The 57671-nt window shown below is 72.2% G+C and carries 45 protein-coding genes (2 of these 45 only partly in view); 13 read left to right on the top strand and 32 right to left on the bottom strand.

Going from position 1 to position 57671, the window contains the following annotated elements; genetic code table 11:
• A protein-coding gene (locus WME96_RS15850; protein ID WP_437290946.1) for a hypothetical protein crosses the window boundary here: on the top strand, window positions 1–6 show its 3' end. It extends 780 nt beyond the left edge of the window; 6 of the gene's 786 nt are visible here — the last part of the coding sequence; its start codon lies off the left edge, out of view; its stop codon occupies window positions 4–6.
• 182 nt (window positions 7–188) lie between these two features.
• Here the strand turns inward: WME96_RS15850 and WME96_RS15845 are convergent, their stop codons facing one another.
• Together WME96_RS15845 and WME96_RS15840 are read right to left on the bottom strand one after the other, a co-directional pair.
• Window positions 189–581 carry a response regulator gene (locus tag WME96_RS15845; RefSeq protein WP_437290945.1) on the bottom strand — a complete coding sequence of 131 codons (393 nt, stop codon included), beginning with the start codon at window positions 579–581 and terminating at the stop codon, window positions 189–191.
• Between the two features lie 205 nt (window positions 582–786).
• Entirely contained in the window at window positions 787–1218 is a 432-nt protein-coding gene (locus WME96_RS15840) for a DUF309 domain-containing protein (protein ID WP_437290944.1), read from the bottom strand.
• A gap of 87 nt (window positions 1219–1305) precedes the next feature.
• On the opposite strand from WME96_RS15840, the gene WME96_RS15835 reads away from it, so the two are divergent.
• Window positions 1306–1413, top strand: coding sequence for an LPXTG cell wall anchor domain-containing protein (locus WME96_RS15835; RefSeq protein WP_437290943.1), 108 nt, complete (start codon window positions 1306–1308; stop codon window positions 1411–1413).
• Between the two features lie 48 nt (window positions 1414–1461).
• Here the strand turns inward: WME96_RS15835 and hflX are convergent, their stop codons facing one another.
• The 6 genes from hflX to glgA form a co-directional block, all read right to left on the bottom strand.
• Window positions 1462–2886, bottom strand: coding sequence for a GTPase HflX (hflX, locus tag WME96_RS15830; protein ID WP_437290942.1), 1425 nt, complete (start codon window positions 2884–2886; stop codon window positions 1462–1464).
• A 74-nt stretch (window positions 2887–2960) separates the two neighbouring features.
• Window positions 2961–4883, bottom strand: coding sequence for a GAF domain-containing protein (locus tag WME96_RS15825; protein WP_437290941.1), 1923 nt, complete (start codon window positions 4881–4883; stop codon window positions 2961–2963).
• Between the two features lie 216 nt (window positions 4884–5099).
• Window positions 5100–6470, bottom strand: a complete 1371-nt coding sequence (locus WME96_RS15820) for a WD40/YVTN/BNR-like repeat-containing protein (protein WP_437290940.1) — start codon at window positions 6468–6470, stop codon at window positions 5100–5102.
• 89 nt (window positions 6471–6559) lie between these two features.
• Window positions 6560–6991, bottom strand: coding sequence for a FixH family protein (locus WME96_RS15815; RefSeq protein WP_437290939.1), 432 nt, complete (start codon window positions 6989–6991; stop codon window positions 6560–6562).
• Window positions 6992–7016: 25 nt separating this feature from the next.
• The gene (locus WME96_RS15810; protein WP_437290938.1) at window positions 7017–7943 is read right to left on the bottom strand and encodes a hypothetical protein; all 927 of its coding nucleotides are present in this window, start codon (window positions 7941–7943) and stop codon (window positions 7017–7019) included.
• Between the two features lie 169 nt (window positions 7944–8112).
• Window positions 8113–9564 carry a glycogen synthase GlgA gene (gene glgA / locus WME96_RS15805; protein ID WP_437290937.1) on the bottom strand — a complete coding sequence of 484 codons (1452 nt, stop codon included), beginning with the start codon at window positions 9562–9564 and terminating at the stop codon, window positions 8113–8115.
• Between the two features lie 252 nt (window positions 9565–9816).
• Here glgA and WME96_RS15800 point away from each other — a divergent pair, with 252 nt between their 5' ends.
• The 4 genes from WME96_RS15800 to WME96_RS15785 all read left to right on the top strand — a co-directional run bounded on the left by WME96_RS15800 (window position 9817) and on the right by WME96_RS15785 (window position 15345).
• Entirely contained in the window at window positions 9817–11001 is a 1185-nt protein-coding gene (locus tag WME96_RS15800) for a vWA domain-containing protein (protein WP_437290936.1), read from the top strand.
• A 135-nt stretch (window positions 11002–11136) separates the two neighbouring features.
• On the top strand, window positions 11137–12189 hold the full coding sequence (locus tag WME96_RS15795; protein ID WP_437290935.1) for an RluA family pseudouridine synthase: 1053 nt from the start codon (window positions 11137–11139) through the stop codon (window positions 12187–12189).
• Between the two features lie 150 nt (window positions 12190–12339).
• Entirely contained in the window at window positions 12340–13287 is a 948-nt protein-coding gene (locus WME96_RS15790) for a hypothetical protein (protein ID WP_437290934.1), read from the top strand.
• 96 nt (window positions 13288–13383) lie between these two features.
• The gene (locus WME96_RS15785) at window positions 13384–15345 is read left to right on the top strand and encodes a molybdopterin-containing oxidoreductase family protein (RefSeq protein ID WP_437290933.1); all 1962 of its coding nucleotides are present in this window, start codon (window positions 13384–13386) and stop codon (window positions 15343–15345) included.
• 10 nt (window positions 15346–15355) lie between these two features.
• On the opposite strand, the gene WME96_RS15780 is transcribed toward WME96_RS15785, so the two are convergent.
• Both WME96_RS15780 and WME96_RS15775 read right to left on the bottom strand, forming a co-directional pair.
• Window positions 15356–16957, bottom strand: coding sequence for a hypothetical protein (locus WME96_RS15780; protein WP_437290932.1), 1602 nt, complete (start codon window positions 16955–16957; stop codon window positions 15356–15358).
• A gap of 106 nt (window positions 16958–17063) precedes the next feature.
• Window positions 17064–17588: a DUF4126 family protein gene (locus WME96_RS15775; RefSeq protein WP_437290931.1), complete on the bottom strand. Its 525-nt coding sequence runs from the start codon at window positions 17586–17588 to the stop codon at window positions 17064–17066.
• Window positions 17589–17896: 308 nt separating this feature from the next.
• Between WME96_RS15775 and WME96_RS15770 the strand changes: the two genes are divergently transcribed.
• Complete coding sequence (locus tag WME96_RS15770) at window positions 17897–18403, top strand: DUF4112 domain-containing protein (protein ID WP_437290930.1); 507 nt, start codon at window positions 17897–17899, stop codon at window positions 18401–18403.
• Window positions 18404–18439: 36 nt separating this feature from the next.
• On the opposite strand, the gene WME96_RS15765 is transcribed toward WME96_RS15770, so the two are convergent.
• The 10 genes from WME96_RS15765 to WME96_RS15720 all read right to left on the bottom strand — a co-directional run bounded on the left by WME96_RS15765 (window position 18440) and on the right by WME96_RS15720 (window position 31637).
• Window positions 18440–19549 (bottom strand): glycoside hydrolase family 5 protein, encoded by a 1110-nt coding sequence (locus tag WME96_RS15765; RefSeq protein ID WP_437290929.1) that lies wholly within the window; start codon window positions 19547–19549, stop codon window positions 18440–18442.
• A gap of 260 nt (window positions 19550–19809) precedes the next feature.
• Window positions 19810–20514: a Bax inhibitor-1/YccA family protein gene (locus tag WME96_RS15760; RefSeq protein WP_437290928.1), complete on the bottom strand. Its 705-nt coding sequence runs from the start codon at window positions 20512–20514 to the stop codon at window positions 19810–19812.
• 284 nt (window positions 20515–20798) lie between these two features.
• Window positions 20799–21146 (bottom strand): hypothetical protein, encoded by a 348-nt coding sequence (locus WME96_RS15755; protein WP_437290927.1) that lies wholly within the window; start codon window positions 21144–21146, stop codon window positions 20799–20801.
• Between the two features lie 158 nt (window positions 21147–21304).
• Window positions 21305–22732: a ParA family protein gene (locus tag WME96_RS15750; RefSeq protein ID WP_437290926.1), complete on the bottom strand. Its 1428-nt coding sequence runs from the start codon at window positions 22730–22732 to the stop codon at window positions 21305–21307.
• Between the two features lie 191 nt (window positions 22733–22923).
• Window positions 22924–24492: a bifunctional phosphoribosylaminoimidazolecarboxamide formyltransferase/IMP cyclohydrolase gene (gene purH / locus WME96_RS15745; RefSeq protein ID WP_437290925.1), complete on the bottom strand. Its 1569-nt coding sequence runs from the start codon at window positions 24490–24492 to the stop codon at window positions 22924–22926.
• A 76-nt stretch (window positions 24493–24568) separates the two neighbouring features.
• Window positions 24569–27061, bottom strand: a complete 2493-nt coding sequence (gene lon, locus WME96_RS15740) for an endopeptidase La (protein WP_433936289.1) — start codon at window positions 27059–27061, stop codon at window positions 24569–24571.
• 218 nt (window positions 27062–27279) lie between these two features.
• Window positions 27280–28536 carry an ATP-dependent Clp protease ATP-binding subunit ClpX gene (gene clpX / locus WME96_RS15735; protein ID WP_433937765.1) on the bottom strand — a complete coding sequence of 419 codons (1257 nt, stop codon included), beginning with the start codon at window positions 28534–28536 and terminating at the stop codon, window positions 27280–27282.
• Between the two features lie 500 nt (window positions 28537–29036).
• Window positions 29037–29681: an ATP-dependent Clp protease proteolytic subunit gene (locus WME96_RS15730; protein WP_012235778.1), complete on the bottom strand. Its 645-nt coding sequence runs from the start codon at window positions 29679–29681 to the stop codon at window positions 29037–29039.
• A 247-nt stretch (window positions 29682–29928) separates the two neighbouring features.
• Window positions 29929–31221, bottom strand: coding sequence for a trigger factor (gene tig, locus WME96_RS15725; RefSeq protein WP_437290924.1), 1293 nt, complete (start codon window positions 31219–31221; stop codon window positions 29929–29931).
• 251 nt (window positions 31222–31472) lie between these two features.
• Window positions 31473–31637: a transcriptional regulator gene (locus tag WME96_RS15720; protein ID WP_437290923.1), complete on the bottom strand. Its 165-nt coding sequence runs from the start codon at window positions 31635–31637 to the stop codon at window positions 31473–31475.
• 531 nt (window positions 31638–32168) lie between these two features.
• Here WME96_RS15720 and WME96_RS15715 point away from each other — a divergent pair.
• Window positions 32169–33101: a ParA family protein gene (locus WME96_RS15715; protein WP_437290922.1), complete on the top strand. Its 933-nt coding sequence runs from the start codon at window positions 32169–32171 to the stop codon at window positions 33099–33101.
• On the top strand, window positions 33098–34006 hold the full coding sequence (locus WME96_RS15710) for a ParB/RepB/Spo0J family partition protein (protein ID WP_437290921.1): 909 nt from the start codon (window positions 33098–33100) through the stop codon (window positions 34004–34006). Before WME96_RS15715 ends, WME96_RS15710 begins: the two co-directional genes overlap by 4 nt.
• Before the next feature lie 132 nt (window positions 34007–34138).
• On the opposite strand, the gene WME96_RS15705 is transcribed toward WME96_RS15710, so the two are convergent.
• The 4 genes from WME96_RS15705 to WME96_RS15690 are packed head-to-tail and all read right to left on the bottom strand — an operon-like array spanning window position 34139 to window position 39211.
• On the bottom strand, window positions 34139–35194 hold the full coding sequence (locus tag WME96_RS15705; protein WP_437290920.1) for a tetratricopeptide repeat protein: 1056 nt from the start codon (window positions 35192–35194) through the stop codon (window positions 34139–34141).
• On the bottom strand, window positions 35191–38052 hold the full coding sequence (gene glnD / locus WME96_RS15700; RefSeq protein ID WP_437290919.1) for a [protein-PII] uridylyltransferase: 2862 nt from the start codon (window positions 38050–38052) through the stop codon (window positions 35191–35193). The genes WME96_RS15705 and glnD overlap by 4 nt, the downstream gene beginning before the upstream one ends.
• Before the next feature lie 19 nt (window positions 38053–38071).
• Window positions 38072–38905: a CheR family methyltransferase gene (locus WME96_RS15695; protein ID WP_437290918.1), complete on the bottom strand. Its 834-nt coding sequence runs from the start codon at window positions 38903–38905 to the stop codon at window positions 38072–38074.
• 18 nt (window positions 38906–38923) lie between these two features.
• Window positions 38924–39211, bottom strand: a complete 288-nt coding sequence (locus WME96_RS15690) for a hypothetical protein (protein ID WP_437290917.1) — start codon at window positions 39209–39211, stop codon at window positions 38924–38926.
• Window positions 39212–39419: 208 nt separating this feature from the next.
• On the opposite strand from WME96_RS15690, the gene WME96_RS15685 reads away from it, so the two are divergent.
• The gene (locus WME96_RS15685; protein WP_061618751.1) at window positions 39420–40274 is read left to right on the top strand and encodes an ABC transporter ATP-binding protein; all 855 of its coding nucleotides are present in this window, start codon (window positions 39420–39422) and stop codon (window positions 40272–40274) included.
• A gap of 74 nt (window positions 40275–40348) precedes the next feature.
• On the opposite strand, the gene WME96_RS15680 is transcribed toward WME96_RS15685, so the two are convergent.
• Window positions 40349–41923: an ATP-binding protein gene (locus WME96_RS15680; protein ID WP_437290916.1), complete on the bottom strand. Its 1575-nt coding sequence runs from the start codon at window positions 41921–41923 to the stop codon at window positions 40349–40351.
• 87 nt (window positions 41924–42010) lie between these two features.
• Here WME96_RS15680 and crcB point away from each other — a divergent pair, with 87 nt between their 5' ends.
• The gene (gene crcB / locus WME96_RS15675; RefSeq protein ID WP_437290915.1) at window positions 42011–42394 is read left to right on the top strand and encodes a fluoride efflux transporter CrcB; all 384 of its coding nucleotides are present in this window, start codon (window positions 42011–42013) and stop codon (window positions 42392–42394) included.
• A gap of 87 nt (window positions 42395–42481) precedes the next feature.
• Here crcB and WME96_RS15670 read toward each other — a convergent pair whose 3' ends face one another.
• The 6 genes from WME96_RS15670 to rpsB form a co-directional block, all read right to left on the bottom strand.
• Window positions 42482–43465 (bottom strand): hypothetical protein, encoded by a 984-nt coding sequence (locus WME96_RS15670; RefSeq protein WP_437290914.1) that lies wholly within the window; start codon window positions 43463–43465, stop codon window positions 42482–42484.
• A gap of 559 nt (window positions 43466–44024) precedes the next feature.
• The gene (locus WME96_RS15665) at window positions 44025–46064 is read right to left on the bottom strand and encodes a hypothetical protein (protein ID WP_437290913.1); all 2040 of its coding nucleotides are present in this window, start codon (window positions 46062–46064) and stop codon (window positions 44025–44027) included.
• The gene (locus WME96_RS15660) at window positions 46061–47425 is read right to left on the bottom strand and encodes a hypothetical protein (RefSeq protein WP_437290912.1); all 1365 of its coding nucleotides are present in this window, start codon (window positions 47423–47425) and stop codon (window positions 46061–46063) included. Before WME96_RS15660 ends, WME96_RS15665 begins: the two co-directional genes overlap by 4 nt.
• A 43-nt stretch (window positions 47426–47468) precedes the next feature.
• Window positions 47469–48413: a polysaccharide deacetylase family protein gene (locus WME96_RS15655; protein WP_437290911.1), complete on the bottom strand. Its 945-nt coding sequence runs from the start codon at window positions 48411–48413 to the stop codon at window positions 47469–47471.
• A gap of 9 nt (window positions 48414–48422) precedes the next feature.
• Window positions 48423–49373, bottom strand: coding sequence for a translation elongation factor Ts (gene tsf, locus WME96_RS15650; RefSeq protein WP_437290910.1), 951 nt, complete (start codon window positions 49371–49373; stop codon window positions 48423–48425).
• Between the two features lie 263 nt (window positions 49374–49636).
• Window positions 49637–50521 (bottom strand): 30S ribosomal protein S2, encoded by an 885-nt coding sequence (rpsB, locus tag WME96_RS15645; RefSeq protein ID WP_437290909.1) that lies wholly within the window; start codon window positions 50519–50521, stop codon window positions 49637–49639.
• Between the two features lie 488 nt (window positions 50522–51009).
• Between rpsB and WME96_RS15640 the strand changes: the two genes are divergently transcribed.
• Window positions 51010–53055: an IPT/TIG domain-containing protein gene (locus WME96_RS15640; protein ID WP_437290908.1), complete on the top strand. Its 2046-nt coding sequence runs from the start codon at window positions 51010–51012 to the stop codon at window positions 53053–53055.
• A complete protein-coding gene (locus tag WME96_RS15635; protein WP_437290907.1) occupies window positions 53055–55106 on the top strand; it encodes an IgGFc-binding protein in 2052 nt (683 codons plus the stop codon). Before WME96_RS15640 ends, WME96_RS15635 begins: the two co-directional genes overlap by 1 nt.
• A gap of 35 nt (window positions 55107–55141) precedes the next feature.
• Here WME96_RS15635 and mutS read toward each other — a convergent pair whose 3' ends face one another.
• Window positions 55142–57671, bottom strand: partial view of a DNA mismatch repair protein MutS gene (gene mutS, locus WME96_RS15630; protein ID WP_437290906.1) — the 3' portion only. 164 nt of this gene lie beyond the right edge of the window; the window shows 2530 of its 2694 coding nt (coding positions 165–2694); the start codon falls outside the window, past its right edge — the gene reads right to left on this strand; its stop codon occupies window positions 55142–55144.

The following is a 57671-nucleotide window of genomic DNA, read 5'->3' as shown; positions in this document are numbered from 1 at the left end:
GGCTGATCCCACGTCGCTCCGCGGCGGCTCCTCCCGCCGCCGCGGAGCGACCGCGCTCCACGCTCGCCCGCCCCCCTCCTCGGCCGCGCTCCGCGGCCCCCCAGCACCGAGCAGCGGCCCCCCAGCACCGAACAGCGGCCCCCATCGCCGCGCGGCTCAGGCCGGGCGCCATCCCGGCCCGAGCCCGTTCACGCGGACGCCGGGCTCGATCCCGTCGACGAGCCGGCGTGCACGGCGATCGAGTCGAGCAGGCGGTTCAGGTCGAACGGCTTCGCGACCGACGCGCACGCGCCCACCTCGCGGGCCCACGTGCCGGCGTCGACCGCCGCCGTCATGACCAGGATCGGCGCGCGCGGGCCGGGGCACGACGCATACGCGCGCGCGAACCCCCAGCCGTCCATCACCGGCATGCGCATGTCGAGAAGGATAAGGTTCGGCCTGTTGCGCTCGAGCAGCGCGAGCGCGGCCTCGCCGTCGCTCGCGGAGAGGACGTCGTAGCCCTCCTCCAACAGCGTGATCTCGAGCATCTCCCGGATCTCCTGGTCGTCGTCCACGATCAGGATCTGCTTGCGCCGTTTCACGCGGCTCCTTTCGGTTTGCAGCTTGGATCGGGGCGCGTCGTTCGCCGTCCCCTCCACCCCGGTTCCACAGTACCCGTCTGCCACGATATCCCCCCACAGGGCCGCTCGCCTGCGATCGTCACCCCAGGCAAACGATGTCACGCCCGCCTCCCTCGTCGCACGTGACAAGCGCAATCTCGACCGCGCGCCCGTTCGGGTCAGACGCTCACGCGCGTGGACGCGCGCTCGCCGGTACGGACGACGCGACCTCGTCGTGGGCCTCCATCCTGGGCAGAAGCGCAGCGTCGAGCTCCGTCTTGCCCTCGCTCGCGAGCCGCTCGATCGCGCTCGCCGCGCGGCGGATGTCGTCGGACAGGAGCCCGATCGCGAGGCCGCCCGTGCCGTCCGGCACGCCCGCGAGCCGGGCGTGCGCCTTGCCCAGCAGGCGCACCGCTCCGGACGGGCTCTGCATCCGCGTGAGCTTGTGCATGGCCGCGGCGACGAGGATGAGCCCCTGGAGGAACGCCTTCCTCACCGGGTGCGGCTCGTCGCGCCACCCGACCTCCCAGCGCTCGTGCGCCTCGAAGAACAGCCCGGTGCGGTAGGCTTCGAGCCCGCTCTGGACGATCGCTTCGAGCTCGGCGTCGGGGGATGTCATGGCGCGCAGCGGCGGGACGGGTCGAGAGAACGTAGCACGCGGGCCGGCGCGCCCCGCGCTCCGTCCCCGCGGTGCTACGCTCGCCGCGTGCAACGGTGGATCCTCGTCGCGGTGATCGCTGGGCTCCACCTGCTGGCGTTCTCGATCGGCCTGTTCCTGCGCCGCCGCAGGCAGCGCCGCCGCGCTCAGCGCTGACGCCGCGCGCGGCTCCCCCCCGCGCACCTCCGCGCGGCCCCGCCGCGCTCAGCGCGCGAGCAGGCTGCGCAGCCGATCGAGCGCCGCGGGGTGCGCCCGCACCGCGAGCCGGCCGCCGTCGTCGCCGTACTCCTCCGACAGCACGCGCGCGTTCTCGTAGATCTCTCCGATGAGGCTCTGCTTCGCGTACGGCAGGAAGAGCTCGACCTCCACCATCGACCCCTCGAAGAAGCCGATGATCGACTCGCGCAGCGCCGCCACGTCGGCCGGGGTCTTCGCCGAGAGCAGCGTCGCCTCGGGGAACTCGAGCCGCAGCGCGTCCCGCTCGTCCTCGGACAGCCGGTCCACCTTGTTGAGCAGGAGCCGGCTCGGCACCTCGTTCGCGCCGATCTCCGAGAGCACGCTGCGCGTCACCCCGAGCTGATCGCGGAACGTCGGATCCGACGCGTCGGCCACGTAGAGCAGCAGCGACGCCTCGAGCGCCTCGTCGAGCGTCGAGCGGAAGCTCGCCACGAGATCGTGCGGCAGCTTCTTGATGAACCCGACCGTGTCCGAGACGAGGATCCGCGGGCGCACCTCCGGGTGGAGCGCGCGCACCGTCGTGTCGAGCGTCGCGAACAGCTTGTCCGCGACGAGCACCTCGCTGCCCGTCAGCGCCCGCATCAGCGACGACTTGCCGGCGTTCGTGTAGCCGACCAGGGCGACGCGGCGCTGGCCCTGCCGGAGCGCGCGGCGCGTCGACTGCTCGCGCTGGACCGAGGCGAGCTCCTGCTTGAGCTCCGCGATCCGGTCGCGGATCTTGCGGCGATCGAGCTCGAGCGCGCTCTCGCCGGCGCCCTTGCCGCCGATGCCGCCGCGCTGCCGGTCCCCGCCCCCGCCCGTCTCGCGCAGCCGCGGCGCGACGTAGTTGAGCCGCGCGATCTCCACCTCGAGCTTCGCCTCGCGGCTCCGCGCGTGGCGGTGGAAGATCTCGATGATCACGCCCGCCCGGTCGAGCACCTGCGCGCCGGTCGCGCGCTCCAGGTTGCGCGCCTGGCTCGGCGAGATGTCGTGGTCGACCGCCACGACCGTCGCCCGGCGCGCCGCCTGCCCGGCGCCGCCCGCGCCCGAGGCCGCGGCCCCGTCCTCGTCGTCCTCGCCGTCGTCCCCGTCGAGCTCGCCGTCCTCGTCGTCCTCGCCGCTCTCCGCGGCCCGGCGCGCGCGCGCCTTGTTCTTCCGCTCCGGCGCGCCCGAGGGCACGACGCCGCTGCCGCCCGTGAGCTCCGCGAGCTCCTTCAGCTTCCCCTCCCCGAGCACCGCGGCCGCCGCGAGCGCGCTGCGCCGCTGCGACACGGTCGCGATCACGTCGAAGCCGAGCGTGTGCACGAGGCGGCCCAGCTCGGCGAGATCGGCGGCGTGCTCGACATCGTCGACGCCGGGGAGCTGCACTCCGACGAGCACAGCGAGGGGACGTTCCTGGTTGGTCGTGGTCATAAGGTCGCGTACGAGGGCGGGAGCTTCGCCTCATCCGCCGCCGGGACGCAAGCAGCCCGGCGGCCCGGGCGGGCTCACCTCGAGCGCGCCGCCTCGCGGTGGAGCCGCGCGAGCTCGATGGCCAGCGACGCGACGCGCCCGAGCTCGGCGGCGGCGCCGATGTCGTCCTGGCGGAGCTCGCGCTCGACCGTCCAGAGGCTCAGCAGGCCGAGCTTGCGGCCGCGCGCCGCGAGCGGAACGACGATCGCCGAGCGGGCGCCGAGCTCCCGCAGCGCGGACAGGTGCTCCGGACCGCGCGCGACGCGCTGGAGCCAGGGATCGGTCACCAGCGGGACCAGGGTGACGTCCCTGCGGGCCGTGGCCTCGGCCAGCGGGCCGGTCTCGCCGAGGAGCAGCGGCGGGTGCTTGAGCAGCCTCGGCAGGAGCGCCCGCGCCTCGGGCAGGCGCCCCGCCGCGACGAGCCGCGGGAGGCCGCCGCCGTCGTCGAGGTCGAGCGCGCAGAGGTCCGCGAAGCGCTCGCCGCCGAGCCGCACCACCTGCTCGACCGTGGCGTCGTGGTCGAGCGACTCCGTCATCAGCGCGCTCGCCTCGGTCAGGAGCTCGCGCGCGCGCTCCGCCTTCCGGCTCTCCGTGACGTCCTCGACGACCATCACCGCCGCGGTGATCCGCCCCTCCGTGTCGCGCACGGGCGTCGCGCTGAAGCTCCCCCGCCGGCGCTCCCCGTCGGCCCGGAGGAACTCGAGCTCCTCGCGGACGACCGTCTCGCCGCCGTGCAGCGCCCGGGAGAGCAGCCAGCGCGCGCGCTGGTCGTCGTCCGTCTCGCTGAGCAGCGTCCTGAGCGGGGCGTTGCTCGGCGTCTCCTCGTGGCCGCGGACGATCTCCGCGAACCGCCGGTTGCTGAGCGCGAGCGTGCCCGACGCCCCTTCCGCGATGGCCACGCCGACCGGGAGCCGCTGGATCGCCGCCTCGAGCCGGCTGCGCTCCGACGCGAGCTGCTCGCGGAGCTGGGCCTGGGTCGCGAGCGCGGCCGCGCGCTCGGCCGCCTTCCGGAAGAGCAGCCTGTCGCCCTCGGAGAACTCCGCCACGCGGCGCGAGCTCACGACCGCGACGCCGACGAGCCGCCCCTCCGAGAGCATCGGCACGCCGTAGAGCGCGTGGAGCGCGTCGCTCGGGCGCTCGCCCTGCGCGCCCGACTCGGGCCCCGCCGCGCCGCCGCCGGCGTCGGTGGCGAGCGGATCCGGCGCCGCCGAGCGCAGCGCCACCGGGCGGCGCTCGCGCACCACGCGGCCGATGAACCCCTCGGCGAGCCGGTACGCGCGCAGGCCCCACAGCGCCTCGTCGACGCCGATCGCCGCGCGCATCCGCAGCACCTCGCCCTCGATGAGCAGCATCACCGCCCAGTCGACCGACCGCGCCGACTCGAGGAGCACCTCGAGCAGCCGCCGGAGGAGCCGGTCGATGTGCACGTTGCCCATGCCCTCGGCCGAGACGCGATCGAGCGCGCCGAGCGCGCGCTCTCGCGCCGCCGCGCTCCGCGTGGCCGGATCGATGATCACCTGATCGAGCGCCTCGTGCAGGACGGTCATCTCGAGCCACGACGGCTGCGTGCCGGTCCGCTCGATCGCGCGGAGCACGCAGCGGCGCAGCACCGAGTACTGCGCGGTCACGTCCTCCAGATCGAACCCGTCGCGCAGCCGGTCGAGCACGCGGAAGCCGAGCAGCGGCTCGGGGAACTCGGCCGCGCGCGACTCGACGCCGGTCCACGAGTCGCGCTCCTCGCCGCCCTCGGGCACCACCGCCGCGGACACGGCTGCGTCGAGGCGCTCGGCGATGCGCTCGAAGACCGACGGCAGCTCCTCGCGCAGCGCGAGGTAGCCCGGGGACTGCTCGCCCGGCGCGCGGCGCCGCTCGGCGCGCTCCCACGCCTCCAGGATCCCCGCGCCGTGGGTGCGGAGGAATGCGGCGAGCGGCGACTTGGGAAGGTCTCTAGGGGCCATTCACGCGCTGGCCGGAGCCGAGCCACCGTCAGTCTACGTCAGCCCGCGATGACGTAGATCCAGAAACGAACCCGATCGCGTCCCGCCCGCCGGCTCTCCCGGGGACGGCGCCGCGGCGATCCAGATCACTCCGTCCGATCGACCGGCGTTCGCCAGCGCTCTTCCATAAGCGGTTATGAAGAGAAAGCGCTCCTGGAGCGCCCTGCACCACGCCTGTCAGGCGGCGCCCAGCGCCGGTCCCCGCGTCCCCTGGCGCGCGCAAGAGCGCGCCCGAGCCCGCCTCCGCGCGAGCGCGCCGGCGAGCGGGAGCGCGAGCCAGATCGCTCGACCCCCGGACGGTGTCGCGTGCTGAGCTCCCGCCGCGCCGATCTTGCACCCGCACCCGTCCGGCTCGCCCGCGGGCGGCGGGTCGGAGCCGCTGCCGCTGCCGCTGCCGCTGGCCGCCGCGGCGTCGCCGCCGCATTGCTGGGAGCCGATGGTGAGCGCCGTCGCGCCCCAGAGGTCGGTGCACGTCGACGCCATGCCGCTGTCGGGCGCGCACTCGAGCGGACCGCAGAGCCCGTCGAGGTGCATGAGGGCGGCGAAGGTCTCCCCCTCGTCGATCGAGCGGCCCACGGTGAAGCCGTCGGCGAACTCGTCGCCGCAGGCGAAGATCCCCTCGGCGGTCCAGGTCAAGCACCGCGCACCGACGTCCGAGATCTTCTCGAACTCGAGCGAGCTGGCCGGCGCGCGCCAGATCCCGTCCTGGGGACCGCCCACGATCACGCTCCCTCCGTCCGGCGACAGCGCGAAGCCGAGGAGGTTGCCCTGGCCCTCGAAGATCGTGGTGAAGCTCTCCCCGCCGTCGTGCGAGACGATCAGCGCGTCGGCCGGCTCGCCGTCGAGCCGCACGTAGACGGTGTCGGGGTCGGCGGGATCGATCGCGCCCAGGTACGGCAGGCGCCTGTCGTTGCTGTCCGGGATGTCGAGCCGCGTCCACGTCGCGCCGCGATCGTCGGTCCGCTCGAGCGCCCCGGCGTAGTCGGGCGCGCCGAAGCGGCCGCTCACGTACACGCGCTCGCGGCGCGAGGGGGCCGCGTCGACGGTGTGCGCGAGGAAGTCCTCGGGCAGGTCGACGCCCGCCTTGGTCCAGCGCTCGGCATTGTCGCTCGTCTCCCAGAGCTGGGTCAGGAAGCGCCCCGACCCGAGCCCCGTGCTGACGACGAGCACGGCCCGGGACGGGTCCGCGCGGTCGGCCGAGAGGTCGATCACGTAGCGGTCCTGGAGGTCGCCCGGGGCGAACGACCAGTCGCAGCCGCCGTTCCTCGACGCGCTGAGCCCGTCGAAGACGCCCGCGATGATCGTCCCGTCGGCGAGGAAGGCCACCATCGGGTCCTCGTTGTCGCCGAAGCCCACGACCGGCTCGCAGATCCAGCGCCACTGCCCGCCGCCGTCCTGCGTGGCGAGCAGGCCGTAGGTCGCGCGCACGATCAGGCGCGACGGGTCGCTCGGGTGGGCCGCGATCTGCCCCGCGGCCGGGAAGCGGCCGTTGGCCGAGGCAGGCGCGGCGACCGCCGCGACCGAGAGAAGCGCCGCTGCGGAGGCCACCAGGGCACGTCGCCGCGGCGCGCTCGTCCCGCTCCACCTGCGACGCGCGCAGGACCTCTCCTCTGCAAGATTTCGCACGGGGCGAGAGCCTAGTGCACCTCGAACTCGAATTCCGCCTCGTCGATGAGGGACGCGTCCAGGGCGCGGAGCTGCACATCCCAGAGGCCTCCCATCGAGAACGCGACGTCGGGCACCTCGTAGAGCCCAGGCGCGATCTCCTCGCCGTCGCTCGTCGACGCCCCGTGGGCCATGCCCAGCATCATGGCGTGGACGCGGAGCCTGATCCGCTTCACCGGGTTCCCCGAATCGGCCCAGGTGAGCCGCACGTGGAAGGTGTTCCTGCCTTGCGCGATCGGCGCGGTCGGCTCCACCGCGAACTCGACGCGCCCGTTGCGGCCGATCCCCGTCCGGCTCCCGGAGTCCTCGTCCGCGGGCGGCGCTCCGCAGCCGTGGAGCGCGAGGAGGGCGAGCGCCGCGAGCGCCGCGGCGCGGGCCCGCGCCGCGCGACGACCCGAGGGCACGGCTGTCGACGGACGATCGCGATGGTCAGTCATGTCTTCCCCACACGTGACGAAGGCCAGCGGACAGGGCGACGAAGGCGCCCTCGTTGCGGCCGATCCCGGCGATGGGCAGGTCCGCCTGGAGGTTGCCGACGGCGGTCCAGCGCGGGCTGATGTCGTACGCCAGCACGGCGAGCAGCGCCGTTCGCTCGCGCACCTTGCTCCCGATGAGGTGGCGGTCCTCGCGCGGCGGCCCCTCGCGCTCGTAGAGGCCGCCCGCGGCGAGCGAGACCCCGGAGGACCACACGGGCCCCGCCGCCACGAGGATCTGCGCGCGGTCCCCGGGCGCGATCCGCGCGCCGGTCGGCAGACGGTAGCTGGTGCGGACGCTGACCGAGGCGGCGAGCAGCGCCTGGAACGAGCCCCACGATTTCTCGAAGAGCATCCCCGGCCGGATCTCGGCCACGCCGAGGCCCGTCGCGTCGACGCCGAGCGGATCGACCGCGGCGTCCTGGAGGCTCCCGACCGGGATGGACGCGCCGACCGTGAACGCGGCCGCCGGGATCCACGGCGACAGGTGGTCCTCGACCATCGTGATCCGCCCTGCGGCGCTGACGTCGCCCACCCCGCCGCCCGAGGAGGACTCGCCGCCGGGGGATCCGCCCCACGCGGCGATCAACGGGACGGAGACGCCGACCTGGAAGCGCTCCCTGACGCGCACCATCCACCCGGCCTCGGCCCTCAGCTCGCGGCGGTAGACGCCCTCGCCGGACGGGGCGAAGTCGCGCGCCGCCGTCCACGCTCCGATCTGCTCCGTCAGCCGGAGGGAGAAGCTCGCAGCGGCGCGCTCCGAGGGGGCGAGCCACTGCGCGGCCCCGTGGCCCGTCCCGCAGCAGGCCGACGCGCGCGCCGCCGTCGGGGACGCCACGAGCGACAGCAGCACCGCGGCGCAGGCGATGGCTCTGGGCAGCACGGCGCTGCTATAGGCGAGGCCGCGGCCCCACGACAATGCGTCATGTTGTCGCGCGGGCAGCGCCTGGCGGGAGTCGGGCGCGTCCCGTCGCTCGCGCCGTCCCGATGCGCGCCGTTCCGTCGAGCGCGCCGTTTGTTCCAGCGAGCGCGCCGTTCCGATCGCGCTGCGCTCAGCTCGCGAGGGTTTGCCGGTAGACCTGGACGTAGCGGCGCGCGGGGCGGTCCCAGCCGAGGTCGAGGCGCATGATGCGGCGCTGGACCGCGGGCCAGCGGGGCGAGGACAGGGCGCCGAGCGCCCGCTGCACGCCGCCGAGGAGCGACGTGGCTGTCGGCTTGTCGAACAGGAACCCCGTGCCCGTCTCCAGGGCCGCGTCGAGGTCGACGATCGTGTCGACGAGGCCTCCGGTCCGGCACGCGATCGGCGCGGCGCCGTAGCGCTGCGCGTAGAGCTGCACGAGGCCGCACGGCTCGAAGCGCGACGGCACGACCACGAGGTCCGCCGCGGCCATGAGCCGGTGCACGACGGCCTCGCTCACGCCGCCGAGGAACTTCGCGCGCTCCGGCGCCTTGGCCGCGGCCGCGGTGAGCTTCTCCATGAGCTCGGGGTCGCCCTCGCCGGCCACGACGACGCTGACGTCGCTCTTCAGGATCTTCGGCATGGCGCTGGCGAGCAGGTCGCTGCCCTTCTGCGCGACCACCCTGCCGATGGACACGAGCAGCGGGCGATCCGGCCGGATCTCGAGCCCGAGCTCCTGGAGGAGCGCGCTCTTGCAGCGGCCCTTGTTGCTCACGTCCTCGGCGTCGTAGCGCGCGATGATGGCCGGGTCGGTCATCGGGTTCCAGACGGCGTAGTCGATGCCGTTCACGATGCCGGTGAGCTGGCCCGCGCGGGTGCGGAGCACGCCGTCGAGCCGCTCGCCCTGCTTCGGCGTGAGGATCTCGTTCGCGTAGGTGGTCGAGACGGTGGTGAGCGCGTCGGCCGCGAGGATGCCGCCCTTGAGGAAGTTGAGCTGGCCGTAAAACTCGAGCCGGTCGGGCCGGAAGTGGTCGTCGTCGAGGCCGAGGTACGGGAGCGTCTCTTTCGGGAAGAGGCCCTGGTGCGCGGCGTTGTGGAGGGTGAGCACCGTCCGACCGGGCACGGACGGCTGGTGGCGGAGCAGGTACGCCACCATGGCGGTGGGCCAGTCGTGGGCGTGGACGATGTCGAACGGCGACCCCGACCGTGCTCGCTGGCGGACGAACTCGACGACGGCGCGGGAGAACAGCGAGAACCGGCGCGCGTTGTCCTCGTAGTCGCGCCCGTCCTCGCCGTAGATGCCGGATCGATCGTGGAACCCTGGCACATCGAGGACGACGAGCTCCACGCCCGTGCTGAGCCGCCCGTCGAGGAGCGTCACCGGGATCGGCCCTGGCGCGATCTGCGGGTCGACCTCGAGCGGCATCGGGGTGAGGCGGCGCGCCATCATCAGCCCGCTCGACTCGAGCGCCCGGTAGCGCGGCAGCGCGATCGTCACCTTGTGGCCGAGCAGCCGGAGCGCCTTCGAGAGCGACGACACGACGTCAGCCAGCCCGCCGACCTTGACGATGGGCGCGATCTCGGAAGCAGCGAAGAGGATGTCCATGCGGGCGCCGTGTGTAGCACGAACCGGGGGGCGCACGGGGCGGCTTCCGTACATCGGGGGCGGGGCTCCCGGGGAGCTCCATGGGCGTCCGTGGCCATCGGGCAGACGGGCGACGCCGCGTGTTTCACCGTCCGGGTGTCGCCGCGGCGGCAGCGCGGCATCACCGGGGGGCAAACTCCGGTCCGCGCCACATTCGCCGCGGGGCCGTGCCCGGCCAAGACACGCCGCCCCGGCCTGTGTATCGTTTTGCTCGTGAGAAGCACCCTTATCTTCCCCAGGATCTCTCTCTTCCTCGCCCTCCTCTCCGCCGGCATCGCCGTGAGCTGCGGCGGCGGCGGCGACGGCAACACATCCTCGTCCCAGGGCTCCGGCGCGTCCGGCGGCAGCGGCGGCGGCGCCGCCGCGAGCAGCAGCAGCGGCGACAACACCGGCGGCTCCGAGCCGATCTTCGTCGGCAGCGGCGGCAGCCTGGTCGCTACCAGCGGAGGCGGCGGCGACGGCGGCGGGTGCCAGCAGCTCGACATCGCCTTCGAGCCGCAGACGCCGACCGTCATGATCGTCGTCGATCGCTCGGGCAGCATGTACGACAGCGGGTTCTGGGACCCGCTGAAGACCGCCGTGCTCAGCGTGGTCGAGACCCTGCAGACGAAGGTCCGCTTCGGGTTCCTGACGTTCACGGGGATCGCGCCCTCCCAGTGCCCGCTGCTCACCGGGGCCGACGTCATCGCGCTCAACAACCACGCCGACATCGTGGCCGCGTACGACGAGGCCTCCATGAGGCCCGGCCAGAAGCTCGAGACGCCCACCGGCATGACGTTCAACGAGGAGATCATCCCCGAGCTCGTCGCGTTCGGAGAGCCCGGCCCCAAGTACATCCTCTTCGTCACCGACGGCGAGCCCGACCGCTGCGACGACGGCCCCGCCGCGTGCGCGCGCGACGACGTCGTAGGCGCGGTGCAGTCCGCCTACGAGCAGGGCATCGGCACGTTCGTCTTCGGCCTCGGCGAGGGCTCGTTCGCGGAGCACCTCCAGGACCTGGCGAACGCCGGCGCCGGCCAGCCCGTCCAGCGGCCCCGGGACACGCAGCAATCCTGCTTCACCGGCGCGGGCACCTACGCCGACGTCGGCGGCACCGCGATGGTCTACACGCCGGACCCGACCAACGCGACCGCCCTGGAGAACGAGCTCAACGCCGCCATCTCCGGCGCGAAGAGCTGCACCTTCGACCTCCAGGGATCGATCGAGGTCGATCTCGCGCACGCGTCCGAAGGCCAGGTGCTCATCGACGGCGCGCCCGTCCCCTACGACGAGCAGAACGGCTGGTACATGGAGAGCTCCACCCAGCTCGTCCTCGTCGGCGACGCCTGCGAGCGCCTCAAGACCGCGACGCAGGGCGTCTCGTTCGACTTCCCCTGCGAGATCATCGACCCCCTGTGAACGTCGCGTCGGGCCGCGCCGCCGCGCCCCGGCGCGGCCCCCGGCGGCGGCCGCGTGGCTTCGCTGCGCCCGCCGGCCGCCTTTTCCGCGCAACCCGCCGGCGCTTTTGCTAAAGGCGTACGGCAACCTCGACCCATGACCAGGATCAGCGCGCGGGAGCTCGCGGGCACGAGCGGCCCCTTCGGCCGCGGCACGCCGGTGGTGCGGCCGGCGGAGGTGCCCGAAGGGTCGGTCGTCACCGTCCTGCGCGTGCCGCCCGAGTCGGCGGGCATGCGGCTCGACCGGTTCGTGCAGAGCCAGCTCAAGCGGACGAGCCGCACGCGCGCCGCCGAGATCGTCGCCCGCGGCGCCTACTCGCCCGAGGCGCGGCGCCTGCGCGGCAGCGACCGCGTGCGGCCGGAGCAGTGCATCCTCCTCTGGCGCGAGCCGTGGGACGAGCAGGCGCCCGACACCCCGATCCCGGTCGTCCACGAGGACGACGCGCTGCTCGCCGTCAACAAGCCGCCGGGCCTGCCGGTGCACCCCACGGCGCGCTACCACAAGAGCACCGTCATCAAGATGATGGAGGCCGCGCGCCCCGGCGAGCGGCTGTTCCTCGCCCACCGGATCGACCGCGAGACGAGCGGCGTGCTCCTCCTCTGCCGGACGCCCGAGGCCGATCGGCGGGTGAAGGCGCAGTTCGAGGAGCGCACGGGCGTCACCAAGCGCTACGCCGCGATCACCTGGGGCTGGCCCGAGCACGACGACTTCCGCGTCGAGCTGCCGCTCGAGCTCGACACCTCGAGCCGCTACAAGGTCAAGATGCGCGTCGCGCCGCCGGGCCGCGGCCTCACCTCCGCCACCGCGTGCGAGGTGCTGGGCCGCCGCGCCGATCCCCTCACCGGCCGCCGCTACGCGCTGGTCCAGTGCACGCTCGAGACCGGCCGGCAGCACCAGATCCGCGTCCACCTGGCGTCGAGCGGCCTGCCGCTCGTGGGCGACAAGCTCTACGGGCCCGACGAGGGCATGTTCGCGCGGGGCGCTGACGGCGTGCTCACCGACGAGGACCGCCGCGCGCTCGAGCTCGACCGCCACGCCCTCCACGCCGCGCTGCTGGAGCTCACCCATCCGGTGACAGGCGAGCGCGTGCGCGTCGAGGCGCCCCTCTCGGAGGATCTGCGCACCTTCTGGGATGCGCTCCACGCCTGAGGCGTGAACGGCGCAGCGCGGAGCGGACCGGCGGCGAACCGAGGGGAGCGGCGCGAAACAGCGCGGAGCGGGCGGCGACAGGGCGACAGCAGCGCTCACCAGCGGCTCCGGATCTTGTGCCGTCGCGCCGACTTACGTACGATGATCGAGATGACGCGTGCGCGAGACGACCTCGAGGCGCTGCGGGATCCAGCGCTTCGGTCCACACCGCTCGAGGCCGAGAGCTCCGCCCAGAGCGCGGCGTCCGGGCCGGTGGAGCCCGGTCCGGATGAGCCGAGGAGCGCCGCCGAGGCGCCCTCTCCACCAGCGCGCCCCGGCGCGGACGAGCCGCAGCAGGCGGCCCCGGAGCGGCCGGAGCCGGCCGAGCCGCCCCCGCCCTCGGTCGCAGAGCCGCCGCCGGTCGATCCGCGCGCCCGGGGCGACGAGAGCCTCGATCGCGAGCGCTACGAGCGCTACGCGATGCCGGCGAGCGACCTCCCCGCGGCCAACGTGCAGACCTTCCGCGGGGACGCGGCCGGGGTGCTCGCGATCGTCCGGCGCGCCGTCCAGTCCGTCACGCGCGATCCGGCGCGCCACCGGCGCCGGCTGCCGAAGTCGCGCTTCGACGCGATCCGCAGCTTGCCGGAGCTCGCGATGGCGCTCGACTACGCGGTGACGCGCATGCAGCCCGAGAGCGCGCCGCCTGCCGAGGTGACCGAGCGGCTCGATCAGCTCTACGAGGCGCTGCGCCCGACGATCGTCGCGGCCGAGGCGTGCTTCCCGCGCGGCATCGTCCCGGAGACCTACGGCATCGTCCGGCGCGCGCTCGTCGCCGGCGATCCCGCGAGCGCGGCGGCCACGATCACGAACCTCATCCAGGACCGGTGGGGCCACGTGCAGGGCCGGATCTCGATCACCAGGGAAGAGGTGACCCGGATCAACAGCACCGCGAAGTGGCTGCTCAGCAACACCCGCCCTCCCGAGCGCCTCGACTCGAGGGACATCCGCGATCGCCTCTGGTCGCTCCTGCGCGAGCGCTACGAGCAGCTCCGTGTCATCGCGCAGGAGGTCTCCGGCGACGAGTCGCGCGAGTACGCCCCCGAGCGCCTCGCCGACTAGCACCTGCCCCCTGTCTCCCCCATCAGGCCCCGCGGAGGAAGCCTGGACCAGCGAGCGGGCATACCCCCGCATGGCCGCCTGGTCTAGGCTCCCGGCATGCAGCAGATCCGCAAGACCCTCTGCAACCGCGATTGCCCCGACGCCTGCAGCATCGTGGCGACCGTGGAGGATGGTCGCATCGTGCGCCTCGGCGGCGACCCGGACCACCCGATCACGCGAGGCTTCCTCTGCTACAGGACGTCGCGCTTCCTGGAGACGCAGTACTCGCCCGAGCGCCTGACCACGCCGCTGCTCCGCAAGGGCGGCGAGCTCACGCCCGTCTCGTGGGACGAAGCGCTCGACACCGCGGCCGAGCGGCTGCTCCGGATCCGCGGCGAGTCGGGCCCGGCCGCGATCTTTCATTACCGGAGCGGCGGCTCGCTCGGGATGCTCACGACGATGCCCGACGCCTTCTTCGCGCGGTTCGGGCCGGTCACGGTCAAGCGCGGCGACATCTGCTCCGGCGCGGGCGACGCCGCGCAGCTCACCGATTTCGGCGAGGAGGACAGCCACGACCTCGCCGACCTGAAGAACGCCCGGCACATCCTGCTCTGGGGCAAGAACGTCTTCACCTCGAGCCCGCACACCCTCCCGGTGCTGCGCGAGGCGAAGGCGCGCGGCGCGGAGCTCGTGCTCATCGATCCGGTGCACCACAAGACGGCCTCGCTGTGCGGCGCCTTCTACCAGCCCCGTCCGGGCGGCGACTTCGCGCTCGCCATGGCCGTCGCCCGCGTGCTCTTCGACGAGGGGTGGACCGACCCGCGCGCCGCGGACTACTGCGACCACCTCGACGAGTTCCGCGCGCTCGCGCAGCGCCGCTCCGTGGCGGAGTGGTGCCGCGACGCCGACGTGCCCGAGCGCGCCGCGCTCGATCTCGCGCGCCGCCTCGGCGCCGAGCGCCCGACGGCCATCCTCGTCGGCTGGGGCATGGGCCGCCGCACCTCGGGCGGGGCGATCGTGCGCGCCCTCGACGCGCTCGCGGCCGTCAGCGGCAACCTCGGCGTCCCCGGCGGCGGCGTCTCGTTCTACTTCAAGCGGCGCGGCGCGTTCGACCTCGCGCAGCTCCAGGGCGATCGCGCCGCGCCCCGCACCGTCTGCGAGCCGCTGTTCGGGCAGGAGGTGCTGGGGATGAGCGACCCGCCCATCCGCGCCGTCTGGGTGACAGCCGGCAACCCTGTCGCGATGCTGCCCGACTCCGGCGCCGTCGCGGAGGCGCTCGCGACCCGCGAGTTCGTCGTCGTCGCCGACTCGTTCCTCACGGACACCGCGCGGGTCGCCCACCTCGTGCTGCCCACGAGGACGCTGCTCGAGGCGGACGACGTGCTGGGCGCGTACGGCCACCACTACCTCGGCGTCTCCACGCCCGTGGTCCCGCCGCCGGAGGGGGTGAAGAGCGATCTCGAGATCATGCAGGCGCTCGCGCGGCGCGTCGGCCTCGGCGGCGCGCTCGACGGCAGCGCCCGCGAGTGGAAGCGGCGGCTCACCGAGCCCAAGCTCGCGCCGTTCGGCGTCACCCTCGAGACGCTGGAGCGCGGGCCGGTGCGCAATCCGCTGGCGCCGGAGGTGCTGTTCGCGGACCGGAAGTTCCCGACCGCGAGCGGGCGGGTCAACCTGATCACCGAGGCGCCGGAAGAGCGCGGCGATCCCGACGCAGGCGAGTTCCCGCTGCTCCTCATGGCGCTCTCCACCGACAAGTCGCAATCGTCGCAGTGGGCCCGGCCCCAGCAGGGGCCCGCCGTCGTCACGGTCCACCCCGACGCGGCCTGCGGCGTGCCCGACGGCGGCGTCTGTCGGATCACGTCGCGCGTCGGCGCCATGACGGTGCGGCTCCGCCACGATCCCGCCCAGCGCCGCGACGTGGCGCTGATCCCGAAGGGCGGCCACCTCCGCGACGGCCGCTGCGCCAACGCGCTGATCCGCGCCCGCACCACGGACATCGGCGAGGGCGGAGCGCTCTACGAGGAGCGGGTGCGCGTCGCGCCGATCGCGCCGGACGACCTGCCGCAGCCCCTCGCGTGACGCGCGCCGCTCAGTCCTTCTGAGCCGGCTCCCGCATCGGCTCCCGCGGCGCGCCTCGCTCCGAGGGCGCGGCGGCCGAGCCCTCCACCGCGTCCCCGATCTCGCGCGCCACGTTCTCCACCGTGCGCAGGCTGATCCGCCCGGCGAGCACCAGGGTCGCGCCGAACTCGCGGCAGTCGATCGGATCCAGCCGCACGGGGGACGCGAAGGTGTTGACCGCCGCCATCTGCCCCGCGGCGTAATCGAAGCGTGCGCCGAACACGAGATCGCCGTACCGCGTATACGACACCAGACCGAGCGCCGCGTGCACGCCGCTCATCCGCTCGAGGAAGAGCCTCGACTCGACGGACAGGGGGCCTCGCAGGCTGGACAGCGCGTTGAAATCCGTGACGACGCCGCTCGCCAGGCTGAGATCGCGCGTGAGGAACACCTCGGCGCCGAGCCCCACGTTGACCACGGGCGCCGCCGCCTCGACGACGCCGAACCGGCTCTGCCGTCGGCTCGTCACCGTCCCCGCCTCCATCGCGATCTCCTCCCGATCGGCGGCGATCCGCGCGAACTCCCGCTGGCCCATGTAGAAGAAGCCGTCGAGCTCCAGCCGCAGCCTGCTCCACTCCGCGCTCGCGCCCACGGCCACGCGGGCCGGCGAGGGCGCCACGAACTCCCCCGCGCCGGACCAGTGGCGCACCGCCGCCGTCCCGGTCGCGAGCGTGTCCTGGTAGCTCGCGTCGAAGGAGTCGAAGACGTGAACGCTGGGCGTCCTCACGCTGATCCCGGCCGAGAACACCCGGGTCAGCCGGTACGTCGCCCCGAGGTGCGCGAGGAGGTCCCAGGAGTCTCCCGAGAGCGCCGTCTGGTACGTCGTGCTGCTGGCCGCGCCCGTACCCGTGTCCTCCACGATGCTCGAGATGCTGAGCGAGCTCGTGTAACGCGTGCGTACGACCGAGAGCGAGGCGCCCACCGCGAGGCGGTCGTTGACGCTGTAGCTCCACGACGGGCCGGCGCTGTAGCGCCCCCACCTGTAGCGGAGCGTCTGCGCCTGGGTCACGCGGCGCCCGGCCGACTCCCCCGAGAACCCGAGCGCGTCGAACCCGAACTCGCTCTCTTCCGTCTTCGCGAGGCACGCGGCGAGGGTCTGGCGGCCGACGGGTACTCGCGCCGAATTCCCGTCTCGCGCGCCGCTCCTCAGGTCGAAGAAGTAGCAGGTCGCGTCAGGGAGGGTGCTCAGGCCCTGGTCGGTCACCGTCGTCCTGTCGAGCCGGAGGTCCCCGTACCGCTCGGCGTCGACCGGACCTGGCTGGTGCCACGCCTCCAGCGTTCGATGCGCGTAGCGGAAGAACGACGACGAGAACGCGATGTTGCGGTCCTCGATCCGGACGATCGTCGCCGGGTTCAGGAAGGGCGCCGCGCCGTCGACGCCGAGCACGACCCCCGTGCTCCCGAGGAGCGCCGATCGCCCGCCGAGCAGCGCGGACTCGTATCTTCCCTGGGCGCGCGCCGGGGATGCGCCCAGCGCGCCAAGGAGCGCGCTGACCACGCCGACCAGGGCGCGGCGCAGTCCAGGGCGGCGGAGGGGAGCGCGCGGCCTCAGCGGCATGTCGGGCGCCAGCATGCATCGCGGCGCCGTGACCGCAACGGCAGCGGCGCCCCGCTGTGGCAGGAAGCGACGTGCGCGCGGGCCGGAAGCCCCCTGCGGGCGCTGGAGCGCATGCGCCGGATCAGCGGCGCGCAATCACCGCGCCCAGGCCGAAGGCGATGGCGTCCTCGATCATGGCTCCGAGCGGGGCGGGAACGCGCGTCCCGCGGTTCATCCACGCGCGAGCGCGGTTGCCGACGAGCGCCCCCACCGCGGCCGCCACGGCGCCCACCACCGCGCCGGCGACGCGCAGGTTCTTCTCGGGGCTCTGGGCGCCCACCGCGGCGCCGAGGAGCGCCCCGATCACGAGGCGCCCGCTCAGCGGCCCTGTCGAGAGACGGCTCGGCGCGGAGGGCAGCTTGTCCATCAGGAGCTCTCCGCCCGCAAGCACGCTCATCACGCGCTGCGCTGTCGGCGAGCGGAGCGCGCGCCAGAAGCTCCCGCGCTGCCCGTCGAACGCGCCGCGCCGAGCGCTGGACGCGAGGATCCTCACGCCCAGCATGGAACGCATCCCGGTCACCAGCCCGAGCCCTGCGGCCTGCCCGAGGAGAACGATCTCCGAGGAGCTGGGCCGCCGGGCGCCTCCAAAAAACGTTGCTGTCGCCATGACGACCGGCAGTAGCAACGCATATGCCCCGGTTGGCGTGCGCGCTCTCCGTCCGGGGGACGTGGAGCGCTCCTGAACGACCTCCGCCCGCGGCGCGCCGGCCCGCCCCCCTCGCGGTGAGCCGGGGCACCGCTCTCCGGCGGCGTGGAGCGCCCTGCGTCCATCCGCTTCTTCGCGATGTCCGGAACCGGAAACATGCGGATCCGAGCGGTGGCCCGTCCTGCAGGTCCTCCGGCATCGCGGTTGAACGGGCGCGGGAGGTGCATTACCTGAGAACCTTCACCTTGCACCCCGGAGAACGGTCCGCCATGCCCGTGACCCCCATCGCCGCGCTCAGGACCGTTGACGTCGAGGATGAAAGGCTGAGGCGCCTGAACGCGCTCGGGCAGTTTCTGGACAACGCGATTCGCATCCCCGGCGTCGGCTACCGGGTCGGCTACGACGCGGTGATCGGGCTGATCCCGGGCGTCGGGGATCTCATCGGCTTCGGGCTCTCGATGTATATCGTCCTCGCGGCGACGCGGTACCGCCTCCCCGCCTCGACGTTGCTGCGCATGATGCTCAACGTGGGTCTCGAGGCGCTGATCGGCATGATCCCCCTCCTGGGCGACCTCTTCGACGCGGCCTACAAGGCGAACGCGCGCAACCTCGACCTCCTGCGGTCGCACCTCGCCGCGCGGGGCCAGGGCGGCGCGCGCCCCTCGGATGCCGGCTTCTACGCGGGGCTGCTGATCGTGGTGGCGGGCGTCGTCGCGCTGGCGGGCCTGCTGCTGTTCTCTCTGGTGCGCGCGGCGCAGGGCCTCTTCGGGTCCTGAGAGGAGCGACCGCGGGCCGCGGAGGGGCCCCCTCGGCTACCGGACCGACGCCGACAGGTGCGCTTGCAGCGAGATCATCTGCGGCGTGTCCGCGCCATCTCGCGGCTCGAGCGACGTGAAATAGTCCTTCCAGGAGGGCCCTGCCGCCCAGTAGGTCCAGCCCACGTAAACGTCCTTGCTTTGCTCGAGGTAGATCACGACGTTGGCGATGGCCTTCAGGCATACCGCGCTCGCCCCGCCGCTGAACTCGCCGAGAAACCCCTTCTTCCCGTGCTTCCTGAGCCACGCCGTGAACCCCTTCAGGCGCTCCACCCCGACGGTCTCGCTGACGCAATTGGGCGATTTTCCCGAGGAACCGTCGTCGAGGTGCTGGTGGACCTCGAACGCGACGGCCTGCTTCGGGTCGACGATCTCGAGGAGCGCCTCGGCGTTCGATGTTCCGTAGAAGGTCGCGTCGAAGCTGTGCGCTCCGGACCACCCGTTGCCGGGGACGATGATGAGGTTCGTCGCCCCGGTGCTGCGGATCGAGACGATCGCGGCGTTGGCCGCCTCGATCCACGCCTCGGTCGGCATGTCGTGCGGCTCGTTCATGAGGGCGAACACGACCTTCGTGTTGCCCTTGAACTCGACGGCCACCCGCCCCCAGAACTCGGCGAAATCCGCGATCGGGATCTCCGCGCCGAGGACACCGGCTCCATAGCGGCCGTAGTTGTGCACATCGAGCACCGCGTAGGCGCCCTTGGCGACCAGGTTGTTGACGGTCGTCTTCAGCCGGTTCAGCTCTGCGGCGTTGAGCGGCTGGTTGCGCGCGGGCTGCAGTCGTTCCCAGCGAAACGGCACCCGGAAGGTGTTCATCCCCTTGCTCAGGAAGTAATCCGCGGACGTGTATCCCTTGGAGAACGCGGGATCCGGGTAGGTGTAGTGGACGCCCGGGGTACCTGGGAGCGTGCCTTTGCCGAACGGGTCGACCGCGAACTCCGCCCCCGCGAGGCTGACGCCCCTGAGCGAGAGCGGCCGCGCGATGATCTCGGCCTCCGCCGCGCCGCTCACGGCGACGACCGTTTCGCCCTTCTTCTCCGCGTCACCCCCTCGGCACGCTGCGAGAACAACCCCGAGCCCCACCAGCGCGCACGAAATCTTCCTCACAGCCGCTCCTCGGACCGCATGAGACCCCGGCCCGCCCCACCGCGCAAGCGTTCCCGTCCGGTATCCGCCCCGCCGAGCGGCGCCGTCCGGTATCCGCCCCGCCGAGCGGCGCCGTCCGGTATCCGCCCCGCCGAGCGGCGCGCACCCGCACAGGAGACGGGCCCAGATCGGCGTTTTCGGCGCGCAGGCGTACTCCAGTACGCCGAGCACCGAAAACGTCGAGGTGGGCCCGTATCCGAAGCGGGTGCGTGCCGCTCCGATCAGTCGCGGGAGCTGGTGAAGAGACGGAGGATGTACCAGAACAGCATGGCGACGGACGCGAAGAGCTCGAGCGCGGCGCCGACATACCGGTCCTCGGGGAAGTGGTGGAGGATGTTCGAGGTATCGTAGAGGATCGCAGCGCCGGCGAACGCGACCATGGCGACGCTGAAGAACGTGCCGAGCTGGAAGCCGAACAGCGCGCCGGCCGCGATGAGGACGAGCGCGCAGATGCCGCCCCAGCGAAGGAGCGCGCCCAGGAAGGAGAAGTCCTTGCGGGTCACAAACGCGATCGCGGTGAGGCCCGCGAAGCCGGCCATGGTGGCGAGCCCGGCGCTCTGGATCGCGCCGGGGGCGACCCTGTCCGCGATGAAGAGGAGCGGCACGAAGATGATCGCCTGCGCGAGCACGTAGCCGAGCAGCGCGGCGTACTGCACCGGCTTCGACATGGAGGTGTGCGCCGCGCGGCTGGCCAGCCAGCTCACGAGCATGAACCCCCCGAGCACCAGCAACCAGCTCGTGCCGATCATCGCCCGGGCGATGACCAAGGCGGCGCCGGTCTTGAAGAGCGCGACCTCGATCGCCGCGAAGAGGGCGATCGCCCCGAACAGGTGATTGTACGTTCGCACGAGGAAGCGCTCGCGCGAATCGGCGCCGGCACGGATCGCCGAAGCCCGGGCCCCGTATCCTACGTAGTTCTGGTTCATGTTCCCTCTCGTCGGTATAGGCCTCGACCGCTCGCGATATTAGCACGCCGCGTGCCGCCGACGCGGTTGCCGGGGCAAGACGCGCTGCGCCACGGTGCCGTGGACGCTGACGCTCCAGGGCGGTCTTCTCCGGCGCGCGCCGGATCGCGAGAAGCCGGGATGGCTCCACCACCACCGTGCTGCCGGAGCGCCGCCAGGGGACGCTGCGGCGCTCGCGGCCGATGCTGGAACAGCCGGCGTGAACTTCGTGTGGGACGTCGTGGAGGTCCCCCTGAAAAACTGACTTAGATCCCCTTCGGGATCTTGTCGAGGTCCACCTGGGAGAGGGCGTGACGGATCAACGCGCTCCGGTTGGCCTTCGTCATCCCGCGCGCCTTGAGCGCGCTGACCATCTCGTCCAGGCGATCGAGATCCTCGGTGTACATCGAGATGCAGATGACCTTGTAGTGCTGCGGTCTCTCGGGCGGCGCAGCCCCCGGCTCGGACGCGGCGCCGGCGCCGGTCGTACGGGTCTTCGCGCGCGAACGAGGCGCTTCCGCGGGCGTATAGAATGCCCCGGACAGAACACCTTCCACTTCGTCGCGATCGAGCAGCGCCCGCGCGGCGCCCCCGAGATCGCCTTCGCTCTTCATTGCTTCCTCCAGCTCCCTGCCCGCTTCATCCCCGGCGAGACCTCGCGTCGGCGGGTCCCTTCATCCTGTGGAATCCCGCGTTCGCGGGTCCCTTCATCCTGCGGGATGCCGCGTTCGCGGGTCCCTTCATCCTCCGGGACTCCGCGTTCGCGGGTCCCTCATGCGCCAGCCAACGCAGCGCCCGGCCGGTCGGTGCTCCACGACCCCTGATCGCGCGCCGCGCCGACGTCGGATCCGGTCGCGCCGCGCTCGCGGCTCTCGATGATGCGGTCGACCACCGCGAGGTAATCGTCCGCCGCCGGGGTGCCCGGCGCGTACTCGAAGATCGTCTGGCCCTGCGCGGGCGCCTCCTTCACCTTGATGGCCTGGCGGATCGGCGGAAGGCAGCGCTCCCCGAAGTGCTGCGTCATCGTGCTCACCGCCTCGCGCGCGATCTTCGCGCGACCGTCGAAGAACGTCGGAAGCACGCCCCATATCTGCACCGGGTGGTGCAGCAGCGCGTTCACGTTCTTCACCGTCTTGATCACCTGCCGGACACCGACGAGCGACAGGTAATCGCACGCGACCGGGACCAGCACGCTGTCCGCGAGCACCAGCGCGTTCTGGTTCATCAGCGACAGGCTCGGCGAGCAGTCGAGGACCACGTAGTCGTAGTCGGCCGCCGCGGCGGAGAGCCGGTCCGAGAGCACACGGTCGCGGTTCTGGCGCCCGGCCAGGTAGAGCTCCGCGGCCGCCAGCGTCTCGTTGGACGGCAGGAGATCCAGGTTCGGACGCACCGTCTTGATCGCGTCCGCGACCCGGAGCCCCATCACGAGCACGTGATAGAGCGATCGCTCCGCGCCGGCGCCGAGCGACACGGAGACGTTCCCCTGCGCGTCGGTGTCGACGAGCAGCACCCGCTTGCCGCGCGCCGCGAGCCCGGCCGCGACGCTCACGGCGGTGGTCGTCTTGCCGGTGCCGCCCTTGTGATTGAACACCGCAAGGCACCGGGGCACCCCGGTCGGACGCTGCGGCGGCTGCGCCGCCCGCTTCGCCCCCCCGGCAGGCGACAGGGGCACCGCGACCGCCCCCTGTTGCCCCCGTGGCTCCGCCGGGCGCACCGCCGGCGCGACCGGGGCGGCGGCCATCGCCGCGGCCGTTCCCGGCGCGCCGGGCCGGCCGGCCCGCTCGGGAGCCGCCAGCTCGCTCGCCTCGGCAGCGACGCGGGCGCCCCCCGCCGCTGGCACCTCGCGGCGGGTCGACGGCAGTCCTTCCGCCGGCGCCGGCGCCACGGCCGCCGCCGCGATGTCGCCGAGCCGGACCCCCTTCGCCTCGCGCACGAGCTGCGTCCGGCACCCCAGCGAGCACGCGTAGTGCCGCCGCCCGGCGACATAGAGCACCTGCGACACGAGATCCGGGGTGAAGCGCTTCGCGCACGCGTCGCACGTGGCGAGCGCGGCGCCGGCCTCCCCGCCGAGCTGGCTCTTTTCCAGGCATTTCTGCGAGCAGAAGAAGGAGAAGCCGCCGTCCTTCTCCTCCATCTGGTACCGGAACTGGACCTCGAATCCGGTCCCGCACACGCTGCACGTCTCGCTGATTCCGCCCACAGCTCGCTCCTTCACGCCGCGCACAGCGCTTTGCCCAGGCGCAGCGTTGACCATCATCACAGTCAAGGACCAAAGGTCAACTTTTCTGCGAGGGTGGAAGCGCCGCGCGCGCGGCCACGAGGGCGCCACGGCGAGCACGTTCCCCGGCCGGGGATCTGGCCCCCCGGGGGATGGGCCGGTGCCAGGGCGGCTCAGTGACGGAAGTGCCGCGTCCCGGTGAACACCATCGCGACCCCCGCCGCGTCGGCAGCCGCGATGACCTCCGCGTCCCTCACGCTGCCTCCGGGCTGCGCGACAGCGGTGATCCCGTGCTCGGCGGCGACCTGCAGGCCGTCCGGGAACGGGAAGTAGGCGTCCGACGCGAGGACGCTCCCGCGGGCCCGCTCGCCCGCCTTGCTGCAGGCGATGCGCACGCTCTCGACCCGGGACATCTGCCCGGCACCGACGCCGACCGTGCTCCCCGGCACCGCGAGCACGATCGCGTTGGATTTCACGTGCTTGCACACCCGCCAGCCGAGCTCGAGCGCCTCGATCTCCCGCTCCGTGGGCGCCCGCTTCGTCACGACCTTGCCGCCACGGACCTCGTCAGCCGCGGTCGCGTCCCGGGCCTGGACGACGAGGCCCCCGCCGACGCGCTTGAACGTCAGCTCCCGGTGGTCCGCGGGCAGGAGCGCGCCGGTCGCGAGCACCCGGAGGTTCTTCTTGGTCCGGAGCACCTCGACCGCCTCAGCGGTGTAGGCAGGAGCGATCACGCACTCCAGGAACGTCTCGATCAGCACCTCGGCGGCCGCGCGGTCGACCTCGCGGTTCAGCGCGACGATCCCGCCGAAGGCGCTCACCGCGTCGGCCTCGCGCGCCGTCCTGTAGGCGGTCGCGAGGTCGTCGGCCGTCGCGACGCCGCACGGGTTCGTGTGCTTCACCACGACGGCGGCGGGCTGGGTGAACTCCCGCACCGCCTCGAACGCCGCGTCCACGTCGACGAGGTTGTTGAACGACAGCTCTTTCCCGCCCGCACCCAGCGACTCCGCGAGCGCGAGCGACCCCGCGGCCGCGCCCCGCTCGCGGTAGAAGGCGCCCGACTGGTGCGGGTTCTCGCCGTACCGGAGCGGATAGGCACGCTCGAGGGCGAGCGTCAGGAAGCGCGGATACGCCTCGCGGTCCGCGGCGTTCGGCTCGCCCTCCTCCGGCAGCGAGGAGAGATAGCCGGCCACCATCCCGTCGTAGGCCGCCGTGTGCGCGAACGCCTTCGTGGCGAGCCGGCGGCGCGTGGCGCTCGACACCTCACCTGCCCTGTCGAGCTCGGCGAGCACAACGTCGTAGTCGGCAGGGTCCACCACCACCGCCACGCGGGCGTGGTTCTTGGCCGCGCTCCGCACCATCGACGGACCGCCGATGTCGATGTTCTCGATGATCTCGGCGTGCGTGACCCCGGCCTTCCGGACCGTCGCCTCGAACGGGTAGAGGTTGCAGACCACGAGGTCGATCGGCGCGCCCCCGAGCCGGCCGAGGTCCTCGTCGTCGATCGCGCCGCGCATCAGGATGCCGCCGTGCACCCTGGGGTGGAGCGTCTTCACCCGGCCATCCATCACCTCGGGAGAGCCGGTATAGGCCTCCACGCCGACGACCGGCACGTTGGCCTCCTGGAGCGCCCGCTGCGTCCCCCCGGTCGAGAGGATCTCCACGCCCTTGTCCGCGAGCCGCCTGGCCAGCGGGAGCAATCCCGTCTTGTCGGATACCGAAATCAGTGCGCGTCGAATCATCGCGACGCCAGCTAGTGCGTCTCGGCGCGCGCCGCCAGCCTATCCGTCCAGCGGCGTGCTCGCGCTCGCGCGCCGCTCAGGCCGCGGGCGGCGCGGCCGGCGTCGGCTCGCCCGCCGGGGCCGGCGGCGCCTTGGCCGGCGCCTCCTCGGTGACGAGCTCGCCGTCCCGGTACTCCAGCACGTCCTTCGGGGGCCCGAAGACCGCGTTGGGGTCGGGCAGCATGAGCGCTTCCCGGAGCACATCGTCGACGTGCTCCACGAGCACGAGCCGCAGCGACTTGAGCACGCGCCGCGGCACGTCCCGGAGATCCTTCCGGTTCTCCTTCGGCAGGATCACGGTCTTGATGCCCCCGCGGTGGGCGGCGAGCAGCTTCTCCTTGAGCCCGCCGATCGGCATCACGCGGCCGCGCAGGGTGATCTCGCCCGTCATCGCGAGATCGCGCCGGACGGGCACCTTCATCAGCGCGCTCACGAGCGCGGTCACCATGGTCACGCCGGCGCTCGGCCCGTCCTTCCGGACGAAGTCGGGGAAGTGAATGTGAACGTCGACCTTCTGGTAAACGTCCGCCTCGAGCCCCAGCCGGTCGAGGCGCGAGCGCACGTAGCTCATCGCCGCGTGCCCGCTCTCCTCCATCCCCTTCTCGAGCAGCCCCGTGATCACGAGCTTGCCCTTGCCGGGGACCACCGTCGCCTCGGCCGGAAGCAGATCGCCGCCGACGTTGGTCACGGCCAGGCCGTTCACGAGCCCCACCTCGTCGCGCTCCTCGCGCCTGCCGAGCCGGTACTTGGGCACGCCGAGGTACTTCGGGATGCTCTTCGCGACGACCTCGATCGGCTTGTCCTTGCCGTCCGACACGACCTTCCGGGCCACCTTGCGGCACACGCTCGCGATCTCGCGCTCCAGCGAGCGCACGCCGCTCTCCTTCGTGTAGTGGTGGATGATCGTCCGGAGCGCCCCCTCCGTGAAATCGAGCGACACGTCCTCGAGGCCGCACTCCTTGCGCTGCCTGGGAACGAGGTACTTCACCGCGATGTTCAGCTTCTCGAACTCCGTGTAGCCCGAGAGCTGGATGACCTCCATGCGGTCCTGGAGCGGCACCGGGATGCCAGACAGCGTGTTCGCCGTCGTGATGAACATCACGTCGGAGAGGTCGTAGTCGAGATCCAGGTAATGGTCGTTGAAGGTGTGGTTCTGCTCCGGATCGAGCACCTCGAGCAACGCCGCCGCCGGATCGCCGCGGAAATCCGTCGACATCTTGTCGACCTCGTCGAGCAGGAAGACAGGGTTGTTCGTCCCGACCTTCTTGAGCGACTGGATCAGCTTGCCAGGGAGCGCGCCGATGTACGTCCGCCGGTGGCCGCGGATCTCCGCCTCGTCGCGCACGCCGCCGAGCGACAGCCGCACGAACTTGCGCCCCGTCGCGCGCGCGATCGACTTCGCCAGGCTCGTCTTGCCGACGCCGGGCGGGCCCACGAAGCAGAGCACCGGGCCCTTGAGCTTCTTCGTGAGCGCCTGGACCGCGAGGTACTCGAGGATCCGCTCCTTGATCTTCTTCAGCCCGTAATGATCCTCGTCGAGGATGCGCTCGGCCTCCACGAGGTCATAACGCTCCTCGCTCTTGTCGTACCAGGGGAGCTCCAGGATCCAGTCGATGTAGTTGCGCACCACGGTCGCCTCGGCGCTCGTGGGGTGCATCATCTTCAGCTTCTTGAGCTCCTTCTTGACCTTGGCGGCGGCCTCCTTGCTCATCCGCTTGGTCTTGAGGGCCTCCTCGATCTCCTGGATCTCGTTCTTGAATTCGTCGCGCTCGCCGCCACCCAGCTCCTTCTGGATGGCCTGCATCTGCTCGTTGAGATAGTATTCCTTCTGCGTCTTCTCCATCTGCTTCTTGACGCGACTCCGGATCTTCTTCTCCACCTGGAGAATCTCGATCTCGGCCTGCATCAGCTCGATGAGACGCTCGAGCCGCTTCTGCGGCTCCTCCATCTCGAGCAGCGCCTGCCGGTCCGTCAGCTTGATGGTCGGCAGGTTGGCGATGATGGTGTCGGCGAGCCTCGAGGCCTCGTCGATGGCCTGCACCGCCATCAGGACCTCGGGCTGGATCTTCTTGTTGAGCTTGACGTACATCTCGAACGTCGACTGGACCGAGCGCATCAGCGCCTCGACCTCGACGCTCGAGACCGAGCTCTCGACGATCTCGTCGTACTCGATCAGGAAGTACGCATCGCTCTGGACGTAACGGCGGATGCGCGCTCGGCGCTTGCCCTCGATCAGGACCTTCACCGTCCCGTCCGGCAGACGAAGGAGCTGCATGATCGCGCCGACCGAGCCCACGCCGAAGATGTCGTCCGGCGTCGGGTCGTTGGTCTTCGCGTTTCGCTGCGCGGCGAGGAAGATCTCCTTGCCGCGGTTCATCGCCTCGTCGAGCGCGGCGATGCTGCGCTCGCGCCCGACGAAGAGCTGGGAGACCATGTGGGGAAAGACGATGATGTCGCGTAGCGGGAGCAACGGGACGATCCCGCGCTCGGGTGCGTTCTTGCCGCGATCACTGTCGTTCTTGAAGAACATCCGCCGTCTTTCCGGGAGTGTCAGGAGGCCGGGGCAGCCCCGCCTCGGTTGTCACGAGTTTCCTGTTCTACTGCTGAGCTTCGGCCGGATCGGCCCGCGTCCAGTGAGGACGCGCGCGGCGCCGGGATGCTGGAAGGGGGGTTGTGGGGGCGAGGCGCGCTGCGGTCCGGCGCCGGCTTCTCGCCGAGCGCCCTGGGCCGCGCCCCCCGGAGCAAGCGCTACGCGAGCTCCGCCTCCTTCGTGTACACGATGAGCGGCGGCTCGTGCTTCACGATCACGTCCTCGCTCACGACGACCTCCTTGATCCCGGTCCGGGACGGGACGTCGTACATGATGTCGAGCATCGCCGACTCGAGGATGGCGCGCAGGCCGCGCGCGCCGCTGTTCCTCTCGAGCGCCTGGCGGGCCACCGCCACGAGCGCGCCCCGGGTGAACTTGACCTTCACCCCGTCCATCTCGAAGAGCTTCTGGTACTGCTTCACCAGGCTGTTCTTCGGCTTCGTGAGGATGTCGATGAGCGCCTCCTCGTTGAGCTCGTGGAGCGTCGCCACGACCGGCAGGCGCCCGATGAACTCCGGGATCAGCCCGAACTTGAGGAGGTCCTCCGGCTGAACGACGCTGAGCAGATCGCCCAGCTTGAAGTCGCGCTTCGCCTTGATGTCCGCGCCGAAGCCGAGGGTGTTCTGGCCGATGCGCCGCTGGATGATCTGATCGAGCCCGACGAACGCGCCGCCGCAGATGAACAGGATGTTCGTCGTGTCGACCTGGAGGAAATCCTGCTGCGGGTGCTTCCGACCGCCCTTCGGGGGGACGTTCGCGATCGTCCCCTCGATGATCTTGAGCAGCGCCTGCTGCACGCCCTCGCCCGAGACGTCGCGCGTGATGCTCGGGTTGTCGCTCTTCCGGCTGATCTTGTCGATCTCGTCGATGTAGACGATGCCGCGCTGCGCGCGCTCGACGTCGTGGTCCGCGTTCTGGAGGAGCTGGACGATGATGTTCTCGACGTCCTCGCCGACATAGCCGGCCTCGGTCAGCGTCGTCGCGTCCGCGATGGCGAAGGGGACGTTGATGATCTTGGCGAGCGTCTGCGCGAGGAGCGTCTTGCCCGAGCCCGTCGGGCCGAGCAGGAGGATGTTCGACTTGGACAGCTCCACGTCGTCGGACGAGACCCGGCTGTCGATGCGCTTGTAATGGTTGTGCACCGCGACAGCGAGGATCTTCTTGGCGCGGTTCTGGCCGACGACGTACTCATCCAACGTCGCTTTGATGTCGGCGGGCTTGGGCACCGGGGTCGACCCCGCGTACGGCTCGTCCTTCTCGACCTCCTCCGCGATGATGTCATTGCAGAGCCCGATGCACTCATCACAGATGTACACCGTGGGGCCCGCGATGAGCTTCTTCACCTCTTTCTGCGATTTGCCGCAGAAAGAGCAGCTTAGATTGCCATTCGAGTGATCGTCCCGCCTTCGCTCCACTTCGACCCTCAGTGCGGTCTGCCGACGCTGCCGCTTCAACGAGAGGTGGGGTTCCGCCGTCGCGGCCCCGCCAACTTGAGAGGGGCGCGGCTTCCACCGTCCCCTGGATTTTCAGCGATGCGCAGCCAAACGCCGCGCTCGGATTCTAGTCCGGTGCCCGTACCGTCGCAAGCTAACGGGGGTGGTCTCCAGCCTGTGGCCGAAGTCAGGGAATCGCCCGATGGCGCCCCGGCGCGGGCCGCAGATGAGACCGTGCGCTGCGGGCCAAGCAAAGGATCGGGCGACGGCAGCGGCGCGCATCGGCTGACGCTGCCGCGCGCTCCGCGGCCGTGCGCGACCGTGCAGCGCCCGGCAGCCCCGCGCGCCTGAGCGCCGCGGACGGCGCGGCGTCGCTGCGCGGCGCGCAGGCGCCACGCGGCGCGACGTCGCGCAGCAGCGCGACGCCGCTCCGCGCCGGCCCTCCGCCAGAGCACGCCCGCCAGCCGGGGGGGCGCGGGCACCTACTTGTTCCGCTTCGGGAAGACCTCGTCGATCAGGCCGTACTCCTTGGCCTGCGTCGCGCTCAGGTAGAAGTCGCGCTCGATGTCCTTCGCCAGCTCGTCCCGGTTCTTGCCGGTGGCGTCGACGAGGATGTCGATCAGCGTCTCCTTGATCTTCTTGATCTCGCGCGCCTGGATCTCGATGTCCGTCGCCTGGCCGCGCGCGCCGCCGAGCGGCTGGTGGATCATCATCCTCGCGTGCGGCAGCGCGAAGCGCCGACCCTTGCGTCCCGCGCCGAGCAGCACGGCGCCCATCGATGCGGCCTGGCCGATGCACATCGTCGACACCGGGCAACGCACGTACTGCATCGTGTCGTACATCGCGAGCCCCGACGTCACCACGCCGCCCGGGCTGTTGATGTAGACCTGGATCTCCTTCTCGGGATCCTCGCTCTCGAGGAAGAGGAACTGCGCGATCACGGCGTTCGCGACGAAGTCATCGATCTCCGTGCCGATGAAGACGATGCGATCCTTGAGGAGGCGGCTGAAGATGTTCCACTCCCGCTCGCCGCGGTGGGTCACCTCCGTGACCGTCGGGAGGATGTAGGCCTTCTCGCGTTCGAGAAACTCGATGGCTTGGGTGCGGGTTTCGACTCGTCGGGTCATCCGGTGCTCCGGGGGGTTTCCTGCCGCGCGGCAGGGGCTCTACTCCTGGGCCAGACTGCGTCCGATCGCAAGACCGAACGCGCCCGAGGTTACCGGAATCGTCGGCCGCTCGCCGGGCAACGCACGGAACGCGCGCCGCGCCGGCGCGCAGCGCGCTGGACGTGATCGATGTCGTCGGAGGAGGGGCCGCGCGGCGCCACGAGGGCGCCGCGCCGAGCGCTGATCGGCCGTCGCCGGCCGGGGTAGATCAGGCGCCGCTGGGCTGCTGCGTCGCGTCCGCCTCGGCGACCTTCGCCGCGGCCTCGATGATGTCGAGGATCTTGTCCTCGAGGATCATCCCGGCGAAGAGCTCGCGCTTCTGGGGCTCGCGGTACTCGGCCTTGATCTTCGCCACGTTCTTGCCCGTCTGCTCGGCGAGCTCCTCGTAGCCCTTCTCGAGATCGGCCTCGGTGATCTTGACCTGCTTCGCCTTCGCGATCTCGGCCATGACCAGGCCCGCGCGCACCTTCATCTCGGCGTCGAGCCGCACGCGCGCGCGGAACTCCGGCGTCGGATCGATGCGCTGGCCCTGCCGGCGCGCCGTCGCGAGCAGCTCGCGCTCGGCGAGCTGCGCCTGCTGATCGACGAGCGACGGCGGCACCGGGATCGGGTTCGCCTTGCAGAGCTCGATCACGAGCTGCTCGGCGACGGCGTCGCTCGCCCGCTGCGTCAGCTCCTTCTCGAGCTTCTTGCGCACCGACTCGCGGAGCGCGGGGAGGCTCTCCTCGCCGCAGTCCTTCGCGAACTCGTCGTCGACCTCGGGGAAGATGCGCTCGCGCAGGTCCTTCAGCGTGATGTGGAAGGTCGCCTCCTTGCCACGGAGGTCCGCGTTCGAGTGCTGCTCGGAGAACGTGACCTGGACGTCCTTCGCCTGGCCGGGCGTCATCCCGAGGAGGGCGTCCTCGATCTCCTTGAAGACCTGGCCGCTGCCGAGCTCGGTCTCGATCTCCTGCTCCTTCGTGTCGCGCAGCGCGCCGCCGATCTCCAGGGTGAAGGAGATCGTCGCCATGTCGCCCTTCGCCGCGGGGCGCTCGGGCTCGGGCGCCTGCAGCGTCGAGTGCTCGCGCCGCAGGGCGGTGATCTCGGCGTCGATCATCTCCTCGGACGGCGTCGTCGAGGGGCGCTTCACCTCGAAGCCCTCCCACTTCACCTCGGCGATGTCGGGGCGGACCTCGAAGCGCGCCTTGTAGGAGAACGTGTCGTCGGGGCGGAGCTCGGTGGGCGCGATCGCCGGCTGGGACAGGGGCTGCACCTGCTTGTCGGCGAGCGCCTGGTTCAGCGTGGCGTCCACGAGCCGCTGGGCGACATCGGCGTGGATGCGGCCGCCGTAGAGGTGCGCGAGCACCTGGCGCGGCGCCTTGCCAGGCCGGTAGCCACGGACCCGGGCCGTCCGCTGGAGCGCCAGATAGGCCTTGTCGACCTCGCTCCGGACGCGGTCCGCGGGGACCTCCACCTGAAACTCCATCAGCACGGGAGAAAGCTTTTCGACGTTGACTTGCATGGCGTTCTTTTCGAAGGGCGGCACTCGTGCCACGCGTCGCTGGGGGGGTCAAGACGAGCGACGGGACGCTGCTTGAAAAAAAGGAGCCCCGGCGGAGAGGCGGCCGCCGGGGCTCGGATCCCGGGAGGGATCGTGCAAGCTGATGTGCATCGCCGCGCGGCGCGCCGTCGTCGACGGCATCGCGGCGCAGCGGACGAGGCGGGGCGCGAGCGCGGGAGCGACGTGGCCCGTCCGCGACGCGCCGGCCGCGCTCAGTCGTCGTCCGATGCGTCGAAGGGGTCCTTCTCGAAATCGAGCTCAGCGTCGAAGGAGCCCTCGTCCTCGACGATGTCCTCGAGCGAGAAACCCACACGGCTCGGGCGGAGAATCTCCCGCTCGAACTCGGCAAAGTTCTGATACGACCTGGGAAGCGGCATCTGTCCTCCTCACATGTGCCGAGGCGACGTCAGGGCGTCGGTCCGCTCGGCGAAGCTGGGCGTCACGTCCGTGGATCCAGGGGCGGTCAGCGCTGCCGCTCGACGCGCGTCGAGGGCAGACGACGGGGCGAACCGGTCGCCGACCTGTTGAAGCGAAGGCGAAAGCTCGAGGACCTGCGCAGACGCGAGCAACGCAGGCGCGCGCCCGTCGCACCAGAACGCGCGGGCAAGGACGCGGTCGACAGGGCCGGAGTCGCCGCAAGCCAGCAGCGCCCCACCGAGGCCGAAGCAGCGGCCCCGCCTCGGGGCGCGCCCGCGGATCGACCGCCGCGCTGCGCGCTCACCCTTGACCACATCAAGCGACATGTGGGGCACTGTATACATCCCCGCCGTTCAGGCCAACAATCCGGCGAGCGAACGCGCGCAGGGTCGGACGCGCGCGCCCGGCCGAACCTGCAGGCCGAGGCGCCGCATCTCTCGACGTGCCGGTGGGGGTCGTGTAAGCAGCCGGGTCGGACGCGACACAGCACGATGCCATCGCCCAACGAGGGGGGCGCGCCCCGCAAGCCCGGCTCCGCCCCCAAGCCTTCGCCTGTCGTCTTTGCCGTCGCCAACCAGAAGGGGGGCGTCGGCAAGACCACGACCTCGGTCAACCTGGCCGCGAGCTTCGCCGCGGCGGAGCGCCGCACCCTGCTCGTCGACTGCGATCCGCAGGGCAACGCGTCGAGCGGCGTCGGCGTGCGGCGCGGGAGCTTCGAGCTGTCGCTCTACGACGTCATGATCGGGCGGGCGACGCTGAAGGAGGCGGTCGTCGCCACCGAGGTGCCGCTGCTCGATGTGGTGCCCGCGACCCAGGACCTCGTCGCGGCGGAGCTCGAGCTGGTCGACGCGGACGATCGCGCGGTGCGGCTGCGGCACGCGCTGCGCCCGCACCTCGACGGGTACGCCTTCGTCGTCCTCGACTGCCCGCCGTCGCTCGGCCTGCTGACGCTCAACGCGCTCACCGCGGCCCACCGGGTGCTCGTGCCGCTCCAGTGCGAGTACTACGCGCTCGAGGGGTTGACGCACCTCATGGCGACCATCGACCGGGTGCGGAGCGCCTTCAACCCGGAGCTCACGGTCGAGGGCGTCGTCCTCACGATGTTCGACGGGCGCAACTCGCTCACGCATCAGGTGGCCGACGAGGTGAAGGCGCACTTCCGCGTGTTCGACGCGATCATCCCGCGCAACGTGAAGCTCAGCGAGGCGCCGTCCCATGGCAAGCCGGCGCTGCTCTACGACGCGCAGTCGAAGGGCGCGCAGGGCTACCTGAGCCTCGCGCGCGAGATCCTGGACGGCCCGCCCGCCGCCGCGGATCCGAAGAAGCGGCAGCGCGGGGACGCCGCCCAGGCGGAGCCGCAGGCCGAGCCCTCACCCCCGCCCACCACCGGAGAGCGCGCGAGGGACGCACGACCCAGATCATGAATGCCGATCAGAAAGGGGCGCGGCGCGCGCTCGGACGGGGGCTCGACGCCCTGCTCCCGGCGGCGCCGCCGGCGACATCGACGGCGGCCGAAGGGCGCAGCGTGTTCGTGTGCGCGATCGAGAAGATCGTGCCGCAGAAGGGGCAGCCGCGGCAGCACTTCGACGAGACCGAGCTCGAGGAGCTCACCGGGAGCATCCGCGAGCACGGGCTCATCGAGCCGCTCATCGTGCGCAGGACGCAGTCCAGCAACGACACCTTCGAGCTCATCGCGGGTGAGCGCCGGTGGCGCGCGGCGCAGCGCGCGGGGCTCCGGGAGGTGCTCGTCGTCGTCAAGGACGTCTCCCCCAAGGAGGCGTTCGAGCTGGCGCTGGTCGAGAACGTGCAGCGGGCCGACCTCAACCCGATCGAGATCGCCGAGGCGTTCGATCGGCTGCTGCGCGAGCACAGCTACACGCACCAGACGCTCGCGGAGCGCGTCGGCAAGGACCGCACGACGATCGTCAACTCGCTCCGGCTCCTCCGGTTGCCGCCGCGCATCCGCACCATGGTGATCTCGCGCGAGCTCAGCGAGGGTCACGCGCGGGCGCTGCTCGGCGCGCCGAGCGACAAGGTGATGGCCGACGTCGCCGAGCGGACCGTCCACGGCAAGCTCCCGGTCCGCAAGGTCGAGGCGCTGATCAAGGCGGCGAAGGAGAAGGAGGCCCGGGGGGCCGCGGACGGCGAGGAGGCGGGCGAGAAGAAGCGCGCCGGGAAGACGCCGGCGGTCAAGGACCTGGAGGCGCGCCTCACGCGGCGGCTCGGGACCCGCGTCGAGGTGCGCGATCAGGGCGGCCGCGGCGAGCTCGGCATCACGTACGGCTCGCTCGACGAGCTGGACAGGATCATCGCCCTGCTGGGCGCGTGAGCCGCCGCGCGCGGGCGGGCGCCTGCCCGGCGCCGGCTGCGCGCGGCCCGCTCGAGCGATGCCGCACGCCGGCGCGGCGCCCGCTGCCCGCCCGCGCGCGGCGCTCCGGCGCGCGATCGCCGCGCGACGGCGTCACTTCAGCCTGGCGCTGAGCTCCTTCACCTTGGCGCGGGCGCGCTTGCCGATCTCGGTGTCGCCGCCGTGCTTCCCGGCCTCGGTGAGCGCCGCGAGCGCGCTCTGCGGCTTGCGGTCGGCCAGGAACGACAGGCCGAGGTAGTAGTGCGCGGCCGCGAACCGCGGATCCACCTTGATCGCCGCCTGGTAGTCCCCGCGCGCCCCCGCCTCATCGCCGAGCTCGTGGCGGCACGTCCCGCGGCGCACGTGGAACTCGGCCTCCGGCTTCAGCTTGATGGCGCGGTCGAAGGCCGCCACGCAGTCCGCGTACGCCTTCGCCGGCCCGAGCATCCGCCCGATCGTGGCGATCGTCGCCACGTCGTCGCCGGTCGCGGCGAGCGCCTTCCTGAGCTCCGCGGCGGCCCGGTCGAGCTCCTTCGCCTCGAACAGCATGGCGCCGTACGCGAAGCGCGTGGCCGCCGAGTCCTCGGCCTTGAGCGCCGCCTCGTAGTGCTTGCTCGCGTTCGCGACGTCCTTCTTCAGGCCGTACGCGTAGCCGAGGTTCTGGTGGAGCGCGGACCGGCCCGGCGCCTGCTCGACGGCCTTCGTGAGCACCGCGATCGCCTCGTCGGGGCGCGGCGGCTCGTCGAGGTAGAGCGCCGCCAGGTTCAGCGCGGCGGCCTCGAGCTTCGGGTCGCTCGCGAGCGCCTTCTTGTACGACGCCTCGGCGCCGGCGCGGTCGTTCGTCTTCTCGCGCGCGAGCCCGAGGTAGTAGTGCGCCTCGGCGCTGCCCGGCTCGTGCTCGATCGCCTGGAGGAGGTGCTGCTTCGCCTCCTCGTACCGCTCGTTCTTGATGTACGCGACGCCCCGATCCAGCGCCGTGGACGACGCGCCCTTCGAGGTCGCCGCGTCGCTGCCCTCGGGCGGATCGGCGAAGAGCTGCTCGCGCGGGGGCTCCTGGGCTCCACCGCACGCTGCGGCGCACGCCGCGAGCCCCGCGACCGCCGCCGCCACCACCACCCGATGAGCGGCGGGCCTCGCCCACGCCGCGCGCGACAACCACCTCTCGTTCATCCGACACTCCCTTCGCCGTCCAGGCCCTGGAGCACCGCATGGAGCCGCTCCTCGACCTCTTGCATCCGCTTGCCGTTCGAGATCTTCGTCCCGTCCGCCTCGCTCACATAGAACACGTCGACCACGCGCGTCCCCTCCGTGTTGATCTTGGCGACCGAGATCGAGAGGCCGAGCTGGTAAAGCGCGTCCGAGACCGCGAACAGGAGGCCGGGGCGATCGCGCGCGAGGACCTCGATCACCGTGTGGTGGGAGGCGCGGTCGTCGATGGAGATCTGCGTCCGGACCTTGGGCGTCGGGCGCTCGCGCAGCGCGCCGCCCCGCCGCTTCTTGGCGAGCTCCGCGCCGGAGATCTGGCCCGTGAGCACCGCCTGGATGTCGGCCATGAGCTTCGGGATCGCGCGGGCCACGCCCCCTACCCCCTCGCCGCGGTCGCGCACCCAGAACAGGTCGACCGCCTGGAGGCGCACGCCCGCCGGCGGGGACGAGCTCGCCCGCGCGCGGATCGCGCCGCCGTCGTCGAGGCCCTGGTCGTCGCACGCGCGCGAGTGGATCTGCGCGGCGTGGACCTCGAGGCGCGAGGCGGCGAGCGCCGCCGTGATGGCCGCGAGCAGGCCGGGGCGATCCGGCGCGACCACGCAGATCTCCGCGGCCTCCGGGTGCCGTGACGGCACGAGCGCGACCGAGACGCCGTTGCCATTGCCCTGCTGCTGCCGCGCGAGCTCGGCGTGCGCGGCGATCGCGACCGGGCTGTTCGCGAGCAGGTAGCGCTCGGGCATCGACGCGAGGTAGCGGGCGAGGAAGTCTCGCTGCGCGCGCCGCTCCGCCTCGCTCGCCGCCGGCATGTCCTCGAGGGCGCCCACCGTGCCGCTGATCGCGCGGGCCATGCGCTGGTCGTCGACGCCGAGCGGCCCGCCGTCCTCACGCGCGCCGCGCAGGGCCGCGTCGGCCGAGAGGTACAGCTCGTCGAGCATCCGCGCCTTCCACGACGTCATCGACGTGGGGCTCGTGGTCGATAGATCGGCGACCGTGAGCAGGTAGAGGTCGCGCAGCCCCTCGCGGCCGTGCACCTCCTGGCAGAACTCCGAGATCGTCGCGGGGTCGTCGAGATCGCGCCGCGTCGCGATGAGGTACATCACGAGGTGCTTCAGGATGAGGTGGCACGCCTCGTCGACGTCCTCCGGCGGGAAGCCGAGCCGCTCCAGGATCTTCCTTGCCATCTCGGCGCCGCGCCGGCTGTGATCGGTGCCGCCGATCGCCTTGCCCACGTCGTGCAGGAGCGTGGCGAAGAACAGCATCGTCGGCCGCGTCGCCTCGGCGGCGAGCCGGCACGGGAGGCCGAACTCGCCCGCGAGCTCGCCGCGCACGAGCGCCGCGAGCCGATCGACCGCGGCCACCGAGTGCACGTCGACGGTGTAGACGTGGTAGACGTCGTGGTGGACGCGCCCGACGACCGGCAAGAACTCGGGGATCATCGCGAGCAGCAGGCCGAGGTCGTGCAGCTCGCGCACGACCGAGCCGCTCTGGAGCGCCGTCTCCTTGCACGTGGCGACGAGGGTCCGGAAGCGCTCGGCGGCCTCGGGGCTCTCGCGGAGCGCCGCGCAGAACGCAGGATCGCCGGCGGCGCGGACGATCGCCCCGCGGGCGTAGGGCAGGAGCGGGACGCCGCGCTCGACGGCCTCGGAGACGAGCCGCAGCGCGATGGCCGGGTCGGTCCGGAGCAGGTCCGGATCGCTCATCGTGATGCAGCCGTCGAAGAGGCGGACGCCGCGGCCGAGATCCTCGTCGCGGCGGCGGCGCCGCGTGAGCGTCGGCGTGGCGCGCGAGACGATGACGTCCAGGGCGCGCGAGATGGTCCGAGCGCTCCGGTAGTAGTCGCTCATCATGCGCTCGATCGCCTCGGGCGACACGGCGGGCTCGTCGGCGGACGGCGCGGCCTTCTGGCCGTCGCCGGCGGGCCCGGCGGCCTTGCTGTAGCCGAGCGCGCCAGCGCACAGCTCCTGCTCGTCGAACGTGAGCCTGTCGGTCCGCCGCCCGGAGTGGGCGTGGAGGAGGTTGCGGATGCGCCAGAGCATCTCGGCGGCGCCGCGGATCTCCTCGGCCTCGCGGGCGACGAGCGCGCCGAAGCGGACCAGCGCGTCGAACTCGCCGACGCCGTAGCGCGCCTTCGCCGCCCAGCGGGCGACGTCGAGATCGCGCAGCCCGCCCGCGCCGTTCTTCACGTCGGGCTCGAGCAGGTAGACCGAGCCGCCGAAGCGCTCGTGGCGCTGCGAGATCTCCTTGCCGAGCCGCTCGATGAAGCGGGGCAGCTCCGAGTGCGCGAAGATGCCCATCGCGGCGCGCTGCCAGAGCGACTCGGACAGCGACGCGTCGCCGACGACGTGCCGCCAGTCGAGCAGGCTCGTCGCGGTCGGCAGATCCTCGCGCGCGCCCTCGACGAGGTCGTCGATGGTGACGACCTGGTGCCCCACGGTGACCCCCATGTCCCAGAGCGGGTAGAGCAGCGCGTCCGCGATGGCGCCGGCGCGCTGGGCGTCGCGGGCGAGGATGCGCACGTCGAGATCGCTCCGCAGCGCGACGGCGCCGCGGCCGTAGCCGCCGACCCCGGCGATCGCGACCGAATCCCACGCGGCGCGGCTCGGCGTGCCGGACTCGCGCAGCAGGTGGAAGAGGCGGCCGAGCAGGTCGTCGAGCAGCTTCGCGTGGCGCCGCCCGAGGGCGACCCCGAGCGCGGAGGGATCCGCGGCCGGCGTGGGGCCGCTCGGCACGGTGCGGTCGAGCCCCGCGCGTTCGCGCGCGTAAGCGGCGCGGAGCTCGGCGAGCCCGCTGGGCCTGGACGTGGGGGAGAGGTCGAAGCTCATTCGGTGTGGTGTAGCTCTCTCAGGAGCCCGGGGCGCGGAAGGCGGTGACGTGAGCGTTCACCCTGACCGAGGTGAGTCCGGCGCTGCAGAGCCGCGGCGCCTCGCTCGCGGCCGAGAAGAGCAGCCCACCCGGGCTGAGCTCGGCCGCGAGGCGGCGGGCCACCGCGTCGCCGGCTGGCTCAGCGAGATACAGGAGCACGTTCTTGAAGAAGATGATCTGGAAACCGCCGCTCGGTACGGCGTGCACCAGGTCGCAGACCTCGAAGGATACGACGTCGCGGAGCTTCTGGCAGACGTGCAGCGCTCCGCCCTTCTGCTCACAGTACCGCTGAAGCAGGGCCGGGGGGAGCTGCTCGGCGGCCTCCGGGGAGTAGACGGCCTCGCGCGCCGCCGCGATCGCCGCCGGGGCGCGGTCGACCCCGAGCACGCTGAAGCGGCGGCCGGCGCTGGCGAGGATCATCCCCAGCGTGTAGGCCTCCTCGCCGGTGCTGCAGCCGGCCGAGAGGCCGGCGATGGGGAGGTCGGGCGGGAGCCTGGGCAGCACCGAGGAGACGAGGGCCTCCCAGATGATGGGATCGCGGTAGAACCGCGTCTCGCCCACGCGGAGCGCGCTGACGATCTCCTCGGACGCCTCCCGGTCGTCGTGCAGCCGCTCGGCGGCCGCGAGCGGGGAGACGCCGTGGCGCGCGGCGACGCCGCTCAGGACGGCGAGGACCCGCTCACGCACCCACCCGGGGGCGGCGAGGCTGCGGCCGAGGCCGAACCGGCGCTGCAGATCGGCGAGCGCCAGGTCGACGGCGCGCTCGGCGGCCCGCCCCCCAGGACCTCCCCCCGCTCTCGGCGATCTGGCCATACGAAGGCGACGCCGCGATCAGCCCAGGAAGCCGGCCTTCCTGGCCTGCGCTCCCTTGCCGCCGCCGTCGAGGGCGATGGCGAACACGTCCTTCAGGGCGAGCACGAAGGTCTCGCCCTTGGTGCTGCGGGCCTTCAGGAGCCCGCCCACGCTCGAGACCGCCTCGATCTTGGTCACCGGGAGCGACACGCCTTCGTGGGCGGCGTAGAGCGTGAGCATCCGCCCTTCGGGGAGCTCGGCCCAGCCATCCTTGTCGATCTTGGCCTCGGCCGTGTCGAGGGCTGCCTTGAGTATGTCGTCGGTCATGAGCAACGTTTCCGTCCCACGCCCGGCCGCGTCAAGCGCGTGCTGAGCCTTACGGCAATGCAAGGCGATCGCCGTCCTGCGGGGGCCCCCTCCGTGGTACCGTGACGCGCCGATGTCGAGAAGGCCGCCCAGCCATCCCCCCCAGAACGGGCAGCCCCCCCGGAACGGGGCAGAGGCCGCGCCGGGGGGCGGGCCGCAGGCGCGCGAGATGCCTCCGGGTTGGTTGCCGGGGGACCACCTCTTCGTCGACGACATCAAGAAATCGTTCGGGCCGACGAAGGTGCTGCACGGGATAACCATGCACCTGCGGCGGACCGAGACGGCGGTGATCATCGGCGGGTCGGGCGCGGGCAAGACGACGCTGCTGCGGCTGCTCATCGGCCTGGAGCGGCCGACCACCGGGCACATCTGGGTCGACGGCGTCGATATGGGCGCGCTGGACGACTACGAGATGAACCGGATGCGCCAGCGGTTCGGCATGGTGTTCCAGTACGCGGCGCTGCTCGACTCGCTCACGATCTTCGACAACGTGGCGTTCCCGCTGCGCGAGCACCGGAAGCACATGTCGAAGAAGGACATCCGCGACAAGGTCGTGGGCATGCTGAACTCGCTCGGCCTCGAGAACAAGGAGGACCGGATGCCCTCGGAGCTGTCGGGCGGGCAGCGCAAGCGCGTGGGGCTGGCGCGCGCGCTGATGCTCGAGCCCGAGATCCTCATCTACGACGAGCCGACCAGCGGGCTCGATCCGCTGACGAGCCGGATGGTCGACGACCTGATCGAGGAGACGCGGGCGCGTTACAAGGTGACGAGCGTGGTCATCTCGCACGACATGGCGAGCACGTTCCGCATCGCACACCAGGCGTTCCTCGTGATCCAGGGGCGGGTCGTCGCGTCGGGGACGCCGGACGAGCTGGCCTCCGGCGACAACGAGCAGGCGCGCCAGTTCATCGCGGCGGCCGGCGTGGCGCCGGATCAGATCTCGCGGGTGAACCGGCCGGCGCTGGCGGACAGCAGCAAGGGCGACGGCGGCCAGGTCATCGAGTTCAGGAAGGCGGCGGAGTAGGGTCGCGGCCGGGCGGCGGCGCTGCTGACCGGCGCTGGCGCGGGGCTGCTGAGGCGGGGAGCCGCTCGGGGCGGCTAGAGACGGAGGACCGCGACGCGGCGGCCGCGCGGCGTCGTCGCCTCGGAGAACCGCGGCGCGTTCCGGGCCAGGCGACCGCGGGCGTCGAAGATCACGAGCGTGCCGCGCCGCTGCCGCAGGCGCGCGAGGTAGTCGTCCAGCTGGGCGAGGCCCTCGCGGAGCGGGTCCTTCTGGCCCTTGCGCCACACCTGGAGCTCGAGAGCGCGCCGCTGGACGGCCCGGGAGCCGTCGGGCTTGCGGTAGGGGAAGCGAACGAGCAGATCGATGCGCCCGCGGCCGACGCCGTACTCGCGATCGATGAAGCCGCCGCCGTTCACGATCCGCTGGAGGAAGGCCATCAGGACGAGCTGCGGGGCGACCTCGGGGTACGGCATCCCGGAGGCGAGCACCTCGCCGTGCTCGTGCCAGAAGGCCGCGAACGCGCGGAGGAGGCGCCGGAACGCGAGACGGCCGTCGGGCAGGAGGAAGCGCTCGCGCGGCGTGTCGAGCCGCTCCTCGGCCGATGACGACAGGACGCGGGCGATCACCTCGCGGTAGATGGGGTTCGCGATGCGCAGCGGCTTGCCCTGGGCCACGAGGCCGAGATCGCGGACGTAGGAGGCGTCGTCGTCGTAGGTGTCGCCGCCGCCCTCGTACGTTCCAGCCAGCATGGGCTCGAGCACGCGGCGGACGCGGGGCTCGGCGAGCTTGCTGACGAGCGAGTCGAGGTGGGTGGCGCGGGCGAGGATGAGGCGCTCCTTGGCCTGCTCGACGTGCGCCCGGGTGATGGGCTCGCTGGGCGGGGCGGCCAGCTTCTCGGTGATCTCGCGGCCGAGAGCGTTGACGAGCCAGGGCTGGCCAGCCGTGAGCTCGAAGGCCCGGGCCAGCGCCGCGTCGAGAAAGACCTGGCCGGTATCCTCGGTGTGCTGGGCGTAGAGCGCGCGGAGCTCTTCCTCGGAGAAGTCCCCGAGCCGGAGGGACGCGAGCGTGATGTTGAACGGGCTCGCGGTGCCGAGGCGCTCGGGGTCGCCGCCGCTCGCCGCCTTGTAGTCGCGCACGTCGCGCAGGCCGCAGAGGATGACCGAGGCGGGGTAGTGCTCGGGGCGGCTGGGGAACCCGGCGCGGAGCTGACGGAGGATGCTGAGGAGGCCCTGGCCGCGCAGGGAGTCGATCTCGTCGAAGATGAGGGCGAGCGGCCGCGGGCACACGCGCGCCCAGGCGGTGAGGGCCGCGGAGAGGAGGCCCTCATTCCCCTCGAGCGAGAACGGAGGCGGCTGGAGCTCGGGCGGAAGCGCGATCTCGGCGGCGCGCGCGATCTCGCGCAGGACGGCGCGCTGAGCGGAGCCGTAGTCGTCACCGGCGGCGCTGCCCTCCTCGCAAGAGAAAAGGACGGCGGCGTGGCGGCCCGAGGCGGTGAGCCGCTCGGCGACGGCGCGCAGGGCCGTGGTCTTGCCGGTCTGCCGGGGAGCGTGGACGACGAAGTAGCCCATCTGCTCGACGAGGCCGGGAGCCTCGGGCAGCCGGCTGTCGGCCGGGATCATGTAGTGCAGATCAGGGCGGCAGGGGCCGGTCGTGTTGAAGCGGCGCTTCACCCGGCGAGCCTTGGGCCAGAGGCGGGAAGGACGCAAGAGAGCTGCCGACGAGCACGACGGTGGCGACCGGCGCGGTAAGGTGGGCCGATGGATCGGTGGTTCTGGATCGGACTCGGTGGGGCGGCGGGCACCCTCGCCCGCTACGGGCTCTCGACGTGGTGCCAGCAGCGCTTCGGCGCCGGTTTCCCGTACGGCACGCTCGCCGTCAACGTGCTCGGGTCGTTCTTGCTCGGCGCCATCGGAGAGATCGCCGAGTCGACAGCGCTCCTGTCGCCGACGCTCCGCCTCAGCCTGAGCACCGGCCTCATGGGCGGCTTCACCACCTATTCGAGCTTCAACAACGAGACGCTCAGGCTCATCCACTACAAGTCGTGGGCAGCGGGGCTCGCCAACATCACGATCACGCTGGTCGGCTGCTTGCTCGCCGGCGCCCTCGGGATGATCGTCGCGAAGCGGCTCGTCGCGAGCTAGCGTGCCGGCGGTCGGCGGGCCGCCGCGCGCAGCGGTCAGCCCACCGCGGCGCGCGGCATGCGCCGCGCATGATCCGGGGGACGAGGATCACAGATCGGCGCCGAGGATCGGCGTCATCTCCTCCTGCGCTTGGGGTACGGCGCCCTGCGCTCCGGGGCCGGCGGGCGGGGGCTTGTCTCCTCCGGGCTGGGCCTTCTTGCCGGAGCCGCCAGAGCGGGCCTCGAACATCCACGCCGCCTTGTTCAGCTCGGGGACCAGGATGGTTCCATCAACCCGGCGCGCCGCCCTGAAGGAGCGGAGGATCTTCTCGATCACGATCGCGACCCGCCCGTCCTGCAGATCGAGCGCGCGCTGCGTCACCCGGCGCCCCGCGGCGACCTGGACGCTGGCGATCCCGCGCACCCGCTGCGCCGTGACCCGGAGCGCGGCCGCGCACTCCGCGCCGACGCCGTAGTCCTCCAGGAGCTGCCCGTCCTGCGCAGGATCGGCCCGGCGCGTCTCGTCGATGAAGCTCGCGAGCGCCTCGAGGCCCCTGGCGAGGCTCTCGGGGGAATCCGCGCGCCCCACGACGGCGTCGACCCGCGCCATGCGGCGCGCGCCGAGCGCGTTGCGCAGGCCGTCGTAACAAAGGTCGCGCTCGCCGATGCCGTCGCGCATCGCGCTCCGCCCCTGCGCCTCGAGCGCGGCCCGCGCGCCCGCGACCTCGGCCGCCGCCGCGTCGTGCGACCGCTTCATCGCCTGGAGCCTGCCCGCCTCGGCGACGAGCAGCGGCAAGAGCGCCTCGGGCATGCGCACCTTGCCGCGCTGCGCCTCCGACAGCGAGCCCAGGATCCGCCGCGCGGAGGCGACGAAATGCGGGACGTCATCGATGAGGCTCTGCGAATCGATGCGGGTGCCCTCCGCGACGAGGTCCTCCTCGGGGATGCCCGAGTAGGTGCGCGCGGCGAGCGCGCCGTCGGCGGGGCCGAGCTCCCGCGCGAGCGCGTCGAGGGTGACGGTGGTTGAGGAGAGGGTGGGTACCTCGGCCGGCGAAGTCGCCGACGCGGGCTTCTTGGTCTTGGAAGTGGCCATGAGAGGGGAGGCTACGGGGGAGCGTCAATGAAAGGAACGTGGGCACATCACGGGGCAAGATCGCGTCGCGACGACGCGAGCCGAAGGGGTGCATGCTCGCGGGGACACGACGTACGGCCGGCGGCGGGGCTGCGCGAGGAGGGGCGCGAATCAGGCGCGAAGCCGGGTGGACGGAGCCACGACGGCACGCGGCGCGCGCGAGACAGGCGGGGGGCTGCGCGCAAGCCCGGTCGAGCCAGCGCACCGGCGGGCCGAGGCCCGCGCGCGGGCGCTGTAGAACGCGCGCACGGGCGGGTCGAACGCGCGCACGACGCCGGGGTGGCGCGCGGGAGACCTGTCGCCCCACGCGCCAGAGATCTCGGGAACGCACACGACGGGCCGGAACCCGCGCACGACGCACCGAGGACCCGCGCACGACGCACCGAGAACCCGCGCACGACGCACCGAGGAGCCTCGCACGACGCACGCCGACCTGCGCACAACGCATCGCGTCATAGTACCCTATTCTGACCCTTGGCTGGTGACGGTCGCGCCTCGGGCCTGCCGACCACAAGCTGGCTCAGAGCGAGCGCTCTGCGGCGCGGAGTAGCTCGTCCCACGCGGGCACGCCGAGACCGCTAAGGGGCTGGGCGAACGCTGCGGCGCGCTGCGCGGCGGCTCGGGCACCGCCGTCGCTGACGCCCGCGAGGCGCCGCGCGAGCTCACGGTGCGCCGCCACGGTGAGCACGCGGCTCATGTGATCCTCGGCCGTATCGCCGAGGAGCGCCTCAGCCTGGCGGGAGACGTCGCGCGCGTCCGCCACAGCGCCGCCACCCTCCGGCAGAAGTGCCGCTCGAAGCAGCTCGACGAAGACCTGCGCGCGCAGGCGTGATCGCCGGTCCAGGCCCAATCGCCCCCAGTCGGCGATCCGACCACGCGCGTCGTCAAACCACGTGGCGGCGCCTCCAGGATCCCCCGTGAGCATCGCGAGGAGCCCGGACGTCACCGCATGGAAGGCCGCTGCCCGGCAACCGCCTTCTAGATCGAGCTCCGAGCGCAATTGAACCGCTGCATGCGTCGCTCGCCTGAGGATCTTCGAGGCCCGATCCTCGTTTCCCCGAACGATCTCGACGAGCGCCACGGCGATCTCGCGGCGGCCAGCGAGGCTCGCGTGCTCCGCCGGCCAGGCAGTATCCTCGACAAGGGCTTGATCGAGCTCCCGTAGAGACGAATCGATGTTGCCGGAGAGGAACTCGATGTCCGCACAGGTGATGCGCCAGACCGCACCCGCTCCTTCAAGGTGATCCTCGTGCAGATCGAGAGAGGCCAGCGCACGACTCTGCGCCAGCGCGCTAGCGACGCGGCCGCGCTCAACCCGCCGGAGAATGTGCGACAGAATGTTAGCGAATGGCACGTAAGGGCGCCATCGATGGATCCCTCCCTTCGGCTCGATCACGAGCAGCTGGTCGAGCAGGTCCGCATGCTCGAGGTGACCGAGGCACCACTGCACGAGCGCGCCCGCCTGCCGCACGTCCGGTAACTCGATCGCGCCGACGTTGCCTCGGCCGGGCTCGGCGCCAACGAGCGAAAACGCCCGGTTCGCATGGGCAGCGGCGGCGTCGGCGCGATCCTGCGCGGCCACCGCGATGGCGAGGTGAGAGAGCGCGACGGCGGTGAGCTCTGCGTCCTGGGCCTCGATGAGAGCCAGGAGGTCGGAGTAGAGCGCCTCGGCCTCGCCAAAGCGCCGCTCAGCAAGTAGCGCATTGGCGACGCGCAGCATCCGCCGCGCGCGGAGGGGCGGCGCGACATCGGAGAGGCTGCGCTGCTCCATCGCGTGCAATTCGCTCACCAGAGCGTCGGCCCCGCTCTGGACGAGGAAATCACTCACCCACGGAGCGACCACGAGATCGCCGCCGAAGAGCGCAAGCGGCGAGATGGCGCGCACGAGCAACAGCGCATCGTCGATGTGCCCTCTAGCGCTCACCGCCGCTGCCGCCGTCGACGCCGCCACGTGGGCCTCCAGCAGGTGCTCGGGCCGCACGAAGAGCCCATCGTCGCTCCTCATCTTCGCCGACATGGGTGTCGACCCTGGCTCGTGGACCTCGAGACCGGCCACGCGTGCGCCCGCGTCCTCCTCGACGGCGTATTCCCCGCTCCGGATCGACCACACGTCCGGCGCCGCGGCCGCGAACACAGCCACGAGCGAAGCCGGAAGCATCACCACGACCTCGCCGCGGGAGGGGCCCAGGACGTTGCGCTTCTCGTTCCAGAGCGAGAAGAGCCGCGCCCACGCCTCAATGTCCGCATACGCAGCGCGCGACGCGTCGACGAGGTGGATCGCGCCGCGGAGCTCCTCGGGCGGGTCGAGCAGCGGGAGCAGGACGCGTTCCGCGAGTTCGCCGTCGGTGAGCGGCGTGTCATCCGGCCGGCCGCGGTAGGGCTCCAGCCGGACGAGGCCGACCCCGGTGCGACCGAGCTGCGGGAGCGCGGCCAGCATCTCCGCGACCAGCTGATCCGCCGCGCGGGGGCTCGCACAGCGCGCGAGGTACAGGTGGAACCGCCGCGAGAGCGCGAGCGCCCGGAGCAGCCGCGAGCGCTCCCCGCCCGCGGCGCCGGTCATGCGCCCTTCTCCGCCGCGGTGTCCCTCGTCGCCTCGAGGATGGGCCCCGCGAGCTCCTGCATCCCGGCCACCGACGGGTGGACGTCGACCCACTCATCATCGTTGAGGTAGCGCAGGATGACGTTGTTCTGGAGCAGGTGGTCTGCGGCCTCGCGCTCCTGATCGTTGCTCGTGATGAGCCGCTTCGTGCGGTTCACCGTGGCGAGCCACGGGATCGCGCCGCTGTCGTAGACGATGCTCCGGTACGCGTTCCCCGCGCGGTGGAGCTCCCGCTCGAGCGTCCCGCCGTCGACGGGGAACGTCTCCAGCTCGAGCAGCGTCTGGAGCAGCCGCACGATCTCGCGCGGGTAGCCGCCAGACCACAGCGCCATGGCGCGGATCCGGTCCCGGAGCGCGGATTCGCCGAAGAGCTCGCGGAGCGCGTCGTCGTCGATGCGCTTCTTCACGAGCTCGGAGATGACCTCGACGCCCTCGGGGTGGAGCGTGCCCTCGGCGTCCCGAACCTTGATCATGGGCAGGAACGACACGGGCGGCTCGACCATGCGGCGCGCGAGCGCCGGCGGGACGGTGTAGAGCACGTGCACCGGGAGCTGGAGATAGGGCGCGCCGGTCGAGAAGATGCGCTCGGCGCTCTCGAGCACCGGCTTCCAGGTGAGGCTCGTACCCCGGAGCTTCTCCAGGGAGTCGAAGAGGATCACGATTCCGGAGCGCCCGAGCTTGCGCGCGCGCCAGTCGAGCTCGCGGAGCTCATCATGGACGAAGCGGACGAACGTGGACAGGTGCCTGGCCACGATCTCGCGGACCCGGTGGCGTACGGTCGGGTTGGTCTTCAGGTTGAGCTCGACGCCAGCCTTCGCTCCCGCCTCCACGCCTGCGGTGAGCTTTCCGATCTCCACGTCGGTCCGCGAGAGCCATGCCCAGAGCCGTCGGTGAGGCCCGTCCGTCAATGCATCGGCAGCGTCCCCTCCCTCTGCGGCCAGGACGGTACGCTCGGCGTGGAGCAGGACAAGCGCGAGCACGTCCGAGATGTCGATCTCCACGGTGAGATCGAGGACGTCATCGGCGTCGATCAAGACGGTGAGGAGGTTGCGCCGCTTCGGATCGGAGAGTCTGGCCGCGAGGCGCTGGATCTCGGTGCTCTTTCCCGTGCCGCGCAGACCCGTGAAGAGCTGGCAGACCGGCGTCCTGGAGAGCTCGATCTGCCGCGCGAGCTTGTTCGTCCAGTGAGCCCCGCGGACGCCTCGGTGGTCGATGTCCACGTTGCGGTCGTCGCCCGGCGACAGCGGCTCGTCGGGGTTGCAGCGGTTGTAGAGCTCCTGAAGGCGCTCGAACTCCATCGCCGGGAAGGTACCCGAGGGCACCACCCTCGTCAGGGAATTCGCGCCTCCGGCCCGCGCCTCCTCGTCACGCGATGAGCCCGCGCTCCCGGCTCGCCTCGTCCAGCCGCACAAACGTCGCTCCCCCCCGCGCCGTCTCCTCCACGAACGCCCCCAGCGCCTCGAGCCGCCTGCCGAGCGCCACCCGGAGCTCCGGCTGGTACGGCGCGAGCGCCTCTAGGCCGTCGCGCCGGTCGAGGAAGTCCATCCCGTGCAGTTCCAGGTTCACGAGCGCCTCGCCGGCGCAGGCGCGCGCCAGCCAGCGCGCCCCCGCGGCGCCCGCGAGCGCCACGCTCGTGCCGATGACCGGCAGCCGGAGCCCGGGCGTCACCTGGATCGGCAGCTCGACGAAGCGCCGGCCGCCACGCCGGTACCACGGTCGCCCCGGCCGGTACGGGCGGCGCGGCGCCGCGAGCACCCGCGGCGTGTCCAGGATCGCCGCCGATCCCCTCCCCTGCGCGCGCTGCACGCCCAGCACGAGGGCCTTCGCGGCGTAGTACGGGGGGCACGGGAACACCGAGGAGTCGAACGCCACCCCGACCGCGTCGAGCGCGTCGAACAGCCCATCGCTCACCGTGTAGCCCGGCGCGCGGAAGCCCGTCGGACGACGCCCGACCGCCTCCGCGATCGCCTCGGCGCCCAGCAGGACGTCGCGCGCGATCGCGGCGCGCGGGAGCCGCGACAGGTCGTAGCGGTGCCCGTACGAGTGGTTCTCGACCGCGTGACCCGCGTCGCTCAGCGCGCGCAGGGCCGCCGCGCTCTCCGGGCGCGCGAGGTCGCGGCCGATCGCGAACAGCGTGACAGGGATGCCGTGGGAAGCAGCGAAGTCCGCGATGCGGGGCAACGCCGCGTCATAGACGGCGTGCAGCGCGGCCGCCGCCCCGGGGCGATCCGGGACGGCGAGGCCGTGGAGGGCAAGGTAGTTCGGGACCTCGTCGAGGTCGATCGAGACGGCGGCGAGGCGCCCCCGCATCGGACCGCGTCAGCTCGCGGCCATCTTCGCCACCTCGGCGGCGAAGTTGTCCTCTTTCTTCTCGACGCCCTCGCCGCGCTCATACCGCACGAAGCGCGTGAGCGTGAGCTCGCCGCCGGCCGCCTTCGCGGCCGCCTCGCGCAGCTTGTCGATCGTCTGGCCCGACACGCCGCGCGACGCCGCCTCGACCGACTCCTGCTCGAGGAGCGCGACCTCCGAGTACCACTTGTTGAACTTGCCCTCGATGATCTTCGGCCACGCCGACTCCGGCTTCGGCTTCGGATCCTCGCGGAGCTGCGCCTCGAAGATCTCCTGCTGCTTCGCCTTCACATCCGCCGTGACCTCGTCGCGACGGAGGACGAGCGGGCTCATCGCGGCGACCTGCATCGCCGTCTCGTCGATGAACTTCTGCACCTCGGGGTGCTCCGCCACCGCCTGGCTCGACGCCTCGACCGCCACGAGCACGCCGATCTTGCCGCCGAGGTGCACGTACGCGTGCGCGACGCCGTGCTTGCCCTGCGGGATCGACACGCGATCCCAGCGGCGCACCGCGACCTTCTCGCCGATACGCGCGGTCAGCTCGGTCGCCGTGTCGGCGATCGACTTGCCGCCGATCGAGAGCTGGCTCACGTCCGCGCCCTCGGGCGCCTTCTCGACCGCGGCGAGCACGTCGCCGACGAACTGCCGGAACGCGTCGTTGCGGGCGGCGAAGTCCGTCTGGATGTTGACCTCGACCATCGTCGCGCTCCGCCGATCGGCCGCGACCGCCGCGCGAACCTCGCCCTCGGTGGCGGACGCGCCGGCCCGCTTGGCGCTCTTCGCGAGACCCTTCTTGAGGATGATCTCGACCGCCTTCTCCATGTCGCCCTCGGCCTCCGTGAGGGCGCTCTTGCAGTCGCTCATCCCCGCCTGGGTACGCTCACGAAGCTCCTTGATCGCCTGCGCATTGATGCCGGCCATGGCTCTTTCTCCTTCAACCTAGATAGGAAGGAGCCGCGCCGAGCGGCCCCTCTTCATCGCACTTCAGACTGATGACCACGAGCGCCCGCGCGATGCGCAGCTCGGACCGCAGAAGCACAGAGGGCGCAGAGAAATGAAATTCGCATTTCTGTCCCTGCGCCCTCGACGCGCCGCGGTCTCCGATTCCGGGTCGAGAGGCGGCGCCATCGCGCCACCTCCCGGCCCCGGGCCGTCGGGCCGCTCCGATGCGGCTCGCGCCGCCGCTACGACGCCTGCTGCTGGCGCGGACCGCCGCGGCCGCCGCGGCCGCCCTGGTACACGTTGATCTCGTCGCGCTGGCCGCGACCGCCGGCCGGAGGCTGCGAGCCGTGCGCGCCCTCGCCGTGGTCCTTGCGGCGCTGCGCGCCCTCGACGCACGCGTCCGCGACGCGGGCCGTGATCAGCCGGATCGAGCGGATGGCGTCGTCGTTGCCAGGGATCACGAAGTCGACGAGATCCGGGTCGCAGTTCGTGTCCGTGATGGCCACGACCGGGACGTTCAGCTTCCGCGCCTCGCTGATCGCGATCGACTCCTGGTGCGGATCGATCACGAAGATCGCCGCGGGGAGGCCGCCCATGCCCTTGAGGCCGCCCAGGTACTTCTCGAGCCGCTCGCGCTCCTTCTCGAGGCGGACGACCTCCTTCTTGAGGAGCTGCTCGTACGTCCCGTCCTCCTTCATGCGCTCGAGGGTGCGCAGGCGATCGAGGCCCTGCTTGATCGTCCGGAAGTTGGTCAGCGTGCCGCCGAGCCAGCGGTTCGTGACGAAGTACATGCCCGCCCGACGGGCCTCCTCCTGCACGATGTCCTGCGCCTGGCGCTTCGTGCCGACGAACAGCACGTGGCCGCCACGGCCGACGGCGTCGGTCAGGAAGTCGTACGCGCGCTTGAAGAGCCGCGTCGTCTGATCGAGATCGATGATGTGGATGCCGTTGCGCGCGCCGTAGATGAACGGCCGCATCTTCGGGTTCCAGCGCTTCGTCTGGTGGCCGAAGTGCACGCCCGCGTCGAGCAGCGAGCGCAGCGGGAGCGGGAACTCCCCCTGCTGGGGGGCAACGGCCTGCATGGTGTCGGCCGCGGGAGCGGATGCGGAGAAGCTGGTGTCGGTCACGGCAGTGTCCTTTCGGTTGGTCCGCCGCTCCCCCTCCCGCGACCAACCCCACGCACGGACAGGAGCGTCCGTGCTGGTGGGGCACCGGGTCGCGGAATGCCGTGGTGCCAGGAGAGCGTGTGGATTTACTCGCAGCGACAGCGAAGGCGAGGATTCAACCTCCGCTGTCCCCCTCGTCACGAGACGGCACGAGGGGGGCGGTTTGCTACCCCGATGCGCTCCGCTTGTCAAGCGGCGGCGCCGCCGCGCCGGCGGTCCGTGTCACCGCGTGTTGCCCGCGCTTTCCCCGTCGTTTTTCGGCCGTTTCGCCCCGGATTGGACGCGTTCCGACCGCGGGAGGAGAGACGCGCTGCGCGCACGAGAGCTCCGTGCCGCGCCGTGTCCCGGCCTCCACGATGACGTACACTCCGCCCGTGCGAACCGCCTTTCTTACAGCACGCTTCGCCTCGGTCGGCGCATGTTCCGCGTGGTGCGCAGGCCTCGCCGTCGTGTCCGCCTGCATCGCCTCGGCGCCCGAAGGCATCCGCCGGCAGACCGACGGTGACGGAGGCGGCGGCGGCGACTTCGGCGTGGACCCGCAGGCCACGGCGTCGTCCACCAGCGCCGGGCTGCCGAGCGCCGATCCGCACGCGCTGCTCGGCGCCGACCCGACGCACGGCCCGTTCAACGGGGGCCAGCGCGTCCTCCTCCACGGGAACGGCTTCAGCTCCAAGGTCCGCGTCTGGTTCGGCGACGTCGAGGTCGATCCGTCCGCGATCGTGCCGATCGATCCCAACCGGGTCCAGGTGGTCGCGCCCCCGGGCGCGGCCGGGCCGGTCGAGCTGATCGCGCAGAACGGCGACGACACGTCGACCCGGAGGGCGCTGCCGGGCGGCTACGTCTACGACGCGCTGTACGCGTCCCCGTCGAGCGGGCCGATCTCCGGCGGGACGACGATCGAGCTCATCGGGCAAGGCACGCGCTGGGACGCGACCACCATCGCCAGGATCGATCAGAAGCCGTGCACGTCGCTCGCGGTCGAGGGGCCGAGCCGGCTTGTATGCACCGTGCCCCGGGGCACGCCGGGCGCGAAGACGGTCGCGGTGACCACCGGCGACGAGACGATCCTCGTGCTGGACGGCTACACCTACGAGGACAGCACGAACGGCTACAAGGGCGGGCTCAGCGGCGCGCCGCTCGCCGGGCGGCTCAAGGTCCTCGTCTACAACAACTTCACCGGCGACCCGATCCCGGGGGCGCGCGTCGTCGTGGGCAGCAGCCTGACGTCCGCGCTCACCGGCGAAGCGGACGCGTCCGGCGTCGCCGTGTTCGAGGACGCCTCGCTCGACGCCCCGCGGACCGTCACGGTCGCGGCGACGTGCCACAGCCCGATCTCGTTCGTCGATGTGCCGGTCGACACGGCGACCGTGTACCTGGATCCGGTGCTCACGCCCGCCTGCGGCGCTTCCGGGGATCCGCCGCCGCCGGTCGGCGGCAAGGTGGGCACCGCCGGGGTGATCGACGGCGAGCTCGTCTGGGACGAGTCGCTGGACCCAGGCGGCGCCGCGTGGAGCAACGTCCCGACCCCGCAGCGCGAGGCCGAGCGCCAGGTGGCGTACGTGTTCACGACGGGGAGCGATCCGCTCGCGACCTTCAAGCTGCCGCCCGCGATCCAGGCGATCACCCCGACGACGCCGGGTGACCTGGGGCACGGGTTCACGATGTACCTCGCGCCCGGCAACCGCTCGCTCTATGCGCTGGCGGGCCTCGAGGATCGATCGGCGGTCCCGCCGCGGTTCACGGCGTACGCCATGGGCATCGTCCGCGGGATCCCGGTGCTCCCGGGCGAGGTGGCGAGGGGCGTGTTCGTGCGGATGAGCCAGCCCCTCGATCACGCCCTCGCGATGGACGTCACCGCGCCCGCGAAAGGCCCCAAGGGGCCGGACCGCATCCAGGCGAACGTGTCGCTGATGATCGGCAACGACGGGTTCGCCACGCTGCCGATCGGCGCCCAGAGCCCGCTGATCCCGTTCGACGGGCGGCTGACGTTCGTGGGCGTGCCGCCGCTCAACCGCGATCTGCTCGGCGCGAGCTACCACTCCTCGGCGCGCGCCGTCACCGGCCAGGCCGGGCTCGCGCCGCTGTCCGTCGTCGGGCGGGTCCTCTCGACCACCACGAGCGAGCCCGTGGGCATCGGCGACTTCGTGGGCGTGCCGACCCTGGAGACGCCCGCGCAGAACCGCGCCTGGGACGGCGCGCACCTCGCCACCACGTTCAGCGCGGGCGCGCCCGTCGACCTCAGCGTCTACGACATCGCGAGCGGGAACGGCCTCATCCGGTGGACCATCGCCGTGCCGGCGGGATCACACGCGATCGAGGTGCCGGACATCCGGCAGCTCGGGATCGACAACGGCTCGATCCCGCCGGGGCCGATCACCCTCGGGGTGTACGGGGCGCGGATCGACGGCTTCGACTACGGCAAGCTCGTCTACCGGCAGCTCACGCCGCAGGGGATGACGGCGTACTCCCTCGACAGCTTCAGCGCGCACCTGTGATGAACACGCCGGTCCACACCACGCGCGCCCGTCGATGGAGCGCAGGCCGCCGCGCGCGACGATCCGCGGCGGCCGCGGCCCTCACGGTCGCCGCGCTGCTCGGGCTCGCGCTCTCGCCGAGCTGCTTCGACCGCGGCACGCGGTGGGGCGACATCCCCGACGAGCCGCCGCCCCCGCCGCCCTGCGCGACCGGCGACATCCGGTGCGGCGCGGACCTCGCGCGCTGCGAGGAGACCGACGCGGGGCCGGCCTGGGTGACGGTCGACGATTGCGCCGCCCAGGGGCTCGTGTGCGCGTCGGTGGAGCTCGGCTGCAGGCCGTGCGTGCCCGGCACCACCTCGTGCCGCGGGCAGGAGGTCGTCGCGTGCGAGCCGGACGGCAGCTTCGGCGGCGCGCTCGACACGTGCGACACGGGCGCGGGCGAGGCGTGCCGGGGCGGGAGCTGCCTTCCGCTCTGCGCCGTCGCCGAGGTCGAGCGGAGCAACGTGGGGTGCGAGTACTGGGCGGTCGATCTCGACAATGCGCGGATCGACGCGACAAACAACGCGGCGGCGCAGCAGTTCGCGGTCGTGATCTCGAACCCGCAGCCCGACGTGCCGAACGAGGTCCACATCTTCCAGGACGACGGCGCGCCGGGCGACCCGCCCGCGCCCGTGGAGATCGCGAGCGCGATCATCGCGCCGCTCTACCTCCAGGTGTTCAAGCTCGGGCCGCGCGAGGTCGACGGCAGCCCCGAGGGGGAGTTCAACACGGGCACGCACACGGCGCTCACGCGCCACGCGTACAAGATCACGTCGAAGTTCCCCGTCGTGGCGTATCAGTTCAACCCGCTGGAGAACGTCAACGTGTTCTCCAACGACGCGTCGCTCCTGAAGCCGCGCGAGGCGCTGACCTACAACCCAGGTGTCATGTCGACCGCGTACGTCGCGACCGGGTGGCCGCAGACCATCGCGAGCACCGACGACCCGGACACGAACTTCAACCCGCTGAACCCGATCGATCTGCGGGCGTTCCTGACCATCGTGGGGACGCGCGACGGGACGACGGTCCAGGTGCAGACGACGGCGAGGGTGGTCGGCGGCGGGCCCGTGCCGGAGACGCCGGCGAACGGGTCGATCGAGGTCGAGCTCGGCGCGTTCGACGTGCTCAACCTGGAGACCGGCGGGTTCAACGCGGACTTCACCGGCTCGATCGTCAAGGCCGACCAGCCGATCGCTGTGTTCACCGGCGGCGAGGCGTCGGACGCGCCCTACTTCAGGACGCTCGCGGACCGGCGCTGCTGCGCCGACCACCTGGAGGACCAGCTCGACCCGATCCGCGCGACGGGCAAGCGGTTCGCCGTGCCGCACACGCCGAACCGGTCGCAGACGGCGAAGGAGGCCGGCGCGCGCATCGAGGTCGTGCCCGAGCCGGAGTACGTCAGGATCATGGCGGCCACGGGCAAGGGCGCGGAGATCACGACGACCCTGCCGCCGCCGGACGACCGGATCACGCTGTCCTCGCTGGGCCAGTTCCACGACCTGACGGTGTGGGGCGACTTCCTGATCGACAGCTCCGAGCCCCTCGTCGTGTCGCAGATCATGGCCAGCCAGAACGCGACCGGGGTCAGGCAGGGCCTGCCGGGCGGAGACCCGAGCCTCCTCATCCTGCCGCCCGTCGAGCAGTTCCGGCAGGACTACGTGTTCCTGACGCCCGACAAGTACGCGTTCGACTTCATCTCCGTGGTCGCGCCGCCGTCCGCCGTCGTGCAGCTCGACGGCGTGACGCTCGGAGCGGAGGAGTGCGAGATCGCTCCCGCGGACGGCCTCACGGACGAGCAGCGCGGGGGCGGTGCGCCGCCGTTCGTCGTCTACCGGTGCCAGCTCAGCTTCGCGACGATCGATCCGGAGAAGCAGGCGCCCGACAACGTGCTGCCCGGGAGGCAGCGCGACGGCGTGCACCGGATCGCGGCCTCCGCGCCCGTGGGGCTGCTCGTGACGGGGTTCGACTCGTTCGTGAGCTACGCGTACGCGGGCGGCACCGAGCTCCGGGAGATCGCGGCGCCTGACTGAGCCGGCGCGCGGTCACCGTCGCCTCGCGCCGCCCTTCACTTCGCGCCGTTGCCGAGCAGCCCCTTCAGCTTCACGACGAGCTTGAGCGCGTCGAGCGGCGCGAGCCGGTCGACGTCCACCGAGCGCAGCGTCTCGATGACCGCCGCCTGCTCCGGCGGCACCGCCGCCTGCGCCGGGGCGAACAGGTCGAGCTGCGCGGCGCCCGAGCGCGAGCGGCCGCGCAGTGAGGCGTGCTTGCCGCCCGGCAGCGCGGCGCCCGACTCCAGCGTCGCGAGGATCGCCCGGGCGCGCGCGAGCACCCCCTCGGGGACGCCCGCGAGGCGCGCGACCGCCACGCCGTAGCTGCGGCTCGCGGGGCCCGCCTCGAGCTTGTGGAGGAAGATCACGTCGTCGCCGTGCTCGCGCGCCGCCACCGAGTAGTTGGCGATGCCCGGCGCGCGCGCCGAGAGCTCCGTCAGCTCGTGGTAGTGCGTCGCGAACAGGGCGCGGCAGCCGACCGCCTCGAACAGGTGCTCGGCCACCGCCCAGGCGATCGCGAGGCCGTCGTACGTGCTCGTGCCGCGGCCGATCTCGTCGAGGATCACCAGCGAGCGCCGCGTCGCGTCGCGGAGGATCTCCGCCGTCTCCCGCATCTCGACCATGAACGTGCTCTCGCCGCGCGCGACGTTGTCGCTCGCGCCGACGCGCGAGAGGATCCGGTCGACGAGGCCGATCTCCGCCTCGCGCGCCGGCACGTAGCTGCCCATCTGGGCGAGCACCACGATGAGCGCGACCTGGCGCATGAGCGTCGACTTGCCCGCCATGTTGGGGCCCGTGATCAGCCAGAGCCGCTCGCCCGCGAGGTCGAGGCGGGTGTCGTTCGGCACGAAGTGCCCCGCGGCCGCGAAGCGCTCGACCACCGGATGGCGGCCGTCGCGGATCGCGATCGCCTCGCCCGAGGTGACGTGCGGCCGGACGTAGTCGTTGCGGTGGGCGACGTCGGCGAGGGCGGCCGCGACGTCCCACGCCGCGAGCCTGCGCGCGAGCGCGCGGAGCCGGCCCTCGGCCTTCGCGACGAGGGCCCGCAGGCGATCGAACAGCGCCGTCTCCCGCTCCAGGGCGCGCGCCCCGGCGTGCTCGATCTTGTCGGCGAGCTCGTCGAGCTCGTCGCTCGTGTAGCGCTCGCCGGTCGCGACGGTCTGCTTGCGGCGGAAGGTCTCCGGGACCTTGCCGACGTGCGCGCGGGTCACCTCGATGTACCAGCCGAACACGCGCGTGTACTTGACCCGGAGCGACGGCGCGCCCGTCTGCGAGCGGAGCTTCGCCTCGAGCGCGAGGATGAGCTCGGTCGCGTTCTTCTCCACGGCCCGCGCCTCGTCGAGCTCCTTGTCGTACCCCTCGCGGAAGATGCCGCCCTCGCGCGTGTTCGGCGGCGGCCGCTCGATCAGCGCGGCGGTCAGCTCGGCGCGCACGTCGGCGGCGAGATCGAGCGCCGCCGCCTCGGCGAGGAGCGGCTCCGCCGCCGCGCTGCCGAGGTCGGGGATCGACCGCACCGCGGCGACCGCCGCCGGGGCCGCCGCGAGGCCGTCGCGCAGGCAGCCGAGGTCGCGCGGCGTGGCCTCGCCGAGGAGCGCGCGGACGCTGAGGCGCTCGAGGTCGCCGACGCCGCCGAGCGCCTCCCGCAGCTCGCCCCGGGCGCGCGGGTGCGAGACGAAGAGCTCCACCTCGTCGAGGCGCCTGCGGATCCCCGCCACGTCCGCGAGCGGCGTGAGCAGGCGGCGGCGCAGCAGGCGGGCGCCGCCCGGGGTGACCGTGCAGTCGACGACGTCGAGCAGCGTGCCGCGGCGGCCCCCGTCCGCGGCGCGCACGAGCTCGAGGTGCGACTGGGCCGTCTCGTCGATCCGCAGCGTGCCCGAGGTGTCGTGCGGGGCGATGCGGCGCACCGGGATGCGCGCGCCCGGGCTGCAGCGGCGCGCGAAGCGCAGCGCCCGCGCCGCCGCGCGCACCGCCGGGAGCGGGTGCTCGGCCAGCGCCGCCGCCGAGATCGGCTCGAGCGCGGCGTCGTCGAGGATCGACGCGACCTGGGCGCTGTCGAGATCGTCGTCGTCGCGCAGCGCCGCGCGGCAGGCGAGCGACGTCGCGGCCGCGCGGACGTCGGGCAGATCCCGGGCGATCAGCGCCTCGCGCGGGTCGGCCCGGGCGAGCTCTGCGAGCAGCGTCGCGGCGTCCGGGATGGAGGTGGCCGAGAGCTCGCCCGTGGAGAGATCGAGCAGCGAGAGGCCGTACGGCCCGCCCGTCGCGCCGGCGTCGCCGCGGGGCACGCCGCCCCCATCGACGGCGGCCAGGTAGTGGTTGGCGCGCGCGTCGAGCTGCTCGCTGTCGGTCACGAGCCCCGGCGTGACGACGCGCACCACTTGCCGCGGCACGAGCCCCTTGATCTTGGAGGGATCCCCGCACTGCTCGCAGATCGCCACCTTGTGGCCGAGCGCGAGGAGCCGCGCGATGTAGCCGTGCGCCGCGTGGTGCGGGACGCCGGCCATCGGGACCTCCTCGGGCTCGCCCTTGTTGCGGCTCGTGAGCGTCAGG

Origin of the sequence: Sorangium sp. So ce406, assembly GCF_051474675.1 — a bacterium.
Taxonomy (GTDB): Bacteria; Myxococcota_A; Polyangia; order Polyangiales; family Polyangiaceae; genus Sorangium; species Sorangium cellulosum_G.
The sequence above is the reverse complement of the archived record's forward strand: the minus strand, read 5'-3'. Positions and strand labels throughout refer to the sequence as shown.

Coding starts and splice junctions, on each gene's coding strand:
- crcB (WP_437290915.1), top strand. CDS start 42,011: ATGGATCGGTGGTTCTGGATCGGACTCGGTGGGGCGGCGGGCACCCTC.
- WME96_RS15760 (WP_437290928.1), bottom strand. CDS start 20,514: ATGAACCAGAACTACGTAGGATACGGGGCCCGGGCTTCGGCGATCCGT.
- WME96_RS15775 (WP_437290931.1), bottom strand. CDS start 17,588: ATGGCGACAGCAACGTTTTTTGGAGGCGCCCGGCGGCCCAGCTCCTCG.
- WME96_RS15730 (WP_012235778.1), bottom strand. CDS start 29,681: ATGACCCGACGAGTCGAAACCCGCACCCAAGCCATCGAGTTTCTCGAA.
- WME96_RS15705 (WP_437290920.1), bottom strand. CDS start 35,194: ATGAACGAGAGGTGGTTGTCGCGCGCGGCGTGGGCGAGGCCCGCCGCT.
- purH (WP_437290925.1), bottom strand. CDS start 24,492: ATGATTCGACGCGCACTGATTTCGGTATCCGACAAGACGGGATTGCTC.
- tsf (WP_437290910.1), bottom strand. CDS start 49,373: ATGGCCGGCATCAATGCGCAGGCGATCAAGGAGCTTCGTGAGCGTACC.
- glgA (WP_437290937.1), bottom strand. CDS start 9,564: ATGGACATCCTCTTCGCTGCTTCCGAGATCGCGCCCATCGTCAAGGTC.
- WME96_RS15795 (WP_437290935.1), top strand. CDS start 11,137: ATGACCAGGATCAGCGCGCGGGAGCTCGCGGGCACGAGCGGCCCCTTC.
- WME96_RS15825 (WP_437290941.1), bottom strand. CDS start 4,883: ATGGCCCCTAGAGACCTTCCCAAGTCGCCGCTCGCCGCATTCCTCCGC.
- WME96_RS15655 (WP_437290911.1), bottom strand. CDS start 48,413: ATGCGGGGGCGCCTCGCCGCCGTCTCGATCGACCTCGACGAGGTCCCG.
- WME96_RS15720 (WP_437290923.1), bottom strand. CDS start 31,637: ATGCCGCTTCCCAGGTCGTATCAGAACTTTGCCGAGTTCGAGCGGGAG.
- WME96_RS15635 (WP_437290907.1), top strand. CDS start 53,055: ATGAACACGCCGGTCCACACCACGCGCGCCCGTCGATGGAGCGCAGGC.
- WME96_RS15710 (WP_437290921.1), top strand. CDS start 33,098: ATGAATGCCGATCAGAAAGGGGCGCGGCGCGCGCTCGGACGGGGGCTC.
- glnD (WP_437290919.1), bottom strand. CDS start 38,052: ATGAGCTTCGACCTCTCCCCCACGTCCAGGCCCAGCGGGCTCGCCGAG.
- WME96_RS15790 (WP_437290934.1), top strand. CDS start 12,340: ATGACGCGTGCGCGAGACGACCTCGAGGCGCTGCGGGATCCAGCGCTT.
- WME96_RS15685 (WP_061618751.1), top strand. CDS start 39,420: ATGCCTCCGGGTTGGTTGCCGGGGGACCACCTCTTCGTCGACGACATC.
- WME96_RS15755 (WP_437290927.1), bottom strand. CDS start 21,146: ATGAAGAGCGAAGGCGATCTCGGGGGCGCCGCGCGGGCGCTGCTCGAT.
- WME96_RS15665 (WP_437290913.1), bottom strand. CDS start 46,064: ATGACCGGCGCCGCGGGCGGGGAGCGCTCGCGGCTGCTCCGGGCGCTC.
- WME96_RS15670 (WP_437290914.1), bottom strand. CDS start 43,465: ATGGCCACTTCCAAGACCAAGAAGCCCGCGTCGGCGACTTCGCCGGCC.
- hflX (WP_437290942.1), bottom strand. CDS start 2,886: ATGACCACGACCAACCAGGAACGTCCCCTCGCTGTGCTCGTCGGAGTG.
- WME96_RS15840 (WP_437290944.1), bottom strand. CDS start 1,218: ATGACATCCCCCGACGCCGAGCTCGAAGCGATCGTCCAGAGCGGGCTC.
- WME96_RS15695 (WP_437290918.1), bottom strand. CDS start 38,905: ATGGCCAGATCGCCGAGAGCGGGGGGAGGTCCTGGGGGGCGGGCCGCC.
- WME96_RS15770 (WP_437290930.1), top strand. CDS start 17,897: ATGCCCGTGACCCCCATCGCCGCGCTCAGGACCGTTGACGTCGAGGAT.
- WME96_RS15690 (WP_437290917.1), bottom strand. CDS start 39,211: ATGACCGACGACATACTCAAGGCAGCCCTCGACACGGCCGAGGCCAAG.
- WME96_RS15785 (WP_437290933.1), top strand. CDS start 13,384: ATGCAGCAGATCCGCAAGACCCTCTGCAACCGCGATTGCCCCGACGCC.
- lon (WP_433936289.1), bottom strand. CDS start 27,061: ATGTTCTTCAAGAACGACAGTGATCGCGGCAAGAACGCACCCGAGCGC.
- WME96_RS15715 (WP_437290922.1), top strand. CDS start 32,169: ATGCCATCGCCCAACGAGGGGGGCGCGCCCCGCAAGCCCGGCTCCGCC.
- WME96_RS15780 (WP_437290932.1), bottom strand. CDS start 16,957: ATGCTGGCGCCCGACATGCCGCTGAGGCCGCGCGCTCCCCTCCGCCGC.
- tig (WP_437290924.1), bottom strand. CDS start 31,221: ATGCAAGTCAACGTCGAAAAGCTTTCTCCCGTGCTGATGGAGTTTCAG.